43 protein-coding genes and 1 tRNA gene (1 of these 44 running past the window's edge) are annotated in these 57,671 nt (G+C 58.6%); 26 read left to right on the top strand and 18 right to left on the bottom strand.

The annotated features are described in order from the left end of the window. On the top strand, positions 1–914 hold the 3' portion of the coding sequence (locus ACM6IR_RS06045) for a sensor histidine kinase (protein ID WP_414906853.1). 460 nt of this gene lie to the left of the window's left edge; the window shows 914 of its 1,374 coding nt (coding positions 461–1,374); the start codon falls outside the window, past its left edge; its stop codon occupies positions 912–914. Between the two features lie 148 nt (positions 915–1,062). Here the strand turns inward: ACM6IR_RS06045 and ACM6IR_RS06040 are convergent, their stop codons facing one another. Further along, positions 1,063–2,607: a Fic family protein gene (locus tag ACM6IR_RS06040; RefSeq protein ID WP_414906852.1), complete on the bottom strand. Its 1,545-nt coding sequence runs from the start codon at positions 2,605–2,607 to the stop codon at positions 1,063–1,065. Between the two features lie 213 nt (positions 2,608–2,820). Next, positions 2,821–3,735 (bottom strand): LysR family transcriptional regulator, encoded by a 915-nt coding sequence (locus tag ACM6IR_RS06035; protein ID WP_095631404.1) that lies wholly within the window; start codon positions 3,733–3,735, stop codon positions 2,821–2,823. 268 nt (positions 3,736–4,003) lie between these two features. Here ACM6IR_RS06035 and ACM6IR_RS06030 point away from each other — a divergent pair, with 268 nt between their 5' ends. The 4 genes from ACM6IR_RS06030 (at position 4,004) to pgm (ending at position 10,260) form a co-directional block, all read left to right on the top strand. Next, the gene (locus ACM6IR_RS06030) at positions 4,004–5,026 is read left to right on the top strand and encodes a zinc-dependent alcohol dehydrogenase family protein (protein WP_414906851.1); all 1,023 of its coding nucleotides are present in this window, start codon (positions 4,004–4,006) and stop codon (positions 5,024–5,026) included. A gap of 559 nt (positions 5,027–5,585) precedes the next feature. Beyond that, positions 5,586–7,064 (top strand): hypothetical protein, encoded by a 1,479-nt coding sequence (locus ACM6IR_RS06025; RefSeq protein ID WP_414906850.1) that lies wholly within the window; start codon positions 5,586–5,588, stop codon positions 7,062–7,064. A 40-nt stretch (positions 7,065–7,104) separates the two neighbouring features. After that, the gene (locus ACM6IR_RS06020) at positions 7,105–8,505 is read left to right on the top strand and encodes a PLP-dependent aminotransferase family protein (protein WP_414907294.1); all 1,401 of its coding nucleotides are present in this window, start codon (positions 7,105–7,107) and stop codon (positions 8,503–8,505) included. Between the two features lie 108 nt (positions 8,506–8,613). Beyond that, complete coding sequence (gene pgm, locus ACM6IR_RS06015; protein ID WP_414906849.1) at positions 8,614–10,260, top strand: phosphoglucomutase (alpha-D-glucose-1,6-bisphosphate-dependent); 1,647 nt, start codon at positions 8,614–8,616, stop codon at positions 10,258–10,260. Positions 10,261–10,428: 168 nt separating this feature from the next. On the opposite strand, the gene ACM6IR_RS06010 is transcribed toward pgm, so the two are convergent. Further along, on the bottom strand, positions 10,429–11,124 hold the full coding sequence (locus tag ACM6IR_RS06010) for a pirin family protein (RefSeq protein WP_414906848.1): 696 nt from the start codon (positions 11,122–11,124) through the stop codon (positions 10,429–10,431). Positions 11,125–11,360: 236 nt separating this feature from the next. Here ACM6IR_RS06010 and ACM6IR_RS06005 point away from each other — a divergent pair, with 236 nt between their 5' ends. Then, complete coding sequence (locus ACM6IR_RS06005; protein WP_414906847.1) at positions 11,361–13,835, top strand: UvrD-helicase domain-containing protein; 2,475 nt, start codon at positions 11,361–11,363, stop codon at positions 13,833–13,835. 150 nt (positions 13,836–13,985) lie between these two features. On the opposite strand, the gene ACM6IR_RS06000 is transcribed toward ACM6IR_RS06005, so the two are convergent. After that, positions 13,986–14,258, bottom strand: coding sequence for a DUF1652 domain-containing protein (locus ACM6IR_RS06000; RefSeq protein ID WP_414907293.1), 273 nt, complete (start codon positions 14,256–14,258; stop codon positions 13,986–13,988). A gap of 264 nt (positions 14,259–14,522) precedes the next feature. Between ACM6IR_RS06000 and ACM6IR_RS05995 the strand changes: the two genes are divergently transcribed. The 5 genes from ACM6IR_RS05995 (at position 14,523) to ACM6IR_RS05975 (ending at position 18,870) form a co-directional block, all read left to right on the top strand. Continuing rightward, on the top strand, positions 14,523–15,338 hold the full coding sequence (locus ACM6IR_RS05995; RefSeq protein ID WP_414906846.1) for a helix-turn-helix domain-containing protein: 816 nt from the start codon (positions 14,523–14,525) through the stop codon (positions 15,336–15,338). A gap of 50 nt (positions 15,339–15,388) precedes the next feature. After that, entirely contained in the window at positions 15,389–16,795 is a 1,407-nt protein-coding gene (locus tag ACM6IR_RS05990; RefSeq protein ID WP_414906845.1) for an NAD(P)/FAD-dependent oxidoreductase, read from the top strand. A gap of 43 nt (positions 16,796–16,838) precedes the next feature. After that, on the top strand, positions 16,839–17,180 hold the full coding sequence (locus ACM6IR_RS05985) for a cupin domain-containing protein (protein WP_414906844.1): 342 nt from the start codon (positions 16,839–16,841) through the stop codon (positions 17,178–17,180). Between the two features lie 53 nt (positions 17,181–17,233). Continuing rightward, positions 17,234–18,319, top strand: a complete 1,086-nt coding sequence (locus ACM6IR_RS05980; protein ID WP_414906843.1) for a polyamine ABC transporter substrate-binding protein — start codon at positions 17,234–17,236, stop codon at positions 18,317–18,319. A gap of 92 nt (positions 18,320–18,411) precedes the next feature. Next, complete coding sequence (locus ACM6IR_RS05975) at positions 18,412–18,870, top strand: REP-associated tyrosine transposase (RefSeq protein WP_414906842.1); 459 nt, start codon at positions 18,412–18,414, stop codon at positions 18,868–18,870. A 94-nt stretch (positions 18,871–18,964) separates the two neighbouring features. Here the strand turns inward: ACM6IR_RS05975 and ACM6IR_RS05970 are convergent, their stop codons facing one another. Next, positions 18,965–19,189 (bottom strand): YgdI/YgdR family lipoprotein, encoded by a 225-nt coding sequence (locus tag ACM6IR_RS05970; RefSeq protein ID WP_414906841.1) that lies wholly within the window; start codon positions 19,187–19,189, stop codon positions 18,965–18,967. 273 nt (positions 19,190–19,462) lie between these two features. On the opposite strand from ACM6IR_RS05970, the gene ACM6IR_RS05965 reads away from it, so the two are divergent. Next, complete coding sequence (locus tag ACM6IR_RS05965) at positions 19,463–21,067, top strand: VRR-NUC domain-containing protein (protein ID WP_414907292.1); 1,605 nt, start codon at positions 19,463–19,465, stop codon at positions 21,065–21,067. After that, positions 21,064–23,352, top strand: a complete 2,289-nt coding sequence (locus ACM6IR_RS05960) for an ATP-dependent DNA helicase (RefSeq protein ID WP_414906840.1) — start codon at positions 21,064–21,066, stop codon at positions 23,350–23,352. The genes ACM6IR_RS05965 and ACM6IR_RS05960 overlap by 4 nt, the downstream gene beginning before the upstream one ends. Here the strand turns inward: ACM6IR_RS05960 and ACM6IR_RS05955 are convergent. Beyond that, positions 23,328–24,080, bottom strand: a complete 753-nt coding sequence (locus ACM6IR_RS05955; RefSeq protein WP_414906839.1) for a DJ-1/PfpI family protein — start codon at positions 24,078–24,080, stop codon at positions 23,328–23,330. The genes ACM6IR_RS05960 and ACM6IR_RS05955 overlap by 25 nt on opposite strands. 147 nt (positions 24,081–24,227) lie before the next feature. On the opposite strand from ACM6IR_RS05955, the gene ACM6IR_RS05950 reads away from it, so the two are divergent. Then, complete coding sequence (locus ACM6IR_RS05950) at positions 24,228–25,766, top strand: ATP-binding protein (protein ID WP_414906838.1); 1,539 nt, start codon at positions 24,228–24,230, stop codon at positions 25,764–25,766. A 522-nt stretch (positions 25,767–26,288) separates the two neighbouring features. On the opposite strand, the gene ACM6IR_RS05945 is transcribed toward ACM6IR_RS05950, so the two are convergent. After that, a complete protein-coding gene (locus ACM6IR_RS05945) occupies positions 26,289–27,443 on the bottom strand; it encodes a MalY/PatB family protein (protein ID WP_414906837.1) in 1,155 nt (384 codons plus the stop codon). Positions 27,444–27,733: 290 nt separating this feature from the next. Between ACM6IR_RS05945 and fdnG the strand changes: the two genes are divergently transcribed. The 9 genes from fdnG (at position 27,734) to ACM6IR_RS05900 (ending at position 40,015) form a co-directional block, all read left to right on the top strand. Next, the gene (gene fdnG / locus ACM6IR_RS05940) at positions 27,734–30,799 is read left to right on the top strand and encodes a formate dehydrogenase-N subunit alpha (protein WP_414906836.1); all 3,066 of its coding nucleotides are present in this window, start codon (positions 27,734–27,736) and stop codon (positions 30,797–30,799) included. Then, a complete protein-coding gene (fdxH, locus tag ACM6IR_RS05935) occupies positions 30,800–31,735 on the top strand; it encodes a formate dehydrogenase subunit beta (RefSeq protein ID WP_414906835.1) in 936 nt (311 codons plus the stop codon). After that, entirely contained in the window at positions 31,732–32,385 is a 654-nt protein-coding gene (locus ACM6IR_RS05930; protein WP_414906834.1) for a formate dehydrogenase subunit gamma, read from the top strand. Before fdxH ends, ACM6IR_RS05930 begins: the two co-directional genes overlap by 4 nt. 4 nt (positions 32,386–32,389) lie before the next feature. Then, positions 32,390–33,316, top strand: a complete 927-nt coding sequence (fdhE, locus tag ACM6IR_RS05925) for a formate dehydrogenase accessory protein FdhE (protein ID WP_414906833.1) — start codon at positions 32,390–32,392, stop codon at positions 33,314–33,316. Positions 33,317–33,362: 46 nt separating this feature from the next. Continuing rightward, a complete protein-coding gene (gene selA, locus ACM6IR_RS05920) occupies positions 33,363–34,793 on the top strand; it encodes an L-seryl-tRNA(Sec) selenium transferase (RefSeq protein ID WP_414906832.1) in 1,431 nt (476 codons plus the stop codon). Beyond that, positions 34,790–36,697, top strand: a complete 1,908-nt coding sequence (gene selB, locus ACM6IR_RS05915) for a selenocysteine-specific translation elongation factor (protein WP_414906831.1) — start codon at positions 34,790–34,792, stop codon at positions 36,695–36,697. Before selA ends, selB begins: the two co-directional genes overlap by 4 nt. A 6-nt stretch (positions 36,698–36,703) precedes the next feature. Next, a tRNA-Sec gene (locus tag ACM6IR_RS05910) sits at positions 36,704–36,799 on the top strand. 701 nt (positions 36,800–37,500) lie between these two features. Further along, a complete protein-coding gene (locus ACM6IR_RS05905; protein ID WP_414906830.1) occupies positions 37,501–39,369 on the top strand; it encodes a PAAR domain-containing protein in 1,869 nt (622 codons plus the stop codon). After that, positions 39,362–40,015 carry a DUF2931 family protein gene (locus tag ACM6IR_RS05900; RefSeq protein ID WP_414906829.1) on the top strand — a complete coding sequence of 218 codons (654 nt, stop codon included), beginning with the start codon at positions 39,362–39,364 and terminating at the stop codon, positions 40,013–40,015. The genes ACM6IR_RS05905 and ACM6IR_RS05900 overlap by 8 nt, the downstream gene beginning before the upstream one ends. 436 nt (positions 40,016–40,451) lie before the next feature. Here ACM6IR_RS05900 and ACM6IR_RS05895 read toward each other — a convergent pair whose 3' ends face one another. The 10 genes from ACM6IR_RS05895 to ACM6IR_RS05850 all read right to left on the bottom strand — a co-directional run bounded on the left by ACM6IR_RS05895 (position 40,452) and on the right by ACM6IR_RS05850 (position 51,574). After that, positions 40,452–40,781, bottom strand: coding sequence for a DUF6124 family protein (locus tag ACM6IR_RS05895; RefSeq protein ID WP_414906828.1), 330 nt, complete (start codon positions 40,779–40,781; stop codon positions 40,452–40,454). A 541-nt stretch (positions 40,782–41,322) separates the two neighbouring features. Then, the gene (gene arnT, locus ACM6IR_RS05890) at positions 41,323–43,044 is read right to left on the bottom strand and encodes a lipid IV(A) 4-amino-4-deoxy-L-arabinosyltransferase (RefSeq protein ID WP_414906827.1); all 1,722 of its coding nucleotides are present in this window, start codon (positions 43,042–43,044) and stop codon (positions 41,323–41,325) included. Positions 43,045–43,078: 34 nt separating this feature from the next. Beyond that, a complete protein-coding gene (locus ACM6IR_RS05885) occupies positions 43,079–43,582 on the bottom strand; it encodes a histidine phosphatase family protein (RefSeq protein WP_414906826.1) in 504 nt (167 codons plus the stop codon). A 330-nt stretch (positions 43,583–43,912) separates the two neighbouring features. Then, on the bottom strand, positions 43,913–44,467 hold the full coding sequence (locus ACM6IR_RS05880) for a membrane integrity-associated transporter subunit PqiC (RefSeq protein ID WP_414906825.1): 555 nt from the start codon (positions 44,465–44,467) through the stop codon (positions 43,913–43,915). Positions 44,468–44,484: 17 nt separating this feature from the next. Beyond that, positions 44,485–46,140: an intermembrane transport protein PqiB gene (locus ACM6IR_RS05875; protein WP_414906824.1), complete on the bottom strand. Its 1,656-nt coding sequence runs from the start codon at positions 46,138–46,140 to the stop codon at positions 44,485–44,487. Next, the gene (locus ACM6IR_RS05870; RefSeq protein ID WP_414906823.1) at positions 46,121–46,825 is read right to left on the bottom strand and encodes a paraquat-inducible protein A; all 705 of its coding nucleotides are present in this window, start codon (positions 46,823–46,825) and stop codon (positions 46,121–46,123) included. The genes ACM6IR_RS05875 and ACM6IR_RS05870 overlap by 20 nt, the downstream gene beginning before the upstream one ends. Then, entirely contained in the window at positions 46,822–47,418 is a 597-nt protein-coding gene (locus ACM6IR_RS05865; RefSeq protein ID WP_414906822.1) for a paraquat-inducible protein A, read from the bottom strand. Before ACM6IR_RS05865 ends, ACM6IR_RS05870 begins: the two co-directional genes overlap by 4 nt. A 269-nt stretch (positions 47,419–47,687) precedes the next feature. Then, positions 47,688–48,980, bottom strand: a complete 1,293-nt coding sequence (locus ACM6IR_RS05860; RefSeq protein WP_414906821.1) for an NAD(P)/FAD-dependent oxidoreductase — start codon at positions 48,978–48,980, stop codon at positions 47,688–47,690. Then, positions 48,977–50,065, bottom strand: coding sequence for a polyamine ABC transporter substrate-binding protein (locus ACM6IR_RS05855; protein ID WP_414906820.1), 1,089 nt, complete (start codon positions 50,063–50,065; stop codon positions 48,977–48,979). The genes ACM6IR_RS05860 and ACM6IR_RS05855 overlap by 4 nt, the downstream gene beginning before the upstream one ends. 150 nt (positions 50,066–50,215) lie before the next feature. Continuing rightward, a complete protein-coding gene (locus ACM6IR_RS05850) occupies positions 50,216–51,574 on the bottom strand; it encodes a glutamine synthetase family protein (protein WP_414906819.1) in 1,359 nt (452 codons plus the stop codon). A 163-nt stretch (positions 51,575–51,737) separates the two neighbouring features. Here ACM6IR_RS05850 and ACM6IR_RS05845 point away from each other — a divergent pair, with 163 nt between their 5' ends. Together ACM6IR_RS05845 and ACM6IR_RS05840 are read left to right on the top strand one after the other, a co-directional pair. Continuing rightward, positions 51,738–52,634 (top strand): helix-turn-helix domain-containing protein, encoded by an 897-nt coding sequence (locus ACM6IR_RS05845; RefSeq protein ID WP_414906818.1) that lies wholly within the window; start codon positions 51,738–51,740, stop codon positions 52,632–52,634. A 298-nt stretch (positions 52,635–52,932) separates the two neighbouring features. Next, on the top strand, positions 52,933–54,543 hold the full coding sequence (locus ACM6IR_RS05840; RefSeq protein ID WP_414906817.1) for a gamma-glutamyltransferase family protein: 1,611 nt from the start codon (positions 52,933–52,935) through the stop codon (positions 54,541–54,543). 47 nt (positions 54,544–54,590) lie between these two features. On the opposite strand, the gene ACM6IR_RS05835 is transcribed toward ACM6IR_RS05840, so the two are convergent. Next, positions 54,591–56,978, bottom strand: coding sequence for a DUF3772 domain-containing protein (locus ACM6IR_RS05835; RefSeq protein WP_414906816.1), 2,388 nt, complete (start codon positions 56,976–56,978; stop codon positions 54,591–54,593). 179 nt (positions 56,979–57,157) lie between these two features. Between ACM6IR_RS05835 and ACM6IR_RS05830 the strand changes: the two genes are divergently transcribed. Further along, on the top strand, positions 57,158–57,616 hold the full coding sequence (locus ACM6IR_RS05830) for a hypothetical protein (RefSeq protein WP_414906815.1): 459 nt from the start codon (positions 57,158–57,160) through the stop codon (positions 57,614–57,616). Positions 57,617–57,671: the final 55 nt, after the last annotated feature.

Here is a 57,671-nt window from a genome sequence, read left to right as displayed (position 1 = left end):
TCAGTATTTCTTCGCGTAGCTGGGGGCTGGGGCAGTGGCAGCGTGACCTGATCCTGATCGTACTGGTGCTGCTGTCCACCGGCCTCGTCGCACTGATTGCCACCCGCCGCCTGGCCAGGCCCTTGCAACAATTCGCCCAAGGCGCCCGACGTTTTGGTGTCGACTTCCGCGCCCCGCCCATCGAACCGGTCGGCCCCCAGGAGATCCGCCAGGCGATCCTCGCGTTCAACGCGATGCAGGCTCAATTGCAACATTTCATCAACGACCGCACCCAGATGCTCGCGGCCATCTCCCACGACCTGCGCACGCCCCTGACCCGCATGCGTCTGCGTGGCGAATTCATTGAAGACCCCGAGCAACAGCAACGACTGTTTCGCGACGTCGACGAGATGCAGGCCATGATTAACTCCAGCCTGGAATTCTTTCGCGACGATGCCCGACTGGAACAGGCCACGCAGTTCGACCTCGCAGAACTGCTGCAAACCCTCATCGACGACTACCGCGACCAGTCCATCGACATCACCTTCAGTGGCCCACCCCATCTTGTGTTCTTTGGTCGTCCGCTGGGCCTCAAGCGCGTCATCACCAACCTGCTGGACAACGCCATCAAATACGCCTGCGAACCGGCCGTCGAACTGCGTGGCGACGATGAGCAGGTGACCATTCTCATACTGGACCGCGGGCCGGGGATCCCGGTCGAAAGCCATGAGCAGGTGTTTGCACCTTTCTTCCGGCTGGAAAGCTCGCGCAATAAAAGCACCGGTGGTGTGGGGTTGGGTTTATCGGCGGCAAGAGCGATCGTGTTGGAGCAAGGCGGGGCGTTGACCCTGAGCAGCCGCAAGGCTGGAGGATTGGAGGTGAGGGTGGTGTTGCCGGTGTTGAAGGGGGAGGCGGTTGGGCAACGCAATAGCTAATGATTCAGGCGTCAATCGAGTCGCGGCCTTCGCGAGCAGGCTCGCTCCCACAGGGAATGAGACGCCACCTCATACAGCCTTAATTCCTTCGGGTATTAAACGGTCCAAGAACCAAGCGTTGTGAAAGACACAGACGTGAGGTTGAAGATCACTCTTCGCCGCTCCCCACTTCTCGTTCTTCGAATGCGGAGCGCACGGCTTCCACAACACGTTCCGCCCGGTGAGCGTCGTCCAGCTGCGGATAAGCTTTCTTCAATTTGCCAGATACCTGCCAGCCATTTTCCTTGAGAGAGCGAATGACGCGGTTCGCGTCCTGATCCGGCATTTCCAGCACCTCTTTGAGTCGCTCCTGGGCGCGCTGGAAAATGACCAGCACACGGGCCTCATCGGCCATCTCGGTACGGACCGTATGCGCCACGACCTGCGCCGTGTACAGGACGTGTTCGGTCAAATCGGGATAGCGCCATGCAAATTGCGCGTCGTTATAGTCATCGAAGACCAGGTTGCTCGAGGTACCGTCCTCGTAGACGACGAGTTCGCCAAACCGATAGGACGCTGCGTAGCGTTGCATGAATGGCCGCGAAAACACCTCCAGCGTACGATCGTAGCGCGCCCGAAAATCGATCGAACTCGTGATGGTGGCGGACACCGGCAGGATCACGCCATCAGGCACTGCCTTATCGCGGATCAGGGTGTCGTTGATCAGGAAGCGATGGATCCGACCATTGCCGTCCCGCATGGGGTGGATATACACAAAGGCGAAGGCGATTGCAGCTGCCCGGGCCAGCGGCTCGGCGCCCCGTGTTGCCAGCTCGAATGCTTTCAGGCCATCGAGCAGTTGCGTTAGCACCTCAAATTGCGGCGCAATGTAGTGCACGATGTCCTCGCGCATGGTCGCCTGTCCTACGAAGACCGGCGAGTGCCGCAGGCCCAGTCCGAAGGACTCATGACCCAAAATACCGGCTTGCAACGTATGCAGGCTATCGTTGCTCAACGGATCCTTGATATGGCCACAGTACTTGGCGATCACGTGGGCAAACCGCTGGATCCTGTCGGCTTGGTCTGCCTCTTTCTCGATCAGAAAGCTCGCACGCGACTCCTTGAACGTCAGCCAACTGGCCGTGCGCATCAGGATGTCGGCGCCAAAGGTTTGGTTCAGCTCGCGCAGTGCCGCATCCAGGTCAAATTGCAGCGCTTGCTGTACGGTATCGGTACGGCGGACCAGGGGGCAGAACTCCGGCACGCCGGGCAGATTATCGTTGATGCGCCAGCGCCGTATCCGCAGGGGCTCAACGCGGGTCAGGTAATACTGCGATGAAACGGCATCGACATAGCCGCCATTGGTCACATCTGGCACATCCAGATGCTGTCCGGTTAGCCACTCGTACAGGAATCCGGTGCGGCGGGCATATTGGCCAAAGGGCGCTTGCCGGCACCAGGCTTCGATGGACTCTGGGCCAGCCGCCGCAAACAGACGGGCGAAAAACTCGAGGTGAATTTCTTCGTACTTGAGCCCGAACTCGAAATGCCCCGCGAAATTGTCCGCCGGCTGGTAGCTGGCGGGATACTTGTTCTCGACATGTCCGTTGCTCTCGCGGCTCATCCGTGTCGTACCGATCACCGATACGACACGCAGGGGTTGTGCAAGCGCGATAGCGTAGCGATCGGCGAGTGCCTTGAAGCCTACTTGCATGGTCGAATCCCCTAACGAGAGCTAAAAAATGATAACCAGAAGGGGATAGTACGCGAAAACAATAATTCGATGAGCGCGAAAACGCTAACGCTCACTAAAATTTGATAACGATTCAGCTACTTTCGCCGAAAACGATAAGGGCTGGGATACCCGTTGGACACCCTGGAGCCAGTGTCATGGAAGCCCATGCCTTGCCGCCCAGAGTCGGCACATTCAGAGACTATCAGGGTCCCCGAAGAACATCTGAATCCTGGACCTGAGCCAACGCTCACCCGGGTCGTTATCTTGTGATCCGCGCCAGGCCATGTGCAGCTCAAAGCTGCGCACCGGCAACGGCGGATCTTCTGCCCGCACCCCGCCAGCGGCTGTCAGCGCTTCAGCCGTGTAGTCCGGCACCGTCGCCACAATATCAGTGCCGCTGATCAGCGTGCTCAGGCCGTTGAACTGAGGCACCGCAAGCACCACATGACGTTTGCGTCCGAGTTTTTCCAACTCTTCATCTATGAAGCCGCTCAGGTCGCCTGCGAATGACACCAGCGCGTGAGGCCGTGCGCAGAAGTCATCCAGGCTCAACGGGCCGGGTACGGTGTCGGCGCGCAACAGCTTCGGCATGCTACGCCGCAGTACCTTGCGCTTGGCGTTGGCCGGCAGGTCGGCGGTGTAACTGACGCCGATGGAGATCTCGCCCGAGGCCAGCAGGCTCGGCATCAGGATGTAGTTGGCCCGACGCACCACCAGCACGATCCCCGGCGATTCGGCACGGAGGCGCTTGAGCAGCATCGGCAGCAGGGCGAATTCGACGTCGTCCGAAAGGCCAATGCGGAATACCGCCGTACTGGTGGCGGGATCGAATTCCGCCGCACGGCTGACCGCGGTGGAAATCGAATCCAGTGCAGGGGAGAGCAGGGCAAAGATTTCCACTGCACGGGCGGACGGCTCCATGCTGCGCCCGGTGCGCACGAACAACGGATCATCGAACAGCCCGCGCAGGCGTGAGAGCGCCGCACTGATGGCCGGCTGGCCGAGGAACAGTTTCTCCGCCGCGCGGGTCACGCTGCGTTCGTGCATCAATGTTTCGAATACGATCAACAGGTTCAGGTCGACACGACGCAGGTCATTACGATTCATCTGGAGTCCTGGCAGAGTCAGCAAACTTGACGTGAGCGGCCACATAAGAACAATGGCCGGCATGAATCTTACGGGTAAAGGCTGGTACTCTGCACCGAGTAATTCAGTTTTCCTGAAAAGGCTGCTTCGGTTTTTTTGGCATTTGACGATGTCACCGGTGCTACGGAATCAATGACAGGCATGTCGACTATTAATAGCCACTGATAGTCTTGGGTACAAAGCCCAGATAGAGTTCATGGCATTAGAGGTTTCTTTGACGAGGTTTGCGATGTCCCGCACGATCCGTTTTCACAAGTTTGGTCCAGCCGAGGTGCTCAAATGCGAAGAGCATCCAGCCGCTCTGCCTGCGCCGGGCGAAGTGCAGGTGCGCGTCGAGGCGATTGGCATCAGCTGGTACGACATTCTCTGGCGTCAGAACCTGGCCTCGTCCCATGCCCGTCTACCTGCAGGCCTGGGCCATGAAATGTCCGGCATCGTCACCGCAGTCGGTGAGGGCGTCGATGACCTCGCCGTCGGTGACAAGGTCGCCAGCTTCCCGGCCCAAAGCGCGAACGACTACCCGGTCTACGGCGAGCAGATCGTCATGCCTCGCTCGGCACTGACCCGCTACCCGGACGTGCTCAGCCCGATTGAAGCCAGCGTGCATTACACGCCACTGTTGATCGCCTATTTCGCCTACGTCGATCTGGCACGGGTCAAGCCCGGGCAATTTGCCTTGGTGACCGACGCCAGTCACTGTGCCGGACCTTCGTTCGTTCAACTGGGCAAGGCCTTGGGCGTGCGAGTGATTGCCGCTACCAAGACGGCGGAAGAACGTGAATACCTGCTGTCCCTGGGTGCCGAGAAAGTGATCGTCACCGAAGAAGAGGATCTGCTGCTGCGGATCAACAAGATCACCGATAACCGCGGTGTGGATGTGGTGTTCGATGGCTTGGGTGGCCCGCAGATGTCACTGCTCGGCGACGTGCTTGCGCCTCGCGGTAGCCTGGTGTTGTATGGCCTGCAAGGTGGCAACCAGACGCCATTCCCGGCCTGTGCAGCGTTCCAGAAGAACATCCAGTTCTTCGTGCACTGTATCGGTAACTTCACCGGTAAGCCGGAACTGGGCATCATCCAGGACCAGGCCGCACTGCAACGTGCCTTGCGCGATATCAACCAGCTGACCGCCGACCGCGTGCTGCTGCCGCTCAAAACCCGGGTGTTTCCTTTTGCCGAGTTCGTCGAAGCACACCGCTACATGGACGAATGCCCATGCCGCGAACGGGTCGCCCTCCAGGTCGAACCTGCGTAACCCTCCCAAAAGTCCGTGTCCGCACGGACTTTTTTGCAGCCGTTTCCCTAAATGAGACTGCCCATTGACCTGTCGATGGGGCCATTCAGCAACTGAACTGGTTTTTGCTCTCGATCTGTATCTTCTAATCATTTTGTAAGCCTTGATAATTGAATGATTACTTTCATCTCAAGGAATGAGTCATGGCTGGGTATCAGGCTGATACTTTTCAATGCATACCGTTGATATATGTCTGGCAAATAGTTCGTTGTTACGCAGCTTCCAAAAAACAATGGGCGACTTATTTCTTTATTTCTTGTGCTAAATGTCTGTGGGACGCTGTCAGACATTTCCTAGGAAGTCTCGCGCGGGCGCAAGACGCCGGCATTACACGCCTTTGCAGCGTTCCACCTGTGGTGGGGATGCGGGTGGCGCCCGAACATTTCAAATAATTACTAAAAATTTAAGTGTTAGCATTTGGCCATAAAGTCCAGTGCTTCAAGCGCGTCAGGCTGCCCTCGCGGTGGCGGCTGTCGTTGTTTGCGCGATATCGAACTTACGAGCATCAGGTAAATAAAAAATGACCAATATTCATGATCAAGCGATGAACTATGTCTATCAGCAAGTACTGCAACGGTTACTGAGTTTTTTCTCCAGGGCCGAACGCACGGCGTTACAGTTGATGATTCAGCGGCTGGTGGTCGCCGCCGGGGGCATGGAGCGCATTGGCGAATACAAGGTGCTGGCCATTCAGTCCGGGTCGCGTGACAGTTGCTACACGCTTGCGCTGCTGCGTGCCGCACAACTGAGTATCGCCGGGCGTGCGCCCGCCACGTTCCAGTTGCGAGTAGCGTCCTTGTGCCTGAACGGCACCAGCTCGAAGGCCCGGGAAAATATCCATCGCAGCTATAGCGCACTGTTCCTCTACGACGATCCGCGGGTCGAAGTGTTGATGGTCGATAACCGGGAGGTGCTGCCGTTCAATCATCTCGCGCCGCTCTCGAGTGCCGGTCATGAGTCCAACCGGTTGAACCTGCTGATGGTAGGGCATCGTCGAGTCTGGGACGGGCCGCTCGATCTATGGGACGACGGGTATCTGGCAACCGGCGAGTTCTACGGGCAAATCGCCCGTTGGGACGGCGGTGTCGACGCATTGATCAGTAGCGATACGCCGCGACAGCAGAAGCAGTTTATCGATGGTTTGAAACGTGCTGCGGCCAAGGCCGGATTGAATACATCGAACCACAGCGAAACGGGGTACGAGGTGCTGTTCGAGCTGCTTGATGAGTTGGGCTGCGATAGCTACCGCGCATTTTATTCCGGTCATGAGCAGGCGGCATGGCGTCCGGCCGAACAATTTGAAACCTGTCGCCGCAGCACGTTCATCGACCTTCACGATATGTTGGTCAGTAACCTGGAAGAGCGCTGGCCGTTGCTCACCGAATTTCTCGGTTTTCAACCCGATGAACTGACGGCTCAGCTCAGCGACAACGAGTTCGTCAGCCTCCCCATTTGCGCACACCTTCGAGGTTTGCAGGCGTGCTTCGCGCAAGGGCGGAGCTACGAAGCCGGAGTCGCCGAATACCTGCAACGGGCCTTGGTGATGATGCGTCGCAAACGACTTCCGGAGCGCTTGTGCGAGCAAGCGGTGAAAGTGTTTGGCAACCCGGCGACGCAGGCCGATCGGCGCACACTGGCAACGGCCGAGGTGCAGAAGTCTTTAGGTTTGAGTGAGGTTCAACTGGTGTGTCTGCTCTTTGCACCTTTTGTCGAGAAGGGCGCTACGTTGGAGCGTTTTCTGCGCCACTGCCACCCCGGCATGCTCGTGGCGATGCCTGAATTGCACCGGGCAATGCAGGGCAATCCGGTGCCGGAGCAGGTTCTGCAATGGATGGTCGATGTCAGCGGGTTGCCTGTCAGTTTGATCGGCACGCTTTATAGCATGGGCCCGGTGGTCACCAATGATGGCCGGGTGCCCGATACGCAAGCAGCTGACGCACAAGCATCCGATGATCATGATGACGCCACCCTGGTGGGTGAATGGTCAGCGGGACATTGACCGTGCCGGATTCGATGAGTGCTGCATTCGGCCACTGCCCATGAAAGGGCCTCGAGAAACCGACTTTGCGTATCAAGCGGTGTATCGATACCTGACCCAGTTGATCGGCGAGCCCGCCAGCGAAGATCGGGTCCGTCTGCCATCGCTGCGGCAGTTGGCAGCACGCCTGGGGGTGTCGATTTCGACCATTCAGTACGCTTACTCGCTACTGGAGAAGGAAGGGCGCGTGTATTCGGTCGCCAAGTCCGGCTACTACGCCTTTGCGGTGTCCACCCTCAACACGTTCAGCAGCGGCAATGACCTGCTCGAAACCGTCTACGTCAACGCCAGGCGTCCCGGAATGCTGGTTTTGAGTGCCGATGAGCCGGCGTTGTTGCAACCGCTCGACAGTCCGTTGTTGCTCCTTGAGAGGGAGCTGTTGCGCCAGTATCCGCGCCAGCCGCAACCGGCTTCGCAACCCTGCGGCGAACTGGAACTGCGTGCCGCACTGGCGGCACGCTATACCACGTCGCCAGTGCGCTGCTGGCATGCCGACGATGTCTATATCGGCGCAGACCTTCGCGGCGTGCTGGAAATACTGATCGCGGTGTTGAGCCTCAAAGACGCGACAATGGTGGTGGAATCGCCGTGTGACTGGGCGATTCTGCGTTTACTCCAGGCCGCGGGCGTCAGAGTGCTCGAGCTGCCGGTAGAAGCCAACGATGGCCTGGACCTTGAGCGGCTTAAGGAACTGTTGGAGTCGGAGCCGGTGCGACTGGTGATGCTGTCTTCCGGGCTGAATATGCCGCGCGGTAGCCTGGCGCCCGATGACAACCGGCAGGCCGTCGCGCAGTTGCTGGCGCGACACGGCAGTTGGGTGTTGGAGAACGACTGTTACGGGGAGCTCGGATTCGAGCCAGACAGTCTGCGCTTTCGTGACCTGCTGAACCCGAATCGGCTATTGGTGTTTTCCACCTTCGAGAAAATCATCGGGCCGGAGGCACCTTACGGCTATTTGCTCTCGCGGCATCTGCGCGAGGAATTGCAACGCCACTTTCTGCTGCGCTCGTTCCGCCTGTCACCCATTCGCCAGAAAGCCATTGCTCGTCTCTACAGCAGCGGACGTATCGACCAGCACCTTCAGGTGTTACGGCGGTTGCTCAAGGATCGCAAGGTGCAGATGACTCAGCTGTTGCAGGAGCGTTTGGGCGATGCCTTGCAATTCGTCGAGCCTCAGGGCGGTGCAACGATCTGGGTGCGTTCACTGCGCCAGGTTGATGTTCGTCGCGTGTTCCAGCGCCTGCTCAAGCACCAGGTGGTGATCGCGCCGGGAGAACTGTTCAGTCTTCAAGGGCTGCACACGCAACATTTACGCCTGAGTCATACCTTCGCCGGCGATCATGACCTGAGTGCCGCACTGGGCCTTTTGGGGACTGCCCTGCGCCTGGAATCGATCGATTGAGGCAACGCCAAAACATCCGCGACACACGTGGATCGATCCCATCGCGTTACGGTCAAACTGCCAGTAAACTGCATCCCTATTCCTGAACCACTCTCTCAGAGGTTTTGCATGACACTCAGTCCTTTTGCGGGCAAACCGGCACCGGCAGAATTGTTGGTCGACATCCCGCGACTGGTAACGGCTTATTATACCGGCCAGCCCGATGCCGCCATCTCCACCCAGCGCGTAGCCTTTGGTACGTCCGGGCACCGGGGTAGCTCGTTCGACTTGAGTTTCAACGAGTGGCACGTTCTGGCCATCAGCCAGGCGATCTGCCTGTATCGCGAAGCCCAAGGTATCGACGGCCCGTTGTTCGTCGGCATCGATACCCACGCGCTGTCTACCCCGGCAGGTGCCAGCGCCCTGGAAGTGCTGGCGGCCAATGGCGTGACGGTAATGATTGCCGAAGGCGACGAATACACGCCGACGCCCGCTATTTCCCATGCGATTCTTTGCTATAACCGCGGTCGTACTTCGGGTCTGGCAGACGGCATCGTCATCACGCCGTCCCACAACCCGCCGCAAAGCGGTGGCTACAAATACAACCCAACCAATGGCGGGCCGGCCGATACCCACATCACCAAGTGGATTGAAGCAAAAGCCAATGAACTGCTCGCCAACAAGCTCGCCGGCGTCAAGCGCATCAGCTATGAGCAGGCCTTGAAGGCCAGTACGACCCATCGACACGACTACCTCAATACCTATGTCGCCGACCTGATCAACGTGATCGATTTCGATGCCATTCGCGATGCCAAGCTGCGGCTGGGTGTCGATCCGCTGGGCGGAGCAGGGGTGCGCTACTGGTCGGCGATTGCCGAGCATTACAAGCTGGATCTGGACGTGGTGAACACGCAGGTCGATCCAACCTTCCGCTTCATGACCGTCGATTGGGATGGTCAGATCCGCATGGACCCTTCGTCCACTCACGCCATGCAGGGCCTGATCGGGCTCAAAGAGCGCTTCGATGTGGCGTTCGGCTGTGACCCCGACCATGATCGCCATGGCATCGTGACGCCGTCCGGTGGTTTGCTGGCGCCGAACAACTACCTCGCGGTATCGATCGACTACCTGTTCCAGAACCGGCCGCAGTGGCGCGCCGATGCGGCCGTGGGCAAAACCGTTGTCAGCAGCGGCTTGATCGATCGCGTCGCAAAACGTTTGGGTCGTCGCCTGTACGAAGTGCCGGTCGGCTTCAAATGGTTTGCTGATGGCTTGTTTGACGGCTCGCTGGGCTTTGGTGGCGAAGAAAGCGCCGGTGCCTCGTTCCTGCGCAAGGATGGCAGCGTCTGGTGCACCGACAAGGATGGCTTGATTCCGGCACTGCTGGCGGCGGAGATGACTGCCCGCACGGGTCGTGATCCAAGCCAAGCCTATCGTGCACTGACTGACGAGTTGGGCGAACCGTTTTCGGTGCGCGTCGATGCCAAGGCCAATCCTGAGCAGAAAGCACTGCTGAGCAAGTTGTCGCCGAATCAGGTCACCTCGACCCAACTGGCTGGCGAAACGATCCAAAGCATCCTCAGCCACGCGCCGGGGAATGACCAGGCCATCGGCGGCCTGAAAGTCATGACCGAAAATGGCTGGTTCGCAGCACGTCCGTCGGGCACTGAGGACATCTACAAGATCTACGCCGAAAGCTTTGTGAGTGACGACCACCTCAAGCAACTGGTGGCAGAGGCTCAAACCCTGGTGGATGGCGCTATTTCTGCGAAGTGATTGAGGGACTCTTCGCGGGCAAGCCTCGCTCCTACAGAGTTGCGTCGATCACGTTGTTGTGGACGACACATATCCCGTAGGAGCGAGGCTTGCCCGCGAAGGCGATAGCACGAACAAAAAGGGGCGACTATTACGGCCGCCCCTTTTTTTGACACAGTGTTTACAGCATCAAGCCAGGTCCACCAGAACAATTTCACTGTCCTCGATGGCGGTCACTCGCAACACCTGCTCATCCGCAATCGCAACACCATCGCGAGCGTGTGCACGCAAGTCATTGACTTCAATCACGCCAGTGGCCGGCACGAGGTAGGCACGACGTCCACTGTCCAGATGATACTCGGCGGACTCTCCGGCCTTGAGGTTCGCCGCCACCAGTCGCGCATCGGCACGAATCCGCAGGCTTTGATCGTCACCGGCCTTGCCGCTGGCCAGTGTCACGAAACCTTCGCGCTGGCCTTTCGGGAAAGGCTTCGCGCCCCACGAGGGTGCCAGACCGGTTTCATTCGGAATGATCCAGATCTGGAAAATCCTGGTTTCGGTGGCTTCCATGTTGTACTCGCTGTGGGCGATCCCGGTGCCGGCGCTCATGACCTGGACGTCGCCCGCTTCGGTGCGTCCTTTGTTACCCAGGTTATCTTCATGGGTGATCGCGCCTTCACGTACGTAGGTAATGATCTCCATGTCCCGGTGCGGGTGTTTCGGGAAGCCGGTGCCGGAGGCAATCACGTCGTCGTTCCACACTCGCAGGTTGCCCCAATTCATCCGTTTTGGGTCATGGTACTCGGCGAACGAAAAGTGGTGATGCGCATCCAACCAGCCATGGTGCGCGCCGCCCAGGGCGTTGAAAGGTCTGAGTTCGAGCATGATCGTCTCCTGAAAAGAGGGTTGATGGCGAACATCATCCATCAAGAACTGATCGATAAAAAGCGTAAAAAGTGCCTCAATACAATCGATAAATTTGATATTGGTTCACCTCGAAATGTTCTCGGCCAACCTTCACTTCATCGTATAAGCCAATGAGCTATAAGCATTTCACTAGAACTCGACGGCAAATGCAGACACCATAGCCCCAACAGCCTCACACCCTGGAGACAGTCCGCGTGCCGCAACACACCCCCGATCTTCCTCCTGAACTTCGCCCCTTGGCTGAGATGCCACTGCTCAAGCGTCTGGCCGCCCGGTTCTTTGGCCACGGCCTGACCCGCCTGCGCGCACAACACCGCGCGTCCTGGCTGCACGGTCAGGCCGACGGCTTCCGCAGTGGTCACAGCGCCGGAGTGGATTATGGCTATAAAGAGGGCAAGCTCGAGGGTTTGGAGGAGGGCCGGCAGGTCTTGTTGATACGGGACTCGCGTTCCACCGAACACCGGCCACCTCAAGTCGATGAAAACCTGTTCGATGATTGGCGCCTGCCCTTGAGCGCTGAGCTGAAAAAGCGCATGAAGGCCGATGTCGCCCGATTGCTTGCGCCACACGCCCAGCCCAGCGCCGCGCAGTGGAAAATGATCTTCAGCGATACGCCTTCAACGTCTGTAATCGCCGGCGCCGGTGCGGGCAAGTCAACGACTCTGGTCCTGCGCATTCTGCTGCTCACCCATTATTTGGGCTTCGAGCTGAGTTCGATGACGGTCGTGACGTTTACCCGTGAGTCGCGCAAGGACTTCATTAATAAGCTGGTCGAGTTGTTTGCACTTTGGGGACGGATGCTCAGTGTCAAAGAGGCGCGGGATCTGGTTCGCACCTTTCACTCGCGTATTCTGCCGATGGTTCGCAGCCTGCCAGGCTTTGAGCGGCTGCAAGCCTTCGAAAACCTCAGTCTGCGCTTACAACAAGGTGATGAGGAGGTCGACAGTAATCCGTTTGACCTGCGAATCAACGACGCCCAGCGCCAGCAGCTCAACGCCTGCTACCACAACCTGCATGCCCGCGATGAGCGTTTCCGCGATGCGATCAAGCCGTTGTCGCGGCATGCCTTGCAGCTCAAGGAGTTGGAGCGCGATCATCCGGACGTGCAAAAGCGCATGGCCGTTACCGAACTGGCCGCCAAGCGAGACGAAGAGCTTTGCGACGCCATTGAAGACCTGTGGTTTCGCGCTAATGCCTGGCCGATCAAGGGCATCGAGCCGAATCGCCAGTCGTTCGACATTAACGGCTCGACGTTTCATTGCCATGGCTACATCCCGAGTCTGGACGCCTGGGTCGTACTGGGTTTCGATCCTCGGGAAAATCCACAGCTCAGTCGTCCCAACGCAAAACTGACCTTGCGGGCAGAGTGGGCTGTAAAGCGCACGTTGTTTCAAGCTTTCTGTCGTAAACCATTGATATGGCTTGATAGTTACGAATCTTCAAGGCGAGTGCTGGCCTCGATTGCTGGCGATGCCAGCGCGGGGCCGGGTTTCGATTACAAGGTCAAGGGCGAGCTTGGTTCTGCGCCGTTGCTGGACTGTTTTGTTGCCGCCGCGGGGTTTATCGAGAACCTGGGGCTGGATGTACCGAACGCCGTCGGTCAAATGAGTTTTGCCAAGGACGATCCCGACCGGTTTTTCTTCGAGGCCTTGAGCCTGTTCTGGAGGGCGCTGGAAGATCATCTGCTGGATCAGAAGCCCCCGATCATGACGTACAACCGGATGTTTGCCTTGTTCAGCGAGCATTCCCCGGAAAATCTGAAGCTGCTGGGCGATGAGCTGCTCAGACCGATGTCGCACCTGATGATCGATGAATTTCAGGACGTGTCGCCGCAGATCGTTTCCTGGATCCGAGCCAGCCTGGCAGAGATCCGCAGTCGTGGACCGGCCATGCACGTGGGGCGCGGCGCCCAGCGTTCGTCATTGCTCTGTGTGGGCGATGACTGGCAGTCGATCTACGGCTGGCGCGGTAGCTCACCGACGTACTTCATGGAGTTCAACAAGGAATTCCCATCGCCCAGCACCACCAAAGTCATGCTCGGCGACAACTATCGAAGCCACCAGCACATTATCGATGCCGCCGAACACATCGTTCGCGCGGCCCCCGCGATCGCCGGCAAAAAGGCCAAGGCCGGCGGCGAGCCCAAGGCTTTACTGCCGGTGAACGTGCATGATCGGGATGATCAGGGCATGGCCAAGCGTTTGATCGAACACTACAGACAGGGCGATTCCATCTTGATGCTTTATCGAAAAAGCAGCGATAAGTTATTGATAGAAGAGCATATTAAGTCCGTAGTTAATGTGGATTCTAGCTTGCCATACGAGGCGCGAAGGCTCAAACAACTGACCTATCACAGCGCCAAGGGCCTTCAGGCTGACGCAGTGTTCTTGCTTGGAGATTGCCAGCATCTGACCAGTTCGCCTTACAAAAATCAGGTTTACCGTATGGCGGGTTTGGGCAAGGTCGGCGATAGCGAGGCTTACGACACTGCTCAGAAAGACGAGATCCTGCGACTGGCTTACGTTGGCATCACTCGGGCGGTGAGTCATTGCTACTGGTATGTCGATGCTCAGGACACCCAGGCGGTGAATCTGCCGAAAGCCTCTGACCGGATTGGCAAGGGCAAGGCGTTCTTTGCTGATCATCGAGAAGGCAAGACAATGGCGTAAGCATCAAAAGATCGCAGCCTCTGTAGGAGCGAGCTTGCTCCTACAGGGGGGACGCAATTCCCATGTAGGAGCTGCCGCAGGCTGCGATCTTGATTTTGAGAACAAGAAAAAGCCCACATTATGTGGGCTTTTATAGGTTTGCCTGAAGCGTCAGGCATAACTCCTAAGAGTCATTGGTGGAATGAACGCTTCAAGCTCATCCTCCACCGCTTCAATTATTAGCTCCACATCTGCAGCATTCATGACAGGTGCACAGGGGATGCCGGCAATGGCGATCATGGTCTCGCCCGTGGCACGGTCAAACAGACGGGCAATCATACTGCCCGGCGCATCCATGCTCGCCTCGAATCCCATGGGATGAAAATGCCAGCGCATCAGCTGACAGGCGTTTGGAAAAGTGACCTTGCTAAACCCTTTATTCATATGTTGCCCGCCTTCTTCATCGAGCGCGTCCATTAGCTCACGTGAGGAGGGAAGAGCCTTCATTGGCTCAACCGGTGTCTGCCATTAAAAGTAGCACCCGGATGTGAAAATATTGTGGAATTTTCAGTCCGTTTAGCGATTGCCGGCGCATTTTTGATGCGGGTCACTTAAAGCCGGGCTTGTCGCGAAAAGTGAAGATTGATTAGTCATTGAAGCCACAGCCGTTCTTCGGCAAGCTCGGCCTTTTTTCTCGCCGAGTCCTTTATGCACGCCGATTTGGATGGTCCGCAGCAAACACAAGCTACCGGCGAGACGGTCATGCGTTACCACCTGTGCTGGAAACACCGGGACCTGGACGGCGTCATGGCGCTGTATCACCCGGACATCCAATACAATGACTTTTTCCAGAACCGAGTGATGGCGCTGGACGAATTACGCGAGTATGTGCGCAGCAGCATGCCCCGCAACCCCGACGAAGCACTGGAGCATTCGGACCGTATTCGCCTCGACGGTAATACTGCGTTCATCCAGTACCAAATGACGTTGCGCGGCGGCGAAGGGCTGGTGTCTTTCCGCTCCAGTGAGGCCATTACAGTACGTGACGGGTTGATCTGGCGCGTCAACGAATATGCCTCGCTGGTGCGCGAACAGCCTTCAAGCAGCGCAGCCGCAAACTCGCGCCCGGCCGTCAGTCGGCTTGGGTTGTCGCCACGTCAGCTGAGTTTCATGGCAGAAGACCTGCAACAGTACTTCCAGCAGCAACAACCTTATCTCGACCCTGAGCTTGACCTGCAGCAGGTGGCGAAGGAGTGCGGGTACAGCCGCAATCAAATCTCCTATTTGCTGAACCAAGTGCTCGGCCAAAGTTTCTACCGTTACGTCAACCGGGCGCGGTTGCAGCATCTGCTTGCGGCACTGGACAGCGCCACGCCGCCGCTGCGTATCGACGATCTGGCCTTTGCCGCCGGGTTCAATTCGTTGTCGGCGTTCTACAGCTGTTTCCGTCAGCACACCGGGCTCTCGCCCAAAGCCTACGTCAAACAAATTTCTTTGCGTGCACGCGCGCAAGACAGCCTCTAAGTCCGCGCACTAGGATCATCGCCATCGAAGTTTGAGTGGCGGAGTCATACATGCCGGCGTGGCGCACTATCAGTTTGTGGATGGACCAACTCGACGAGCCATTGCTGGCGCGTCCGGCGCTGGAGCAGGATCTGGACGTCGACGTTGCCATCATCGGCGCGGGATACACCGGCCTGTGGACCGCGTATTACCTCAAGCGCCAGGCCCCGGACCTGAACATCGCCATCGTTGAAGCGCAAATCGCCGGGTTTGGCGCCTCAGGGCGCAATGGCGGCTGGTTGATGGGCAACATTTTGGGCGAAGATCGCCTGCTCGCTGATTTGTCGCCCGAACAGCGCCGGGCGTCTTTTGATCTACTGCACAACATCCCTGATGAAGTCGGGACTGTCCTTGAACGTGAAGGCATTGACTGCGATTACCGAAAAGGCGGGGCGCTGTATTGCGCCGCCCGCTATCCGGAACAAGAAGCCAGCCTGCGGCACTATCTGGACAGTCTCTACCGCCAGGGCCTGACCGACAGCGATTACCGCTGGCTCAGCCCTGAGCAACTGGCGTTACAGATCAGAATCGCCAAGCCCTATGGCGGAATCTATGCACCGCACGTTGCAACGATCCATCCGGCAAAGTTGGTGCGAGGTCTGGCGCGGACCGTGGAACGCATGGGCGTCAGGATTTACGAAAACAGCCCGGTCACTCAGTGGCAGTCGGGTAGCTTGCGTACAGCCAGGGCCCAGGTCCGTAGCCGCTGGATCGTCCCGGCGGTTGAAGGGTATGCGGTCGACTTGCCGCCGTTGGGGCGTTATCAGTTGCCGGTGCAAAGCCTGATCGTCGCCACCGAGCCGCTGTCCGCCGCGACGTGGGACGAAATCGGCCTGAGTCACGGCCAGGCCTTCGGCGAAAGCAGTCGTCAGGTCACCTACGGCCAGCGCACGGCAGACAACCGTCTGGTGTTTGGCGCACGCGGCGGTTATCAGTTCGCCGGCAAGCTTCGCCATGATTTCAACCTGACCTCCCACGAAGTGGAACTGCGACGCTATCTGTTTGGCGAACTTTTCCCGCAGCTCAAGAATGTGCGGATCACGCACGCCTGGGGCGGCAATCTGGGCATGTCCCGACGTTTCAAGCCCCACATGCTTTGCGATCAGGCCAGCGGCATTGCGATTTCCGGCGGTTATGGCGGGGAGGGCGTGGGCGCCAGTAACCTCGGCGGGCGGACGCTGGCGGACATGATCCTGAAGCGCGACACCGAATTGGTGCGCCAGCCGTGGGTCATCCCGCAGGGTGGTCTCGACGCGCTCAAGGCCTGGGAGCCGGAACCTTGCCGCTGGCTCGGCTACAACGCGATCATCCGCAGCTTCGTCCACGAGGACCAGACCCTGGCCAACCCGGCCACCGCGCCATGGCGCCGCAAGCTGGCCAGCGGCGTGGCGGGGTTCATGGAAGGTTTCATGCACTAAACGGCGCGCTCTTCATCTATAGGCTTCATCGACAGGTACTCCCATGAGCATCACGCATTTCAAGAACACTGCAACCCTGAAACTGGACGAATCCAGCCCGGTCGCCGTGCCATTGGGCACGCCCGTGGCAGTGGCTTCGACCACCAGCGTCGAACGCGACGACGGTGTCGAAACCGGTGTCTGGGAGTGCACGCCCGGGCGCTGGCGGCGACAGATCGTTGCCCAGGAGTTCTGCCACTTCATCCAGGGACGCTGCACCTTCACCCCGGACGACGGTGAAACCTTGTACATAGAAGCCGGCGACGCACTGATGTTGCCAGCCAATAGCCTCGGCGTCTGGGATATCCAGGACACCGTGCGCAAGACCTACGTTTTGATTTCTTGATTTTTGAACTTCTGATTGCCTGCCAACAAAAAAAACCACACAGGAATCGACTCATGATCCGAAAGACACTGACCCTGGCGCCACTTGCACTCGTCGCGACCCTCAGCCACGCGGCCGAGACCGTCAAGATTTACAACTGGTCGGACTACATCGCCCCGGACACTACCAAGAACTTTGAGAAGGAGTCCGGCATCGCGTTCAGCTACGACGTCTACGACAGCAACGAAACACTCGACGGCAAGCTGATGACTGGCAAATCCGGTTACGACGTGGTGTTCCCGTCCAACCATTTCATGGCGCGCCAGATTCAGGGCGGGGCGCTGAAGAAGCTCGACAAGAGCCAATTGCCGAACTGGAAAAACCTCAATCCGGTGTTGCTCAAGGCTTTGCAAACCAATGATCCAGGCAACGAACACGGTTTCCCATACCTGTGGGGCAGCACCGGCATCGGTTACAACATTGCCAAGGTCAAAGCGGTGTTGGGCGATAGTGCCCCGGTGGATTCCTGGGACCTGATTTTCAAACCCGAGAACATGGCCAAGCTGCAAAAATGCGGCGTGGCCATTCTCGACAATGGCCCTGAATTGCTGCCGGCAGCGTTGAACTACCTGGGGCTGCCGCATCACAGCAAGAATCCTGAAGACTACAAAAAAGCTGAAGCGCTGCTGATGAAAGTCCGGCCTTATGTCAGCTATTTCCACTCCTCGAAGTACACCAGCGACTTGGCCAACGGTGACATTTGCGTGGCGGTCGGCTTCTCCGGCGACATCCTGCAAGCCGAAAACCGCGCCAAAGAAGCCAATAACGGGGTCGACATCGGCTATTCGATTCCCAAGGAAGGCGCCGCTATCTGGTTCGACATGGTCGCCATGCCGGCCGATGCCCCGGACGAAAAGGCCGGCTACGCCTTCATGGACTACCTGCTGCGCCCGGACGTCATGGCCAGCATCAGCAACTACGTTCACTATGCCAACGGCAACGCACAGGCCGACAGCCTGATCGATCCCGCCATCAAAAACGACACCAAGGTTTATCCGAGCGCGGAGATGATGGGCAAATTGTTTGCGCTGGAAGCGATGCCGCTGAACATCGACCGGATTCGCACGCGGGTGTGGAACAAGATTCGGACGGGGAGTTGATGATTCATATTTTGTAGCCATTCCAGTCAGTCGGGCGAGCAGGCAGCGCTGTAGATTCCAGACCTGCTATCTATTGATGAGGAGGCAATGGAATGCCTGTCTGTCTGAATGCGGGAAATCTGCGCGTTGGCCGTTTTTCTGAACCTGGACGTATCTATTTGCTAACGGCTGTCGTTCACCAGCGGCAGCCGTTTTTTGCCAACTGGCGGATGGGTAGGTTGGTTGCTTTGCAGCTGCGTCAGGCACAAGAAGAAGGATGGGCCGATTTTTTAGCGTGGGTAGTGATGCCGGACCATTTCCACTGCCTTGTGCAACTGCGCGACAAAACGTTGGCCGAGCTGATGTGCCGAATAAAATCCCGAAGCAGCCTTGCGGTCAATTGTGCGTTAGGGCGGCGAGGGAGGTTATGGCAGAAGGGTTACCATGATCGCGCAGTTCGCCGGGAGGAGGATCTGAAAGGGCTTGCTCGCTATGTGATTGCCAATCCCGTACGGGCAGGACTGGTGACACGCGTTCACGATTACCCGCTGTGGGATGCGTGTTGGTTGTAATGGTATTTACGTCTGCTGCGCAGCCGGACGCAGCCTTCGGCAGCTGCTACAGAGTGGCGCAGCCTGCGTTCGGGCGCGTAGCGGTCGTGGTTAGTTAATCTTCCTTACGTATTGTGGCCACGTCATTGGAGTTGACCCTGATCTTGGCCCCGGAAATATCTTCGAACTCGAAGAAACCGTCCTTGGTCTTGGTTTTAGGCATGTCCTTGGTCAAATACTGGGTGCCGTTTTGAAGAGTGACCACCGTTGGCGTCGAGCACCCGGTCAGGGCCAGAAAGGCCGCTACTGCCAGGGGCAAACCCAGAGTCTTGATGTTCATACCCACCTCTCATAATTCAAAAAAAACACAGTGCGACGGCTTCGAACGAGCTTCATCTTCACTGTAGCTCTAACGCGTTTGGTGCGATGGATCGTCAGAAAGTTCGACAGGTCTGCGAAAAAAACCGAACAGCGCCGCCGCTTATCTTTTTCCGTTTGCACGTGGCAGGGCGTACTGGTATCTGTACGCATAACCAGTATTCGCTTGCCATGGCCCATTGACTCCGTGACTGAAAATCCTCTCGACGATCCGTTCTACTACTTGAACAACTTCATGCAAGTGATTGATTGGCTTGAGCATCGCTATGCCGACGTATTGAGCGTCGAGGAGCTGGGCTTTATCCGCGATTTCCATCGGCTGCCCCGCGATTCTAAAGCGTTATGCGTGCGGATGGTGATGCGCAAGGGGATTCATTTTCGTGCGAGCAAGCTGCATTACGTCGAGATTGGTGACATCGCTCTTGCCGCTGGCCCCTTGCTGGCGCTGGGCTGGATCGATGAGCATTGTCCGCTGCCGATCGAGGCGTTGTTCGATGTGCTGCTCAAGGCTGAAATACTCCAGTGTTTTGGCGCCGTCATCGATCAACCCAAGGGCAAAAAGACGGATTGGCTGCCGACGTTGAGCGAGCGGTTCCCCGAAGCTCAGGCCTTCGCTCAGTGGTGCGCGCCACTGGAAGACCGTTTGTTCAGCCTGACCATCATGGGCCTGTGCGACCGTCTGCGCTTGATGTTCTTTGGCAATCTTTACCAGGACTGGTCCGAGTTCGTGCTGGCCGACCTTGGCATCTTTACCTATGAAAAAGTCGAGTTCTGCGCCGACTCCCGGGGGTTACGCAGCCGCGAGGATGTGGACGCCTGCCTGTTCCTTCATGACTGTCAGCAGGATTTCGAGGCCGGTGAGGCGGTGGCCGAGGTTGTCGAGCGCATCAACGGACTCGTGCTGTCCAACCCCTGGCTGCAAAGGCGTCGCGGCAAGCTGTTGTTTCAGATCGGTCAACACTGCGAGCGCATCGCGGCGTTTTCCACGGCCCTGACGATCTACCGTGACTGCGCCTATCCGGGCGCGCGCGTGCGGCTGATTCGCGTACTGGAACGCTGCGCCGAGTATCAACTGGCGCTGGGGCTGGCCACGCAGGCCGAGCAAGCGCCGGAAAGTGCTGCCGAACAGCAGCAATTGCAGAGGGTACTGCCCCGTTTGCGACGCAAACTCGGCGGTCCGGCGATCAAGCGGTCGTCCCCTAGGGAAATGGTGCGCCTGGACCTGCAACTGCCCAGAGTCGACCCCGCGCTGTCGGTGGAACATTACGTTCAGGCGCAGCTGGCTGAAGATTCGGCACCGGTGCACTACGTCGAGAACAGCCTGATCAATTCATTGTTCGGCCTGCTGTGCTGGCCGGCAATCTTCGCGCCTTTGCCGGGCGCGTTTTTCCACCCGTTCCAGCGCGGGCCGGTGGACCTTCTGAACGAGGACTTCCATGTTCGCCGGGCGGACCTGTTTCAGGCGTGCCTCGCTGAACTCGATGACGGTCGCTACGTCCAGACGATCCGCGAGCGCTTTACCGCGAAGTGGGGCGTGCAGTCGCCGTTCGTGTTCTGGGGCGTGTTGAGCGAGGAACTGCTCGATCAGGCGCTCGATTGCCTGCCGGCCGACCATCTCAAGCATTGGTTCAATCGCCTGCTGCTCGACATCAAGGCCAATCGCGCCGGCATGCCGGACCTGATCCAGTTCTGGCCGCAGGACAAGACCTACCGCATGATCGAGGTCAAAGGCCCCGGCGATCGCCTGCAGGACAACCAATTGCGCTGGCTGGAGTTCTGCCATGAACACCAGATGCCGATTGCCGTTTGCTACGTGCAATGGTTGGAGCAGGACGCGTGAGCTACAGCATTGCCGTGCGGGCGTTGTGCGAGTTCACCGCCAAGGTTGGCGACCTCGACCTGCGCTTTACCCCGTCGCCCACGGCCCTGGAAGGGATCGTCGGGCACCGCACGGTGGCATCGCGCCGCCGCGAGGGCTACCAGAGTGAAGTCGCGCTGGAAGGCGCGTACCAAACGTTAAAGATCAAGGGCAGGGCGGACGGCTACGATCCCGCGCAAAACTGCCTGGAAGAAGTCAAAACCTATCGCGGTGACCTGAGCAAGCAACCGGCCAATCACCGCCAGTTGCACTGGGCACAGGCCAAGATTTACGGCTGGTTGATGTGCCAGAAACTGGATCTGGCGCAGATCAATCTCGCGCTGGTGTACTTCGACGTCACCAGCGAAAAGGAAACCTGTTTGGTCGAGGCATTCAGCAGCGAAGCGCTGGGACAGTTCTTCGAGCAGCATTGCGCGCTGTTCCTGCACTGGGCCGAGCGGGAAATGGCCCATCGCGAATCACGTAACAGCGCGGCGCAGCAGTTGGCGTTTCCACATGCCGACTTTCGACCGGGGCAGCGACACCTGGCGGAATCGGTGTTCAAGGCGGCCAGCACCGGTCGCTGCCTGATGGCCCAGGCGCCCACAGGGATCGGCAAAACCGTGGGTACGCTGTTTCCGATGCTCAAGGCTCTGGCGCCGCAGCAACTGGACAAGGTGTTCTTCCTCACCGCGAAAACCCCGGGGCGCAAACTGGCACTGGACGCTGCGCAGGTCATTCTTGATAGCGCCGATACGCCGCCATTGCGGGTACTTGAAATGATTGCCCGGGACAAAGCCTGCGAGCATCCGGACAAAGCCTGCCATGGCGACGCCTGTCCGCTGGCCCGGGGTTTTTATGATCGCTTGCCGGCTGCTCGCCAAGCCGCCAGTGAGGTGGCGCTGTTGAATCAGAGCGCATTGCGCGAGGTGGCCCTGAAACACGACGTCTGCCCCTATTACCTGAACCAGGAAATGGCCCGCTGGGCAGATGTGGTGGTCGCCGATTACAACTACTACTTCGATTTCAGCGCGTTGCTGTTCGGCTTGGCCCAGGCCAACAACTGGAACGTTGCGGTGCTGGTGGATGAGGCGCACAACCTGGTCGAGCGCGGCCGGCAGATGTATAGCGCCAGCCTCGACCAGGCGACGCTCAATGGCGTACGCAAATCGCCCCCGCCAGCATTAAAAAAATCGTTGCAGCGCGTCAATCGAGAGTGGAACGCCCTGCATAATCTGCAAACGGGCGCCTATCAGGCTTACGACAAGGCGCCGGAAAAGCTGTTGCAGGCGTTGTCGGCTTGCACGGCCAGCATCGGCGACTACCTCAACGATCACCCGCAGGGTCTGGACAACGCATTACAGACCTTCTATTTCGACATGCTGCAATTTAGCCGGGTGGCGGAGCTCTTCGATGAGCAGTTCCTGTTCGACATCAGCAAGCGCAACCTCGACCGCAAGCGCAATCTCTCGCAACTGTGCTTGCGCAACGTGGTACCCGCCGGGTTGATCCGCCCGCGCCTGACGGCTGCACGCAGTACCGTACTGTTTTCTGCAACGCTGAGCCCGCGTCACTATTACGCCGACCTGCTGGGGACACCGGCCAATACGGTGTGGATCGATGTCGAATCACCGTTTCACGCCGATCAGTTGCGCGTCCACATCATCAGCCAGATTTCCACGCGGTTCGTCCATCGTCAGTCATCGCTTGCGCCCATTGTCGAGCTGATTGCCCGGCAATTCACGCAACGCCCTGGCAACTACCTGGCGTTTTTCAGCAGCTTCGACTATTTGCAGCAAGTGGCGCAGTTACTGGCGCAGACACATCCGCAGATCAAACTGTGGTCGCAGTCCAGAGGCATGGGGGAAGGGCAACGTCAGGCCTTTCTCGACCAGTTCACCGCCGACAGCCAGGGCATCGGTTTTGCGGTGCTGGGTGGGGCCTTTGGTGAAGGCATCGACTTGCCCGGCGCGCGACTGATCGGTGCGTTTATCGCCACCCTTGGACTGCCTCAACTCAACCCGGTCAACGAGCAGCTGAAACATCGCATGGCGGCGATTTTCGGGGCCGGTTATGACTACACCTACCTGTTTCCCGGTGTACAGAAAGTCATCCAGGCGGCGGGGAGGGTGATCCGCACTCAGCATGATCAGGGAGTTGTGATGTTGATTGATGACCGGTTTGGTGACAGTAAGGTGAAGCAGTTATTGCCGCGTTGGTGGACGGTGAGTCCAGCGATTTGTCACGCTGTACCGGTCAGCAGTTGAACCCAATCGGCAGCGAAGCGATGGCAGTCTCCGGGCCAGCGCGCGGTCAACAGCTGGCCATCACGGACTGTGAAACCGGGTTGCAGCCGGTCTGCCGAATCACGCACCGCTAACAATGGGCCCCGCAGGAAATCCGTTGGGCTGGACAGCGCAGCCGTGACTTCTTCCTCAACGGTTTGCGGATACGTGCGGTAATAACGACCCAGCCAGGGCGCTGTCATTACCCAGGCAGGTAACTCCATGGTCGCCGCCAGCAACGCGGTGACCTTGCGCCCATGTAACACCGAACGCCCGCTGTCGGGATCGAGCGTGCGGGCCAACACCAGCACGCCATGGCAGACGGCGGCTACCGGTTTGTCTGCCTTGAAGAAGTGCAGGGCAATCGCCCGGGCCTGCTCGGATTCGAGCAAACTGCGCATACCCTTGGCATGCCCGCCCGGAATCAGCAGCCCGGCGAATTGTTCAGGGTCGACGTCGGCATAGGCCAGTGGCCGGCGAAACCAATCGTCTACGCTCATCCGGGCGTAACTCTCAAGGTCGGCGTCGCGCGTCATCAGCAGCGGGTTCAGTGGACCAAAGCCGATATCCACCAGCCGGGCGTCGGCATAGGCCGGCAACCCCGCAGGCGTTGCGAAGCGCGCGTCGAGGCCGGCAAGGCGCATCGCCTGCCAGGGCACGCTGCTTTCGGTGGGATCATAGTCCGAGGTCGGCAACAGAATCAGGATCATCGGGACGCCTTTTATCGAGCAGTAATGGCTGTTGGCATCGAGCATAAATGGAACGAAACCCACGCTCTACTGTTCAACAGTATTGTGGCTTTGCAGTCCTGCGGTTTGTCGCAAACTTCGTGCAGATAACAATGACAGGTGTAATCGATGACTGATATCCAGTCCAAGCCCGGTTCTATCGAGGACGGGCGCTTTCGGCTGTTGATCGATGCGGTGATTGATTACGCGATCTATATGATTGACCCCGATGGCATCATCACCAGTTGGAACGCCGGGGCCAAGCGTTTCAAGGGGTTTGAAGAGGCGGAGATTCTCGGTCAGCACTTCTCGCGCTTTTACACCGACGAGGATCGCCGTGCAGGGTTGCCCCAACGTGCGCTGGATACGGCGATTCGCGAGGGACGTTTCGAGGGCGAAGGCTGGCGGGTGCGCAAGGACGGCTCGCATTTCTGGTCCCACGTGGTGATTGATCCGATTATTGATCCGTCGGCCAAGTTGCTGGGGTTTGCCAAGATCACACGCGACATCACCGAGGCGACACAAACACAGCAAGCTCTTGAAAAGACTCGTGAAGCGTTGTTCCAGGCGCAAAAAATGCAGGCCGTTGGTCAACTCAGCGGCGGTATTGCCCACGACTTCAATAATTTGCTGACGGTCATCCTCGGTAATCTGGAAATCATCCGCAAACGCGTGGGAGATGATCCGAAGATTACCCGGCTGGTCGACAACGCCACTCAGGGGGCCATGCGCGGCGTATCCCTGACCCAACGCATGCTGGCGTTCGCACGGCGTCAGGAACTCAAGTTCGAATCGGTGGAATTACCGACGCTGGTGGAAGGGATCAGCGGCCTGTTACGCAGTTCTCTCGGGCCTTCAGTGATATTTGAAACACACTTTTCACCTGACCTCGGACCGGTCATGGCCGACGTCAATCAGCTTGAACTGGCGGTGCTGAACCTTGTGACCAATGCCCGCGATGCGATGCCCGATGGCGGTAAGATCGTTATCAGTGCGAGGGTGGAAGACGTCCGCGATCAAACAACGTTATCGGTGGTCGCTGGCCGGTATGTCTGCCTGAGCGTCACCGACACGGGCGACGGAATGGATGCCGACACCCTGGGCTGCGCAATGGACCCGTTCTTTACCACCAAAGGGGTCGGTAAAGGCACGGGCCTGGGCCTGTCGATGGTTCACGGTTTTATCGAGCAACTGGGCGGGCAATTCGTTCTCAAGAGTCTAATAAACGAAGGCACAACGGCTGAACTCTGGATTCCCGTCGCTACCACTGCATCGGTCGTCAAACCCGTTACCGACGCGGCCAAAGCGACACCCGTGTCCGGGCTGTGCGTGTTGATCGTGGACGATGACAGCCTGGTGCTCACCAGTACCGGCCTGTTGCTTGAAGACCTCGGGCACCGGGTCATCAGTGCAGCGTCCGGTGCACAAGCGCTGGCACTGTTCGAAGCCAGGCAAGACATCGATCTGGTTATTACGGACATGGCCATGCCAAAAATGAATGGCGCGCAACTGGCACAAACGATCCGGTTCATGAAGCCGAGCCTGCCGATCATTCTCGCCACCGGTTACGCCGAGCGCCTGGAAGGCTTTGCGGCGGACCTGCCGCGCCTATCGAAACCCTTTACCCAACTTAATCTGGTGGAAGTCATAGCGTCGACCATGAAGTGACGATGACTCAGGCTGAACCTGAAAAAAAACCAGGCCCGGCATATGCCGACAATGCCATTGTAGGAGCAAGCTTGCTCGCGATGGTCGTCAACGATAATTGGCTAAACGCAGCGCTCTTGAGTCCATCGCGAGCTAGCTCGCTCCTACAGTAGTGGCTTGCAGCCAGTTCCCAGCAGTTTTTTGGCCTGAGGAAACACTTCCGTGTCCTCAGGTGCGGACATGACGACCTCCTCAGCGGCCCATGAATGGGCGCTTAACGTATGGAGGGAGGAAGATTTGTCCGGGGTTCATTTAGTATGCCGGACTCTAGAGGCGTGTCGTCGTAGCAGCTGGCGAAGCCTGCGTTCGGCTGCGCAGCAGTCGTAAACCCTGTGTGCACGGTCTTCCTGAAGCACCGTGGTTGAATGGCTTTACGACTGCTGCGCAGCCGAACGCAGGCTTCGCCAGCTGCTACGGTTGCGATCGCAAGATGGGATTGCTCGCTCCCACATTGATCTGCTTTGTCTTGCGAAACCTTTATGTTCAGACCTTGCGTTGGAGCAAACTGCGCTCCATCCGCGCAATACCTTCTTCAAGCAAGGCGCGCGGGCAGCCAAAGTTCAGGCGTACGAACTGTTGGCTGTCATCGCCAAAATCCAGCCCCGCGCTCAAACCGACTTTGGCCTCGTCAAGGAAGAACTGCTGCGGGTTATCCAGCCCCAGCGCCGAGCAATCGAGCCATGCCAGATAAGTACCTTGTGGCACATTGATCGTTACACCCGGTAGACGCGTGCGCACCGCCTCCACCAAGTAATCCCGGTTGTCTTGCAGGTAAGCCTTCAATCCAGCCAGCCAAGGGCCGCCTTCGGTGTAGGCCACACGAGTCGCTTCCATACCCAGCGGGTTGACACTGTCGACCATGCCGCAGCGGGCGTGGTTGACCCGCGCACGCACTGCAGCGTCTTGAATAATCATGAAAGACGTCTTCAGACCGGCAATGTTGAAAGCCTTGCTCGCCGACATCAGCGTAATGGTGCGCCGGGCGATTTCCGGGCTCAGGGTGGCGGTGGGAATGTGCACGCGTGCGTCGAAACACAGTTCGGCATGGATCTCGTCAGAGATGATCCACGCGTCCTGTTCCTGGCAAATGTCGGCGATCGCTTGAAGTTCTTCACGCGGGAAGACTTTGCCCAGCGGGTTGTGCGGGTTGCTCAGCAGCAACGCGCCGCCGCCGGCCAGGGACTCGCTCAAGGTAGCGAGCGGCGTGGCATACGTGCCGTCAGCCAGCGCCTCGAAATTCAGCTCGACCTTGTTCAGCCCCCAATGCCCCGGCGCGTGGCGTAGCGGTGGGTAATTCGGCACCTGAACCACAACGTTCTGCTGCGGCTGGACCAGCGCCTTCAGGGCCATGTTGAAACCTGACTCTACGCCCGGCAGGAAGATCAACTCCTCAGGTAATACGCGCCAGGCGTATTTGTTCCAGAGGTCGGCAACGATGGCGTCGCGCAAATTATCCTGGGGCACGCTGTAGCCGAGCATCGGATGTTCGAGGCGTTTTTGCAGGGCCTCGCGGATCACCGGCGGCGCCGCGAAGTCCATGTCGGCCACCCACATCGGCAACACGTCCGCCGGGTAGCGGCTCCACTTGGTACTGCCGGTGTTGTGGCGGTCGAACACCTGATCAAAATCGAAAGTCATGCTCAGTCTCGTAACAGCAGGTTGGTTATGGCGGTCATGATAAACGCCAACCCCCTGTAGGAGCGAGCCTGCTCGCGAAGGTGTGTCAGTCGACACCAAAGTAGCTGACACACCTTCGCGAGCAGGCTCGCTCCTACAGTTGATGTGATAGCGCCCGACGGTCGGTTTTCAGGCAGTCAGTTCTACCATTGACTAAAGTTTGTAGTGTCGGCAGTCAAGCTGCCGTGACCGTGTTTGCCCAGAGAAACCCGGCAAAAATACCGGGTATCTACCTAATCAAGGAGTGCACGATGGACCTCAACCGTCGTCAGTTCTTCAAGGTCGCCGGTATCGGCCTTGCGGGCTCGAGCCTCGGCGCGCTGGGCTTGCTCCCCGCGCCAGCCTTTGCCGAGCAAGTGCGTCATTTCAAACTCGCCCACACCCATGAAACCCGCAACACCTGCCCGTACTGCTCGGTCGGTTGTGGCTTGATCATGTACAGCCAGGGCGACCAGGCGAAAAACGTCACCCAAAGCATCATCCACATCGAGGGCGACGCCGACCACCCGGTGAATCGCGGCACGCTCTGCCCGAAAGGCGCGGGCCTGCTGGACTTCATTCACAGTCCCAGCCGCCTTCTGTACCCGCAGGTGCGCAAGCCCGGCAGTACCGAGTGGACGCGCATCTCCTGGGATCAAGCGCTGGATCGCATCGCCGACCTGATGAAGGCCGACCGCGACGCCAATTTCATCGAGAAGAACGCGCAGGGCCAAACGGTGAACCGTTGGCTGACCACCGGCTTCCTCGCGGCCTCGGCGGCGTCCAACGAAGCGGGCTACATCACCCACAAGGTTATTCGCAGTCTCGGCATGCTGGGGTTCGATAACCAGGCGCGTGTCTGACACGGTCCGACGGTGGCAAGTCTTGCCCCGACGTATGGCCGTGGTGCCATGACCAATACCTGGACCGATATCGGTAACGCGAATCTGATCCTGGTGATGGGCGGCAACGCAGCAGAGGCGCACCCGTGCGGTTTCAAATGGGTGACCGAAGCCAAGGCGCACAACAAGGCGCGGCTGATCGTGGTCGACCCGCGTTTTACCCGGACCGCCTCGGTGGCCGACTATTACGCGCCCATTCGCACCGGCACCGACATCGCCTTCATGGGCGGGCTGATCAATTACCTGTTGACCGAAGACAAGATCCAGCACGAGTACGTGCGGGCTTATACCGATGTGTCGTTCATCGTCAAAGCCGGGTTCAGTTTCGAGGACGGGATCTTCAGCGGTTACGACGTCGCCAAACGCCTGTATACCGACAAATCCGGCTGGGGTTATGAAGTCGGTGAGGACGGCTTTGCCAAAGTCGACCCGACATTGCAGGACCCGCGTTGCGTTTATCAGCTGATGAAAACCCACTACAGCCGCTACAACATCGACCTGACCAGCCAGATTTGCGGCATGCCCGTGGACGCGATCAAGAAGATCTGGGAAGAAATCGCCACCTGCTCGCAACCGGGCAAGACCATGACGATTCTCTACGCGCTGGGCTGGACCCAACATTCCATTGGCTCGCAGATCATTCGCAGCGCGGCCATGGTGCAACTGCTGCTGGGCAACGTCGGCATGCCGGGCGGGGGCGTCAATGCCTTGCGCGGGCACTCCAACATCCAGGGCCTGACCGACCTTGGCTTGCTCTCCAACTCGCTGCCCGGCTACCTGACCCTGGCCACCGATGGCGAGCAGGACTACAACGCCTACATCACCAAACGGACGCTAAAACCGTTGCGGCCAGGGCAGTTGTCGTATTGGCAAAACTACGGAAAATTCCATGTCAGCCTGATGAAGTCCTGGTACGGCAACAATGCCAGCGCCGAGAACCACTGGGCCTATGACTACCTGCCCAAACTCGACATCCCCAGCTACGACATCCTTAAAATGTTCGACCTGATGGGGCAGGGCAAGGTCAACGGCTACATGTGCCAAGGCTTTAACCCGATTGCGGCGTTGCCGGACAAAAACCGGGTGATGGCGGCGCTGGCCAAGCTTAAATGGCTGGTGGTCATGGACCCACTGTCCACCGAAACCTCGGAGTTCTGGAAAAACGTCGGGCCATATAACGACGTGACCAGCGCCAACATCCAGACCGAAGTCATTCGCCTGCCCACGACCTGTTTCGCCGAAGAGGACGGTTCCCTGGTCAACAGCAGCCGTTGGCTGCAATGGCACTGGAAAGGTGCCGACGGCCCGGGACAAGCACAGACCGACATCAAGATCATGAGCGAGTTGTTCCTGCGCCTGCGCAAGCGTTATCAGGCCGATGGCGGTGCGTTTGCAGACCCGATCCTGAAATTGTCGTGGCCGTACAAAATACCCGACGATCCTTCACCCGAAGAACTGGCCAAGGAAATCAACGGCTACGCCACCACCGATTTCACCGACGCCACGGGGGCCGCGGTCAAGGGCAATACGCAACTGGCCGGTTTCGCCCAGCTCAAGGATGACGGCAGCACCGCGTCTGGCTGCTGGATTTTCTGCGGCAGCTGGACCGAAATGGGCAACCAGATGGCCCGGCGCGACAACAGCGATCCGTACGGCATGAAGCAACACTTGGGCTGGGCCTGGGCCTGGCCGGCGAACCGGCGGATTCTCTACAACCGTGCCTCATGCGACCTGCAAGGCAAACCGTGGGCGGACAACAAACGGTTGGTGTGGTGGAACGGCAAGGCCTGGGCCGGCACCGATGTACCGGACTTTAAGGTCGACTCGCCGCCGGAAGCCGGGATGAACCCGTTCATCATGAACCCCGAAGGCGTGGCGCGGTTCTTCGCCGTCGACAAGATGAACGAAGGGCCATTCCCTGAGCACTACGAACCGTTTGAAACACCCATCGGCATCAACCCGCTGCACCCGACCAACAAGAAAGCCACCAGCAACCCGGCGGCACGGATCTTCGACTCGGTGTGGGACACCCTCGGCGTGGCCAAGGATTACCCCTATGCCGCGACCAGTTACCGGTTGACCGAGCATTTCCACTTCTGGAGCAAGCATTGCAAGCTCAACGCGATTACCCAGCCAGAACAATTCGTCGAGATAGGCGAAGTGTTGGCCAAGGAAAAGGGCATTGTCGCGGGTGACAAAGTACGGGTCAGCAGCAAGCGCGGGTTCATCGAAGCGGTGGCGGTGGTGACCAAGCGGATTCGTCCGCTGCAGGTCAACGGCCAGGTGGTGCATCACATCGGTATCCCGTTGCACTGGGGGTTTACCGGGCTCACGCGTCACGGCTATCTGACCAACACCCTGGTGCCGTTCCTCGGCGATGGCAATACCCAGACCCCGGAATCCAAGTCGTTCCTGGTCAATGTGGAGAAAATCTAGATGGCCAGCCAAGACATCATCGCCCGTTCGGCTACCACGACTGTCCCGTCTTCGGTGCGCAATCAGGAGGAAGTGGCCAAGCTGATCGACACCACCAAATGCATTGGCTGCAAGGCCTGCCAGGTCGCCTGTTCGGAATGGAACGAGCTGCGCGACGAGGTCGGCCACAACCTCGGCACCTACGACAACCCGCAGGACCTGAGTGCAGAAACCTGGACCTTGATGCGCTTCACCGAGCATGAAACCGATGCCGGGAATCTGGAATGGCTGATCCGCAAGGACGGCTGCATGCATTGCGACGAACCGGGTTGCCTTGCGGCCTGCCCGAGCCCGGGGGCGATCATCAAGCATGCCAACGGCATCGTCGATTTCGATCAGGACCATTGCATCGGCTGCGGGTATTGCATCACGGGTTGCCCGTTCAACATCCCGCGAATTTCGCAAAAAGACCACAAAGCCTACAAATGCACGCTGTGTTCGGACCGTGTGGCGGTGGGGCTGGAGCCGGCTTGCGTGAAAACCTGCCCGACCGGCGCCATTGTGTTCGGTACCAAGGAGGACATGAAAGAACATGCCGCCGAGCGCATCGTCGACCTGAAAAGCCGGGGCTTCGAAAACGCCGGATTGTACGACCCGGCCGGGGTGGGCGGTACTCACGTGATGTACGTGCTGCACCATGCCGACACACCACAAGCGTACGCCGGGCTGCCGAAAGATCCGGCGATCAGTCCGTTGGTGGGTTTGTGGAAAGGGCTGAGCAAACCCTTGGCCTTGCTGGCCATGGGCGCGGCGGTGCTGGCCGGGTTCTTCCACTACGTACGGACTGGTCCGCAGCTCGTTGAGGAAGATGAGCATCCGACGGTTAATGATCCGGCGGTGCATGAAGTCGATCCGTCGGTGCACACCTATGATCCGCGTGGGGAGGACAGACCATGATCCGTAAACAGATCCTTCGTTACACCTCAAACCAGCGCACCAATCACTGGCTGGTGGCGATCCTGTTTTTCATGGCGGCGCTGTCCGGGCTGGCGTTGTTCCATCCAGCGCTGTTCTGGTTGAGCAATCTGTTCGGTGGCGGTCCGTGGACGCGCATCTTGCATCCGTTCATGGGTGTGGTGATGTTTGTGCTGTTTCTCGGCCTGGTGATCAGCTTCTGGCGGGCGAACTTTTTTATCCGCAACGACGGGCTGTGGCTGCGGCGAGTAGGGCGGGTGATAAAAAACGAAGAGGAGGGCGTGCCCCCCATAGGCAAGTACAACCCGGGGCAAAAGCTGCTGTTCTGGACGTTGCTGGCCTGCATGCTGGTGCTGCTGTTCAGCGGACTGGTGATCTGGCGCGCGTATTTCAGCCTGTACTTTGGCATCACGACGATTCGCTGGGCGATGTTGTTGCATGCGCTGGCGGGGTTTGTGCTGGTGCTGAGCATCATCGTCCATATTTATGCCGGCATCTGGATCAAAGGATCGGTCAGCGCTATGCAGCATGGCTGGGTCAGCCGCGCCTGGGCGAAAAAACACCATGAACTGTGGTATCGCGAAGTGACCCGTGACGAAAACCCCGACCGGCCGATCAGCAAAAAAGGATAAGCACTTGGCGACGATTCTTGAGCCTGGAGAGATCGAAGCGGCGGCGAGTTCACCGCCGTTTCTGCACTTGCCACCGCACAACCTGTTCACCTTGCGTGCGTTACGCCTGGAAAAACTGGCTGACGGGCATCCATTGGCCGAGTACCTGCGGCTAGTGGCGGAGCTCTGTCACATACAGCAGAGCCTGATGGACGATCCGTCGATTGCGACGCCACTCGACCCCGAACGCTTGCGCCTTTGTCAGCAACACGGCTTGCCACCGTTTGCCGCCGACTCGTTGGTGCGTGAGGAGCATTGGCTGCCGTACCTCGAGGGTGTGTTGCAGCGTTTCCTGGCACGCCCGGGTTCTGCGATAGAGAACGCGGTCGCCGCGTTGCGCAACGCCAATAACGGTCAACGCAAAGCCTGGGCGATTGCCTTGCTCAGCGGTCAATATTCGCTGCTGCCAGCCGCTGCGGTGCCGTTTCTCGGCGCGGCATTGCAGGCCGCCTGGAGTCATTGGTTGTTGTGCACGCAAGACCTGGCGCTGAAACCCGGTGACAGCCTCAGTCAATGCCCGGCTTGCGGTTCGCCGGCCATGGCCGGGGTGATTCGCCATCGCGGCAAATACAACGGTTTGCGCTATCTGGTGTGTTCGCTGTGTGCTTGCGAATGGCATGTAGTGCGGGTCAAGTGCGTGTATTGCGAACAGAGCAAAGGCCTCGAATACGTCAGCCTCGATGACGACCGTCACGCGGCCGATCAGGCTCCGTTGCGGGCCGAGGTGTGCCCTGGCTGCAACAGCTACCTGAAACTGCTTTACCTGGAGAACGACGCCGACGCCGAAGCGCTGTCGACGGACCTGACCAGTCTCATGCTGGACATGCGCCTTGAGCAGGAGGGCTACCAGCGACTGGCGCCGAATCTGTTGTTCGCCCCCGGGGCAGACTGAGCACAGCGGCTACACTCAGGCGGTCAGCCGTTTTCGGGAGCCCCTGATGTCCTCCAGACCCGCCAGCCATGCCTTGCGCCTGCCTTCCATTGACAGTTTGTTGCGTCATCCGGCGTGCCAGCCGCTGGCCGAGCGCTATGGGCGTGACGCGCTGTTGGCCAGCTTGCGGCAATTACTCGACGACCTGCGCGAGCCGGTGCTGTGTGGCCAACTCGGCGCTGTAGAAATCATCCCGCAAGTGTTGGCCGGCAGGGCGGGCGAGCGTCTGGCCGTCCAGCATCGCAGTCATGTGCGCCGTGTGTTCAACCTGACCGGCACCGTGCTGCACACTAATCTGGGGCGCGCGTTATTGCCCGAGGAAGCCATCGATGCGGTGCAAATGGCGGCCCGTTATCCACTCAATCTGGAATTCGACCTGCACAGCGGCAAGCGTGGCGACCGTGATGACTTGATTGAAGGCCTGATCCGCGAACTCACCGGCGCCGAAGCCGTGACCGTGGTCAACAACAACGCCGCCGCCGTGTTGCTGACGCTCAACAGCCTGGGCGCGCGCAAGGAAGGCATTATTTCCCGAGGGGAACTGATCGAGATCGGCGGCGCCTTCCGCATTCCCGACATCATGGCTCGCGCCGGGGTGAAGCTTCACGAAGTCGGCACCACCAACCGCACGCATGCCAAGGACTACGAAGACGCCATCGGCCCGCGCAGTGGCCTGGTCATGCGCGTACACGCGAGCAACTATGAGATTCAGGGGTTCACCACCCGTGTGCCAACCGCTGAGCTGGCGGCGCTGGCGCATCAGCACGGTTTGCCGTTGCTCGAAGACCTCGGCAGCGGCAGCCTGCTGGACCTCACGCGCTGGGGCTTGCCTGCCGAACCGACGGTACGTCAGGCGCTGCTCGACGGCGCGGACATCGTCACCTTCAGCGGCGACAAGTTGCTCGGTGGTCCGCAGGCCGGGTTGATTGTCGGCCGCAAGGACTTGATCGCACGGATCAAGAAGAACCCGCTCAAGCGCGCGCTGCGGGTCGACAAGCTGACCCTGGCCGCGCTTGAAGCGGTGCTGGGCTTGTATCGCAATCCGGATCGACTGGCCGAGCGGCTGCCGAGCCTGCGACTGCTCACACGCGCGCAAGCCGACATTCTCGCTCAAGCCGAACGCCTGCAACCGTCACTGGCGAAGGTGTTGGGCGAAGGCTGGAGCGTCGCCGCCGTCCCTGCGCTGGGCATGATCGGCAGCGGCAGCCAACCGGTGGCACGATTGCCCAGTGCGGCGCTGTGCCTGCGACCGCACACCTCCAAACGTCTGCGCGGGCGAGGATTACTGAGGCTGGAAGCAGGATTTCGGGCCTTGCCGATTCCGGTGCTCGGGCGCATCGATGACGACGCCTTGTGGCTGGACCTCCGGCAACTGGATGACGAAGCCGCATGGCTGGCGCAACTCGATCAATTGCAGACGCAGGGCGGCGAAGCATGATCGTCGGCACGGCGGGGCACATCGACCACGGCAAAACCGCCTTGCTCCAGGCATTGACCGGGCAGGCGGGGGATCGGCGCCGGGAAGAACGTGAACGCGGCATGACCATCGACCTCGGTTATCTCTATGCGGCGCTGGAGCCGGGTGCGGCCCTGACCGGTTTTATCGACGTGCCCGGTCATGAACGTTTCACCCACAACATGCTGGCGGGGGCGCAGGGCATTGACCTGGTGTTGCTGGTGGTGGCGGCTGATGACGGCGTCATGCCGCAAACCCGCGAGCACCTGGCCATTGTCCAATTGCTGGGAATTCCACGGGCGCTGGTCGCGATCACCAAATGCGACCGGGTTGATCCCGCCCGGGTGCACGCCGTGCACCAGCAAATAGAAGCCTTGCTGGCGCCGGGACCGTTTGCCGGCGCGCCGCAAGTGGCGCTGTCGAGTGTGACTGGCGAGGGTATCGAAACACTGCGGCAGGCGTTGCTTGATGCACAAAGAGCGGTCCTTCAGCGCAGCTCGAACGGGGGCTTTCGTCTGGCGATTGACCGCGCTTTCAGCGTGGCCGGTGCCGGTATCGTGGTGACCGGCACCGCGTTGTCAGGACAGGTGGCCGTGGGCGATACGCTGCTGCTCGGTCCGCAAGGAAAACCCGTGCGCGTGCGCGGTCTGCATGCGCAAAACCAACCCGCAGAAGGTGCGGTAGCCGGCCAGCGCGTTGCGTTGAACCTGAGTGCCGAGCGCCTGGCGCTTGAACAGATTCACCGGGGGCACTGGTTACTGGCTGACTGGCTGTACGCACCCACCCAGCGTCTGGATATCGAGATGCAGTTGCTGGCCAGCGAACCCCGAGCCTTCGAACACTTTCAATCCGTGCATGTTCATTTGGCAACTCAGGACGTCACGGGGCGGGTGGCGTTGCTGGAGGGTTCCAGCCTCGCGCCGGGTGAGCGGATGTTCGCGCAACTGCTGCTCAATGCACCTGTGCAGGCCGTGAAGGGCGATCCATTGATCCTGCGCGATCAGAGCGCCCAACGTACCCTTGGTGGTGGACGGGTACTTGACCCGTTCGCGCCGACCCGACAACGCCGAAGTGCCGAGCGATTGGCGCAGCTGCAGGCTTTGATCTCAACGGATACGCTGGAAGCCGCATTGCCCGCGCTGCTGGCCAGCAGCGACACGGGACTCGATGCGCAGCAGCTGGAGCGCCAGTTCAACCGTCTGCGCACAACGTGGGCGCTACCGCCTGACGTCCGCCTGATCGACACCCGCCAAGGTCAGTTGCTGTTCAGCGCGTCCCGTTGGGAAGCCATGAAAGCACCGTTGCTGGAACATCTCGCACGCTTTCATCAACTGGAACCGGATCAAATGGGCCCGGACCGCGATCGCCTGCGTCGATTCACCGGCACTGCACTGGCTCGCCCGACCTTTATCAGCCTGCTCGACGAATTGCTGGCCTGCGGCGCCATCGCGGCCAGCGGTCCATGGCTGCACTTGCCCGGTCATCAGGTGCGCTTGAGCGCTGAGGATGAAGCCCTGTGGCAACAATTGGAGCCGCTGTTCGAAGCGGCCGGTTTCAACCCGCCGTGGGTGCGCGAACTGGGTCATGATGAGGCGGCTGTGCGCTTGTTGTTGCGCAAAATGGCGAGGTTAGGACAGGTGCATCAAGTCGTGCGTGACCTGTTCTACACCGAAACAGTGATTCGCCGATTGGCGGCTATGCTGTTGCAACTGGCCGCCAAAAACCCGGTGATTCAGGTGTCGGCGTTTCGTGATTCGGTGGGGTTGGGGCGCAAGCGTAGTATTCAGATTCTCGAGTACTTCGACCGGATCGGCCTGACTCGACGCTTGGGTGATCAGCGTCATATCCGTTTTGACAATGCCTTGGCCCAGTCAAGCGGGTTCTGATTTCAAGGAAGGCAATCGCGCCCGGTGGCGCGGCCGGGCTTCAAACCCGGTTGGGGACGGCATCCGTTCCTGGGCAGGTTCGACTCCGGCTGTCTTCCGCCATTTACCGCTTTCGCGCGGGCGCTTTGTTTTGGGTGTATATCCGGTTTTTTGGTCGTGGCCGCTACTGGCGCTCCACTGTGCGAGCCTGCTCGCGAAGCTGTTGATCTTGCCATTGCCATTGCCATTGCCATTGCCATTGCCATTGCTCTGGCTTGTGATTTTGATCTGCTGCCCCTTTCCCAGAGGCCGAATGGAGGGGCTGCACGGTGTTACAGCAGTTAATTGCGGAGCGTAAAAAAACGCGATCCCTTTGGGGGGGCGCGTTTTTTTTGGGGTTGGGTTTGTTAACCGTTTCTACGGGGGCCATCAAACATTGCGCGACGCTTGAGGATGACATCGCTGGCCGGTGAACGCCTAGCGGGTCGAGGTACCTCGGCCAGATCCATCTATCTCTGATGCAGAAATATTCGCGAAGCGTCCTACACAATTCAAAGACGCTTCCTATTTACCAAAAATGACAACGATCCCAAGGTAACGCCCCTCGACCACTGCCACTCCTGCGGCTTTTCGTGCAATGCGAATGTCGCGGTGACAGGGACGCCAATCAGCAACTTCCAAGGATCATGGAAATGAATGCGTCATTCTCTTTTTCGTCAAGCGCCTGTCCTGAATATCTCGACTCAACCAAATTCAAACGTCCCGCCAACCTGATCCGGATCCTTGACAGGTTCCAAATCAATACGTTGGCGGTGGGCTGAGCCATGTCACGAGGAGGAGCCAATGGCCTTGGCCAGGGTCTGGACGGTGATCGGACCACCACCGACGCGGTGTGCATTTCCAGTTTGCCCCAAGCGCGACACGGAGGACGGGGAGTATTAAGACTCGGTGACAAGACCACCCTATGTAAAAAGTGCGGAAAAGAAGGCGTCATCGTTGAAAGCCTGCCCGCCATGAAATGGGATGGGATTCCAACCGTGCTGGACGGGGCGCGAGTCCACTGTGGCTGTCCACCCGGCACTAACCGATTGATCGCGCCTCTCCAGCGATTGTCGCGCACTGGCCAAACCGATCACAGCGAGGTTGTCGCTCAACCGGCACCGTCCGCAGGCTTTACTGATGGCCATGCCCCAGCGGGGACTCGGCCTGCCCGCCCGTTTTCGGACAACCTCGAAGAGGAGGAGGAAGAAGAGGAACTGGCCCCAGGCATTACCCTGCGTCTGGGGCTGTTTTTCGACGGTACCGGCAATAACCAGTCCAACAGCGAGGCGGCTGCCGGGTGCTATGCGGTGAGCCTGGGCATGCAGCCGCAGGTGGCCGAGGACATCCGCCAGCACTGCGCTGCGTTTGGGTATGACGGAAAGGGCGGGACGCCGGATAACAGTTATGGCAATGAGGTCACCAATGTGGCGCGGTTGCATGAGCTGTATCCGGATCAGGCTGAGGAACAGCTGCCTGCGGAAGTTGAGGAGGTCTACCTCAAGGCCTACCTTGAGGGCATTGGCACCCGTAGCAGTCGGGAAGATTCGATCTATAGCCAAGGTACCGGAACGGGTGACACCGGTGTGCTGGAACGAGTAAAGCAAGCACCGGTGCTGATTCTGGATAAGTTGCGTCGTTTGAGACGGGCCAATCCCCAAGTTGTGATCCGTCGTATCGACATCGACCTGTTCGGCTTCAGTCGGGGAGCCGCAGCCGCGCGGCATTGCGCTAATGATTTGCTCAAGGGTAAGGACAGTCTGCTAGCGCATGCCATTCCGGTTGGCACCCCAGGCCTGGCTCCAGATTTTGCTTGGCGCCGTGGCACAGACTTCATCCTCAATTTCATCGGCTTGTTCGACACCGTGGCCGGTATTGTTTCACCACTGGACGGTGACTTCACCCCCCACGACGCTAGCAACCCTGGGCTCAACCTACGTCTGGCGCCAGGCATCGCTCGCAAGGTAATTCATTTGGCGGCGGGCAATGAATATCGACACAACTTCTCCCTGAACCAAGCTGAACAAGAGATCGAACTGCCTGGCAGTCACTCGGATCTAGGCGGCGGTTACCTACCGCTGGCCATGGAAAAGCTTCTGTTGAGCAAGCCCGATAGCAGCCTTGAATACAGCCATCTAGCCAACGAACGCAGTGACGCCTATTGGCGCACTCGTCAGCGCTTCCAGCGTGAGTCGAGCCAGTGGTCGGCCTATGTGCCGCCCGAGGGATTGAGCATTGTCACCTGGTCGGTGGACACCCAGCGCCGCGTTCGCGACACCGCGGCGGAAAAGCGGGTGTACACCGCAATAGCCAGCCAGCGCCAAGTACGTGGGGAACTGTCGCTGGTGTACCTGCGCATCATGCGGGAATTGGCTGTACGCGCCGGGGTAGCGTTTGCCCATATCGACCCCGATGACCGCCGCACGGCGCTTCCTGTTGAACTCCAACCTATCGCCGCCAAGTTACGGGCATTTGCCTTAGGTGAGGCTTATACCTCTTTGACGGCCGAGGAATACTCGCTTTTACGCCGTAGCTATATCCATCTCTCGGCCAACTGGAATGCCGCCAAAGGTTGGAATAACAGTGATCTGGATGTGGTGTTTATCAACCGTCCGGCTGCGAATAACCAGCGTGCGGAACACCCCAATGAATAGGCTCGGAAAACTGTCACTACTTGTGCTGACTTTATTCCTGGCAGGTTGCACCTATAGCTCCAACCGGTTGCCCTACGATGCCTGGTACCTGGGGTTTTTCGCTCGGAACTATATGGAAGTGTGGATCGAAACCGCTGATGCGGTGGACATCCACGACCGCGTGTTCCGCCGTGCCATGAGTGGTGTTGCCGCGATCAATACGCCGAAGAACCTCAAAGGTAATCCACGAGGGTGGCCTGATGTCCCGGCGGCAGGTGCAGGCAAGCATGTTCTGGGAGCCGGCCTGCCCCGGCTGATCTATGTACGCTGGCAGTCGTTGGTGGAGCCGCAGACCTACGAAGCCTATATCCCGATCTCCGAGGCCACCCGTCAGGCGATGATCAAAGGAGAGAGGGTTTACTGCGATTTCGACGGCAAATGGATCACGGACTACCGCTATATGCTCACGATTGGCCTGGCGCCGGGCGGCGTGACCAAGACCTGGATAGGTGGTCCTTGCTTGCTGCCTATTGAGGTGGCACGAACTGTAGGCACCGTTGTGAAGGAAGGCCCCTATGACGGCACGTCCGGCGGCCGGCATAGACCACTGTCCGAAACGTCCAAAGCTTATGTCGAGAAGTACGGGGTGCCTTATGGTTCCTGGTAACCGGGCGACGGCGCGGATGTGGTGTTCATCAATCGCTCGGCTGAAGGCGGCCAGCGAGCTGAACATCCCGATGAATAAGCTTAGAGCGTTGTCACTATGCAGCTTGGTTTTATCTCTGGCAGGCTGCGCCAATGGTTCCAACCGGTTGCACTCCGATGTCTGGCACCTGAAGCATTTCGCTCGAAACTATAGGTAGCAGCAGTAATTTGGGGGTGTAAAAAATCGCTATGTCTTTGTGGGGTAGCGGTTTTTTTTGCTTGGCATTTGACGGGCAAGCAGGCCCAAGTGCGAGCCCGCTCGTGAAGAACGATAACGCGATCTAGCGGCATAAACCTGTAGCAAGGGCGCTTGCGTTCGACAAAAGAAACGCGTGTGCCGGGTGTGGGCTGCCGAGCAGCCCGGCGGGAGCAAGCGCTCTCGCCGCAGGCTCCAGCGGTTACTCCGGCGGTTCAATGTTATCCAGCGCCCGATTCACTGCCAGTTCGGCGAGCATGATGATTTGCTGGATTCCCAACAACATATGGCGCTGCGGCCCGTCCACAAACACTGACAGATCGCTGGCGATTACGTTGGCAGAGGCCAGTGATTCACAGGCGCTTGCCAGCAGGCTTTCGGTGTCGATGTCAGGAGCGATGATGAATATGGTGGAGGGATTATGCGGGCATGAGTTTTTGAAAAGGGAGGGTTCGAAAGGCAGATCGGAAGCGGGATCGGCTGGATCGCGTTGGAGGGTTGATTCGGGGGGATTGGGTGTTGGTTTGGGCATGGTGAAACTCCTTGATCAATGGAGCCGCCACGCATTGCTGCTAAACAAAGAGGTGGCGGCTGTACGCGGGTTAGCAGACCAGGGATCAAGGAACCCGGCGCACCGAAGTGCCCCACGCACAGCCACCATAAACGCAGACCTACCCGCGCAACATTCGCGAGGAAGGATCAGGAGGTGACACTGGCGTGCCTTGATATTGTCCGAGCTGCTAAACCCGATCACTGAATGGACAGTGATGTGCAGACAGTAGAGACCAAGGCCAAGGCATGCAAGCCGGCGGATTCTGGCGTAGTTGTAGGCAAAGGCGCAAGGCGGTGTAGTTGTGGATTGGTCCTACAGACGAAGGCTCGCTTCCGATCGATCCCTCGCTCCGCATTCCGATTGCGGAGCGAGGGATCGATCGGGTTGAAAGATGTTTAGTCGGCTGTAAGCCGTCTTCGCGAGCAGGCTCGCTCCCCCATTAGAGCCACGTATACCCGCCAAACCACAAGGCCGAGCGTTAGCCCCGCCTCGCGCTTTTGATCTTTGTTTTGATCTGATGTCAAGGCTGACTCTTGGGAAAAATCAGAATCTCCAACTTCCCGCGTACGAACCGCTGCCCGTCCACCGGCAATAATTCAACCTCTTCAATTTCCTGGACACTGTTGACCCGCATGACCACACCCACCGCGCCTTTTTTACGGGCCTCGGTCATCCATTGCTGGACGTTTTCCTTGGTAATGATCCGCGGAGCCATGGCCGGATCTTCCAGGCCATATTTCAGCTCCCCGACAGTATTGAAAAGGAAGATCTCCGGCCGTTTCACCCGCCAGGACAGCGCAGACGCGGCACCGAGATCGTTGCTGAGCAATGAGCTGGTATTGTTCAACGCCTCCAGATGCTCGGCAATAAACTGATCCGGCATCTTGCTCTCGACGATCTGTGCAGGCATGGCCGCCGGCAACAACGCGACCAGCATCCCGATGCCGATGGCCGGAGCAGCCCAGAACCGTAGTGGACGCAAGACTTGCAGGGCGTTGGTGATAATCCAGCTGACCAAAACGATATACAGCAGCGACAAGGCGAACGTGTCGGTGTTTTCGTAGATCTCTTTGGTGGCTTGTAAAAAGATCAGGGCGATCAGGGCAACGGTGGCCAGGGTTGTGTTGACCACGCCATTGATGCGAATCGCTCGCTCGTGCTGTTGATTCAGCAGATCCATTACGGCGTGCCCCATCAGCAAGGCCAGCGGAAACAGGCACGGCATGATGTAAGTCGGCAGTTTGCCGCTGCTCATGCTGAAGAACGCCAACGGCAGCAGCACTCCCATCAGCAGAAATGCAATTTCAGGCTGGCGTTTTTGCTTCCAGGCCTTGATGAAGGTTACCGGCAGCAACGCCGCCCACGGCAAGCTCGACGCGATCAGCAACGGCAGGTAAAACCACCACGGCCGCGCGTGTTGCGCATTTTCGGCGGCGAAACGGCGAATGTGTTCATTCCAGAAGAAAAAGTTCCAGAAGTCCGGTTCTTGATGGTGAATGGCAAGTGCCCACGGCAAGCAGACCAGCGTCGCAACCAGCACCGTCAACATCCCGTAACGCACCAGTTCGAAAAAGCGGCGTTGCCAGAGCATGTAGGGCAGGGCGACCAATACCGGCAATAACCCGGCGAGAAAGCCTTTGGTCATGAACCCCATGCCACAGGAAAAGCCCAACAGCGCCCATGCGGCTGTTTTGCTGCGAGATGATTGACCCTCGATGGCAAACCACAACGCAACCAGGCTCAGGTTGGCCCATAACGTGAATTGCGGGTCCAGGTTGGCATAGCCCGCCTGACCGGCAATCAATCCGAAACTCATGTAGAACAACGCACAAACCGCACTTTTGCGCGGATCGTTCCAGATACGAGCGGCCAACAGGTACGCCAGCCAGACACTCAGCCCGGTGCTCACCGCCGATGCAATTCGTACACCGAACAGATTGTCGCCAAACACGGCCTGACCGATAGCGATCATCCAGTACCCGGCGATGGGCTTCTCGAAGTAGCGAATACCCATGAAGTGCGGTGCGATCCAGTCGCCGGTCAGGCGCATTTCCTGGCTGATCTGGCCATAGCGGGTTTCGTCAGGAATCCACAGACCATGGAACATCAGCGGCAGCAGATAGAAAGCGACAAAGGCCAACAGCAGGCCCGGCACGAGCCAGCGGTCGATGAGTGACGGTGTTTGAGACGCAGGACGGGATAAATCATCCGCAGGGTTACGCAACGGCTTATGTGACGTCATTGTAGGGCCTTGGTGCAAGAGAAATTGCTCTAGATTACTTGATTTTGCTTTCGCTGTTTAACAGGGTAGGCCATCCGTCGGTATTCACAATACCCAGAACTTGAAGTTCTCCCGTGGCATCAATACTGACGAATAACGAACTTGCATACTGACTCTTCTGCGCATACCGAAAACCGGTCTCGACTTCGAAGTCCTTGATGCAGCCGCTGTGGGTGACGAGCAGCAGATTGCGATGGGCTTGTTTGTGCGCCAGCACTTCGTTGCGCAGGCCGTGGCCACACTTGGCGAGCCACTCCTGGGCAACCGCGTCGTGGCCGAACATATAGCGCGAGGTTTGTGCCGTGCGCGTGATCGGGCTGCTCAACACGTCAGTCTGTTCCATGCCCATTTGCTCAAAGCCGCGACCCAGCGCTGTCGCCGCTTCGCTGCCGGCACGGGTAATGCCATCGGCGGGCCCCAGACACGGGTTGCTGGAACGGTCGCAACGCTCGGCATGCCGAACAAGCACCACGACTTCACCGGCGTGCCAGCGCTGCATCAATTGAGCGATATCCTTGGGGCTTGAATGTCCCAGATTAGTTGGTGATCTCTGCAGCCAGACATAATCTGTTACTAAAATAATGATCGCCAGAGTAGCGATAACAAACACCAATTTTTTTAATCGGGAGTTCATGTCTTGATCTGAAGTAGTGAGCGTGCGGGCAAATTAAGATCAGAAAGGTAGCGAAGGGGTGAAACGAATGTGAAAAAATTGCTAAGAAAGTACAAAGCGCCTATTTAGTTGGCTTTTGATAATCCTTAACCCTTACAGACGGCAGTAGTGTGTTCAACGGTGACACGATCCACCGTTGAACAGAGGATGGATTGATCAGGACGACGGACAACCTCTTTGTGTTCCGGCGGTTGCCTGGCTGATCAATGCGGCCAGACGTTTGACATTGTTCTGCTGAGCCGCCACCAGGTCATTGATCGAAGGTCCTGAAGGCGTCTGCAACGTGTTACGGCACGTCACCAGCATGCCGTCGCCTTCACCGGCGTTGCGCAGACGCCATTTGACGTCGATCAACCCGTATTGGCCGGGAATCGAATCAAAGCGCTGCACCTCCACCCGCACCGACACTTTCTGTTGCGGATGACGGTTGACCATCTGGTCGGTCAGGGCGCTGCGCAATTCATCGACCAGACTGGCGCTCCACCACTGAGTGTCAAGGATTGCGATGCCTGTATTGCTCTGTCGAACCACAATCTGCGTACGATCGACCTGAGGCGGAACCGTAAGGCTTTCGATCTGGATATCCGAAGTGGTCCTTGAGCCGTCGCTCGATAGAGACGGGGTCAACGTATGGAACTGAATCGGATCGCTGCGGCAAGCGGCGAGCAACGACAACGCTGCGACCAATATAATCTTCAGCGGAAAAGCCATGGGTGATGCTCCTGTGGTCATTTGCTCGGTGGTCCTTGCATATCCATTGGCGCGGCATTGTCCGGACGGCCGCGAATCAGCGATTCCGGATGCCGTCCCATGTAATCCGCGAGGTTACGCAAAGAGCGCGAGGTGCGTCCGAGCTCTTCCAGGGTCTGGGACAACTGTTCGCGTTGCGGCGAGCCTTCGGTCAGCGTCGAGTTGGCCGATTGCAGGGTCTTGCTCACGTCCGCCAGGGTGGTATGCACGCCCGGCAGGGTCTTGGCGTTGAATTGCGCCAGGCCTTTGCGCAGTTCAACGAGATTGCTATCAAGATTGCTGGCAATCCGCTCGATGGGCAGTTGGTTGATTTTGCTGAGCATGGCTTCGAGTTTTTCCTGCAATTGTTCCAGGCTGCCGGGTACGGTCGGAATGCTGACCGGGCGTGCGGTTGGATCGAACGCGACTTTTTCGGCTTTAGGGTAAAAATCGAGAGAGATATAGAGTTGGCCGGTCAACAGATTGCCGCTACGAGCCTGGGCCCGCAGACCGTTTTCAATGAACGAGCCAATTAACACTACGCCAGCGGCTTCGTCATTGGGATCATGATTCAATGCCTTGAGCATTTGGGTGTGGGCTGTGCCGAGTCGTTGTGGGTAAAGGACAATGCCGACAATGACCGGGAAAATGCGTTTTTTCGCGTCGAATTCCAGATTGACCGAGACGACTTTGCCAATCTCCATGCCGAGGAATTCCACCGGAGCACCGACCTTGAGCCCGCGCAGGGCCTGGTCGAAGCGCAGTGTCAGGTACTGTCCCTTACCATTGGGCGGGGCGAGGGCGGATTGCTGGTCGTCGAACAGTTCATAGGCATATTCCGCCGCGGCCGGCTTATCGTCGGGGCTGTATTCCGGTGCGCGAAACGCGATGCCGCCGACCAGCAGCGAGGACAACGATTCAGTCTTCAGCGCAAAGCCGTTGGCACCGACGCTCACATCGATGCCACTGGCGTTCCAGAAGCGGGTATTTTCAGTGACGTAGGCGTCATTGGGCGCGTGGACAAACACTTCGACGTTCACCCCCTTGCCATCCGGGTTCAGGGCATAGGCGACCACTTGACCGACCGGAATCTTGCGGTAGTAAACCGGGGAGCCGATGTCCAGCGAGCCAAGGTCCTGGGTGAACAGCGTGAAGCGCTTGCCCGGCTCACCGTAGGTGATCGGGGGCGGGTTTTCCAGGCCTGTGAATGTTTTCGCACGAGCATTGCCCTGGCCGATATCGGCGCCAATGTAGTCACCGGAGAGCAGGGTATCGATGCCCGACACGCCGCCTGCACCGATGCGTGGACGCACGACCCAGAACTGCGAGTCTTGTCGGGTAAAACCTTCCGCCTGCTTGGCCAATTTGATCGTGGCATTGACGCTCTTCTGGTCACCGCTCAACTCCACGTCCGAGACTTGACCGATCACTACGTTGCGATACTTCACTTCAGTTTTATTGGCGGTCAGGCCGGCACCGGTTTTGAAGTTGACTGTGATCGTCGGGCCCTCCTGCAAGATGCTGTGAACCACCAGGGAAATGCCGACCAAAACGGCAACGATGGGCACGATCCATACCAACGAAATGCTGAAACGACGGGTCTTGATTGGGGCCTGGCCGGGTGGCTGTGGCCCATCAGTGGCTTGCGACTTCATCCATGGACTCCTCGTTTAGTGGTCTTTGCGGCTCTTGGTGCGGTGCTTTATCAGGCCCTTTATCCCGCTCTCTATCCCGCTCTCTATCCCAAATCAGGCGCGGATCGAAACTCATCGCCGACAGCATGGTGAACACGACCACCAGGCCAAAAAACAGAATGCCCTGGCGTGGCTCGATATCCGCCAGGGCCTGAAACTTCACCAGCGAGGCCACCAGGGCCACCACAATGACGTCGAGCATTGACCAATAACCAATGACCTCGACGAAACGGTACAACTTCGACCGTTCCTTGCATGCCCACAGACTGTCGCGTTGCACCGTGACCAGCAACAGCGTCAGGGCGACGAACTTGATGCCTGGCACCGCGATGCTGGCGATGAAAATGATCAGGGCAATGTCCCAGGCACCTGCTTCCCAGAACTCCAGCACGCCGCTCATGATCGTGCTGTCGGCGCCATGGCCGACCATCTTGGTGTTCATCACCGGCAACAGATTGGCCGGGATGTAAAACACCAGGGCGGTGAACAGGAAGGCCCAGGTCCGGGTCAGCGAATTGGTTTTGCGCCGATGCAGCGGTGCGCCGCAGCGCTCGCATTCGTGAGGTTCAAGGGTCATGTCACAGGCCAGGCCGCAGCTGTGGCACAAGCACAGGTTGAGTTCGCTGGCGACCGGAGGCGTTGTCATAGGATGTCCCACAGGTCACGGATATCGTGCCCGGCGATGCGGATCATCATCAGGCTGAGAATGGCCAGGGCAAACAGGCCGATGCCGGGTAGCACATCCAGCAATCCTGCGAGTTTGATCACCGCGACCATCGCCCCCAGCAAACAGACTTCCAGCATGCTCCAGGGCCTGAGGGTTTCGAGCCAGCGCATGCAGAATTTGAAACCGGGACAGCGCCGGGAGGCGAGGGCGAAACTCAGGACCCAGATCAGCAGCAAGAGCTGGAAAATCGGCGCGATGATCATCGCGATCGCCGCCACCATCGCGATAAAAGTGATCGGCCCCAGACTCAGGGCCAGCACCGAGTCCCACAGCGTGGCGCTGTTCTTCAGGCCTTTGAGGCTGATGCTCATGACCGGATAGAAATTGGCGAAAATCCACACCATTAACGCCGTGAAGGTCAATGCCAGGCGCTGTTCCACGGTCAGGCCGTTATAGCGCTGAAGCACGCCGCCGCAGCGCGTACACAGGGTTTTCTGATGTTTGGCGAGCGTGACTTTTTCGTATACGCAGTCACAGTGTTCGCAGATGATCAGTGAGTCAGTCTTCGCCATTGGCCGCGCTCAATAGGAGGCATAAAAGTCAGAGCACCCCCTCAATATAGAAGTGACTTGCGATTGAGCAAATTAAAAAGGCAGATCAACAGGACAGGAAGGGCGAATGATCCCCCTTGTAGGAGCGAGCTTGCTCGCGAAGGACGTTAACGATAACGCGTTCGTCCTGAATGAACGCGTTGCGTTGAAGTCCTTCGCGAGCAAGCTCGCTCCTACATTCTGCGGGTCAACATATAAGGAGTTGCCGCAGGGGCAATGGTGTTTGGCCGTTAGCCGAGCAGTTCGCGCAGGCGATACCAGAACATGCCCAGGGCCAGCAGGGGAGAACGCAACATCGGTCCGCCGGGAAAGGTCATGTGCGGCACCGCGCCGAAGACATCGAAACCTTGGCTGTGGCCGTTATGGATGACCTCGGCCAACAGTTTTGCGCACCAATGGGTCACGTTCAGCCCATGTCCGGAGTAACCCTGGGCGTAGAAGACATTTGGATGTTGGCTCAAGCGCCCAACTTGTGGGAAGCGATTGGCGGAGATGCCAATCTTGCCGCCCCATTGATAGTCGATGCGCACCTGCGCCAATTGTGGAAAGACTTTGAGCATTTGCGGGCGCATGTAGGCCGTGATGTCCGCCGGATCGCGCCCGGAATAGTGGCAGGCACCGCCGAACAGCAAGCGTCGGTCTGCCGAGAGACGGTAGTAATCCAGGCCGACCTTCTGGTCGCAGAGTGCCAGGTTTTGCGGGATCAGTCGGCTGGCCACGTCCTCCGTCAAAGGCTCGGTGGCAATGATGTAGCTGCCCGCCGGGAGCACTTTGCCGCTCAATTTCGGTTCGAGCTTGTCCAGATGTGCGTTGCAGGCCAGCACCAGACTACCGGCGCGCACCGTGCCGCCGGCACAGCGAATCTGCACGGTACTGCCATGGATCAGTTCCAGTACCGGGCTTTGCTCGAAGATCTGCACGCCAAGGGATTGCGCCAACCGCGCTTCACCCAGGACCAGGTTCAGTGGGTGCAAATGACCGGAGCCCATGTCGATCAGGCCGCCGGCATAGACGCCGCAATCCACCACCTGCTGGCGGATCTGCCCGGGGCCGACGAGTCGGGTTTCATGGGCATAACCCGACTCACCGAGGTTTTCGTGCTCAGCCTTGAGCGCCGTGAACTGCGCAGATGTATTGGCCAGTTCGCAAAAGCCCCATCGCAGGTCGCAATCGATCTGGTGTTCGTGGACGCGATTGGCCACAACTTGCACCGACTCGATGCCGGCGCGCTCCAGATATCGCACGCCGTCCTGACCGACATGGCGGGCGAAACCTGCGACGTCATGGCCAATGCCTCGGATCAACTGCCCGCCGTTGCGCCCGCTGGCGCCCCAGCCAACGCGTCGCGCTTCCAGGACAATCACCGAAAGCCCGCGTTGCGCCAGTTCGATCGCCGTGTTGATGCCGGTAAACCCTGCGCCGATCACGCACACATCGGCGAACAGATCCTCGGCCAGCGTGGGGTAAGGGGCCAGGCTTTTGGCCGTCGCCGCGTAATAGGAATGTGCATGTTCGTTATTCATTTGTTGGACTTCACTTTGCTCCATGAACGGGTCATCAAACGCATGATCGCCTGAGGCGGGGTGGTCGAAATGTAGAGCTTGTCGAGGACTGCCTGCGACGGATAAACCTCGGGATTGCTCACCAACTCAGGGTCCATGTATTGCTTGGCCGCCGGGTTCGGGTTGGCGTAACCGACCGAGGCGCTGACCTTGGCAATCACTTGCGGGTCCAGCAGGTAGTTGACGAAAGCATGCGCTTGTTTCGGGTTGGCGGCGTCAGAGGGAATGGCCAGCAGGTCAAACCACAAGTTACTGCCTTCCTTGGGAATCGCGTAGGCAATGTTCACGCCGTTCTTCGCTTCCTTGGCCCGATTGGCGGCCTGGAACACGTCTCCGGAGTAACCGAAGGCCACGCAAATGTCGCCGTTCGCCAGGTCGGACACGTATTTCGAGGAGTGGAAGTAGGTGATGTAAGGACGGATGCTCAGCAGCTTGGCCTCGGCTTTTTTGTAGTCCTCGGGGTTTTCGCTACGCGGGTCCATGCCCATGTAGTTGAGAATCGCCGGGTACACCTCATCGGCCGAATCCATCATCGATACGCCGCACTGGCTGAGTTTCTTGATGTTTTCCGGTTCGAACAGGACGGCCCAGGAATCGATGTGGTCGATGCCCAGCACCTGCTTGACCTTATCGACGTTGTAGCCGATGCCGTTGGTGCCCCACAGATAAGGAACGGAGTGTTCGTTACCCGCGTCGTTTTTTTCCAACAACGCCAGCAGCTTGGGGTCGAGGTTTTTGAAGTTGGGCAGCTGCGAACGATCCAGTTTGAGGAACGCACCGGCCTTCACCTGGCGAGCGAGGAAGTGGTTCGACGGCACCACCACGTCATACCCGGTGCGGCCAGCGAGCAGTTTGCCTTCCAGGGTTTCGTTGGAGTCGAAGACGTCGTAGATCACCTTGATTCCGGTTTTTGCCTGGAAATCGACGAGGGTGGTCTCGCCAATGTAATCGGTCCAGTTGTAGACGCTGACCGTCGGCTGAGCGTGTGCAACGGCGCTGAACAACATCGCCAGCGCGACCGGGACCACGGATTTCAATAGACGCATTTCGACACCTCTTTGAATTATTGGATTTTCAGGCGTTTCTTTGGTGTTCTGGAGCCTGCCTTCGCGAGCAGGCTCGCTCCCACATTTGGAATGTGGTCCCCTGTGGGAGCGAGCCTGCTCGCGAAGAGGCCTCTACGGGCAGCTAAGGGGCTAGACACTCAGCAGCAGGAACTCGCGCTCCCAGGAACTGATGACGCGCTTGAAATTTTCGTGTTCGGCGCGTTTGACCGCGACGTAACCGCGGACGAATTTGCTGCCCAGATAACGCCCGATGGTTTCGCATTCTTCCATCTGCGTCAGCGCGTCCTCGATGGTGATTGGCAATCGCAGGTTGCGGCGCTCATAAGCGCGGCCCTGTACCGCAGCGCTCGGCTCGATGCGCTCGACCATGCCGAGGTAGCCGCACAACAGGCTTGCGGCGATGGCCAGGTACGGGTTGGCATCGGCACCCGGCAAGCGGTTTTCGACGCGCATCGCGTCCGGACTGGAGGTCGGTACGCGCAGGCCGACGGTGCGGTTTTCTTCGCCCCATTCGACGTTCACCGGTGCCGAGGTGTCCGGCAAGAAACGGCGGAACGAGTTGACGTTGGGTGCAAACATCGGCAGCACTTTGGGGATGTATTTTTGCAGGCCGCCAATGTGGTGCAGGAACAACTCGCTCATCTGTCCGTCGCCATCGGCAAAGATCGGCTGACCGGTAGCGATGTCGATCACGCTCTGGTGGATATGCATCGCGCTGCCAGGCTCATCACCAATCGGCTTGGCCATGAAGGTGGCGGTCACGTTATGTTTGAGCGCCGCTTCGCGCAAGGTGCGCTTGAACACGGTGATCTGGTCCGCCAGGTCCAGCGCGTCGCCGTGACGGAAGTTGATTTCCATCTGCGCCGGGCCGTCTTCGTGGATCAGCGTGTCGAGGTCCAGGCCCTGGAGCTCGCACCAGTCGTAGACGTCTTCGAACAGCGGGTCGAATTCGTTGGCCGCATCGATTGAAAACGACTGACGACCACTTTCCGCGCGGCCTGAACGTCCCAGCGGTGCCTTGAGCGGCAAGTCCGGGTCTTCACAACGCTGGGTCAGGTAAAACTCCATTTCCGGCGCGACAATCGGCCGCCAGCCTTTGTCGGTGTACAGCTGCAAGACTTTCTTGAGCACGTTACGTGGCGACAGCTCGATGGGATTGCCGAACTTGTCGAACGTGTCGTGGATCACAATTGCTGTCGGCTCGATGGCCCATGGGATCACGTAAACCGCATCAGAGACGGGCTTGCAGACCATGTCGATATCGGCCGGGTCGAGCAGATCGTAGTAGATGTCGTCGTCGACAAAGTCCCCGGTTACCGTTTGCAACAGCACACTTTCCGGCAGGCGCATGCCTCGCTCATGCAGGAACTTGTTGGTAGGTGCGATTTTGCCGCGTGCAATGCCGGTCAGGTCGCTGACGACGCACTCGACTTCGGTAATCTTGTGATCTTTCAGCCACGTGAGCAGCTGATCGAAAGGGACATTCATAAAGACCTCGTTATTGGTTTTATTTAACGCCAGGGAAGACGGTTTCATCCGCCGGATACTTCCCCTATGGCGCGTTGACGACTATCTTGGGCGAGCCTTGCAGATCCATCTATCCACTTTCAGCAGCACCAAAACGCACCAAACGAGTGCGTAAGGTCTCCCAATGTCAACGTGCAATGCCTTACACGTCCAAGCCTTCAACACCGCCGATGTCGCCGAGCAAATCCGCGCTACACCCGGTTGGGTGCAGCAGTACCAACAGATGTCACCGGGGCATTTCGCCGGGTTGGTACGCTATCTGGACCTGCAAGGCGTGGAGATCTACGAAGAGCACATGAACACCCGGGTCGAGCAAAACTTCAGTGCGCCCGAAGGCTCGCTGGCGTTCTGTTTTGATCGCAGCGACAACGCGCTGTACCTGCTCAATGGCGAAAGCCGCAACATCTGGATCACCCCGGAGAACTACCAGGAAATCGCCGTGGTGTTCGGTCCGGCGTTCGTTCAGCGTCACGGATTGAATGTCGCCAGGCTCGAAGGGTTGTTCATGGCACCGCTTAATTCAGGGCAAAACGCGCTGTTCAGTCGTTGGCTGAGCGGGACCTTGACCCGACTGGCGCAGACGCTCGATCCGCCGAGCAAGGAAGCGCTGACTCAGCAGCTGCTGGAGGACTGCCTGTACCTCCTCGACAATGCCTGCATCTGTCTTGATCGCAGCGGCTTGCAGCGCCGGACCGAAGAACGCGCGGTGATGAAACGTATTGGTGAGTGGGCGGCGGATGCTCCGGAAGACACCTTGAATCTGCTGGAGCTTTCGCAGATCGCCGGGGTTTCGTTGCGTCAGTTGCAGCATGCATTCAAGGCTTACACCGGGATGACTCCGACGCACTGGCTGCGTTTGCGCCGCCTCAACAGTGCGCGTCGCGAGCTACTTAGCCGTACGCCGATGGACACTACGGTGGCTGAGGTCGCGATGCGCTGGTCGTTTTGGCATTTGGGGCGGTTTTCCAGCAGTTATCGGGCATTGTTCAACGAACTTCCCAGTGAAACGCTGAAGCGGTAGCGGGGGGGATCAACGTTGGTAGAGGCGCCGATGGAGGCACTCACAAGTTGACGGACAGGCTCAGGGCGTGAGGGGGCGGTGCGTCAAGATCAAAAGCTGAAGGCGAGCTAACGCTCGGCCTGATGAGTGGTGAGGATCAAAAGCGGTACGCCGATCCAATATCCACTGTAGGAGCAAGCTTGCTCGCGATGGTCGCTAACCATAACGCGTGGTAGCTAACTAAATGCGGCGCTCTCAAGTTCATCGCGAGCTCGCTCCTGCAGTTTTTTCTGATCATTACTGTTGAGTGAGTCCTGCCATGTTCAAATTTTCTGCCCACGAGTATCCCTACGCTTCACAGCGCCAAAGTGTTTTCGCAAAACGCGGCATGGTCGCCGCCTCCCAGCCTCTGGCCGCCGAAGCCGGCATCGAAATCATGCGGCGCGGCGGCAATGCGATAGACGCCGCGATTGCCACGGCCGCGGCGCTGACGGTGGTTGAACCGACCGGTTGCGGTATCGGTGGAGATGCCTTTGCGCTGGTCTGGACGAACAATAAATTGCATGGCTTGAACGCCAACGGCTCGGCCCCACAAGCCCTGAGTATCGACGCGGTGAAAGCGGCCGGGCATGAAAAAATGCCCTTGCACGGGTGGACGCCCGTGACCGTTCCGGGTTGCCCGTCAGCCTGGGCTGAATTATCCAAACGCTTCGGCCGTCTGCCGTTTGCGGAGCTGTTACAGCCGGCGATCAGTCTGGCGCGCGACGGGTTTCCGGTGTCGCCAGTGGTTGCCCTGCAATGGCAAACAGCGCTGGAGGGCTTTACCCCGGATCGCGACGAAGTGCTCGATAGCTGGTTCGACACCTTTCTGATCGATGGCCGGGCACCCCGAGCCGGCGAGATGTTTCGCAACCCTGCCCAGGCGCGAACCCTGGAGGAACTGGCGGCCACAGGCTGCGAAAGCCTTTATCGTGGCGCACTGGCGCAGCGGCTGGATGCGCATTCGCGGGCCACGGGCGGTTATCTGCGCGTCAGTGATTTGCACACCTTTCGCGCGCAGTGGGTCGACCCGATCAAGGTCAACTATCGCGGCGTAGACGTTTGGGAGATCCCGCCCAGCGGGCAAGGCCTCGTGGTGTTGATGACGCTGAAGATTCTCGAAGGCTTCGACTTCGATCATCGCGATAGCCAGCAAACCTGGCACCGTCAGCTTGAGGCCATGAAACTGGCTTACAGCGACGGCCTGCACTACATCACAGACCCCGAGCACATGCGGGTGGCGGTGGAAGATTTACTCAGCGATCAGTACGCCGCTCTCCGTCGCGGGCAAATCGGCGAACAGGCTGTGGCGCCTCGGCCGGGCGACCCTCACGCCAGCGGCACCGTGTACCTGGCCACCGCCGATGCCGAAGGCAACATGGTCTCGTTCATCCAGAGCAACTACCACGGCTTCGGCTCCGGCGTGGTGCTGCCCGACAGCGGCATCGCCCTGCAAAACCGTGGCGAAGAGTTCAGCCTCGATCCCAAACATTCGAACTGCCTGGCGCCCGGCAAGAAGACCTTCCATACCATCATCCCGGGCTTTCTCAGCAAGGACGGCGTGGCGATGGGGCCGTTCGGTGTCATGGGTGGCTACATGCAACCCCAGGGGCATGTGCAGATGGTCATGAACCTGGTGGATTTCGGCCTCAACCCGCAAGCGGCGCTGGATGCACCTCGCTGGCAATGGTTGGGAGGATTGAGGGTCGGAATCGAGCAGGGCGCTTCGCGAGATATGGCAGCGGCCTTGGCGCGGCGCGGGCATCAAGTGGAAGTGGCGTGCGACCTGACCAGTTACGGGCGCGGGCAGATCATCTTGCGCGACCCCGATACTGGTGTGTTATGCGGCGGAACCGAGCCACGCACGGACTCGCATATCGCTGTGTGTTAACGGGGCAGTGGCGAGGGTATCGCGCCCTCGCCACTCGCCACTCGGCACTACGCGGGCGTGGCCGGTTTGGCCAATTCGATGCCGGCCGCACTCAAGCGCTTGAGAATTTCAAACAACAGGTCACTTTTCGTAATACCGACGATTCTCGGGCTGCTGACGTATCCCGTGATCGTCAACGTGATGCCTTCGGGCGAGAGTTTGCTGAATCGAACATAAGGGGCCGGTTTATCAAGGATGGTTTCGTTCTCGTTATACGTGTCGCACAACAGGCTTTGTACTTGCTCGGGGTCAATATCCAGCGGGAACATCAGTTCGAGTGTCGCTACACCTTGCGCACTGCCGCCCAGGGTCACGTTACGCAAGTTTTGCGAGATCAATTGTGAGTTTGGAACAATGACTATCGAACGGTCGCTGAGTTGAATTTCAGTGGCCCTGACATTGATTCGCCGGATGTCACCTTCAACCCCGCTGATACTGATCATGTCGCCAACCTTGACCGGGCGTTCCGTCAGGAGAATCAGGCCGGAAACGAAGTTTTTGACGATTTCCTGCAAGCCAAAACCAATACCGACGGACAGGGCGCTGACGATCCAGGCCAGGTTGGTCCATTCCACGCCCAGTGACGACAGCGCCAGCAGAACGGCCAGGACATAGCCAATATTGGCGAACAGCGTGCTGAGGGACGCGCACATGCCGGGGTCCATATCGGTCTTGGGCAGTAACTCGTTATCCAGCCACCGGCGTAATGAGCGAATCAGATAGATACCGATTAGCAGGGCCAGCAATGCATTAAATACGTGGCCCGGGATGATATTGAATTTGCGCAAGCCATCACCACCGAGGATGGCGAACACCTGGGAGACCAGCTGCCCGAGCGTCGTTCCTACGCCACCCACAAACAGTGAAATGAAGGCGAGCAGTAACAACGAGGCGCGACCCGCTCCGGACAAAATGATCGACACTTGCTCAAGACGCACATCACCAATCCCGAGCGATTGTTTAAACGCTTTTCCGCTGGGACTCTTGGGGGAGAACAGGTACTCACAGCTGTCTTTCAACAACTGCATCAGCAGGTAAAATCCGGACAGGATGGTAAAGCCCCATACCAGTTCGTAGGTGATGAATCTGGCCAGGGAAACGTAGCCGATCAGCAGGGCGAACAGCGAAATAAAAACCGCAATGTTGGAGAAGGAATAAATCACGCCGGCGAGGGTGGTACTCGATTCGGGGGCTTCACCACTGGCTGCCATGGCCCTTCGCACGTTGCTGGCACGCCGGAATAACGTACCGAGAATCAGCGAGACAATGAGCGCGATCACACCGCGACCAAAAAGCACAACTGGGGTACTCATGCCGGTGACATTGGTAATTTGCACCAGCCCCACCAGAATCAGAAGTGTGCCGGCCAATAGTCTGGGAAAGGGTTCTATCGCCAGGGCGACGGAGTCGGAGATAGCCGGTAGCCGCCAGGAGGGATGTTTGGTCGAGAGCATCGCCCGGCTTAAACCGGTGATCAGGACACAGGTATAAATAAGTTTTTCGAATTCATCGGCAAAGTTCTGCATCATCGTCGACAACGGAAGTTGTCGAGTCAGTGCATAAAACAGCACCTGCATCGCGCAGGCGGTGGTCAATATCGTCGCCACCACTGACGCCAGTGCAAGCGTACTTCGACGCAAACGCCCTTCGGGCATTCGATGTATGCACAGCCAGGTCAGCCCGCGCTCCGCGAGGCGGCGGCCCCAGGTCCAAATGAGCAGCGCCAGAACCATCAGTGTGACGGAAAACAGGCGCTGGCCGGGCTGCCAGGCTATTTTTATCGAGTTATTGGCCTGCTCGATGAAGTCACGCAGTCGCTGACGGTCCTCCGTTAGCGGGTTAAACATCGGTGCCCAAAACTCCGGCCCCAGAATGCTGCCGCTACGAAGCGTTATTTCGGACTCCAGAAGGCTGCGTCGAATCGTAGCAATCTGAACCATGAGGTCGGCGCCACTTTGTCTAAGCGCTGCCAAGGCTTTCAAGTTGGCATCGACGGCCCTCTTTTGTTCGGAAAAAAAAACTCTTTGCGCTGCGATATCCGACTTTTCTGGCGTGAGATCGCCAGCGGCGACAGGGCCTAATACATCAAGTTGAGCCTGTAATTGCTTCTGTTCAGGCAGCAGCGATGACTGCAGGCGGTCCACATCATTGATAAACGATTGAACGGAATCTTGCAGACCCACCATCTGGGAGAGGGTATTTGCCAACGAAACCTGCTGTTTGATTCGGTCAAGCCGAATTTGAAGTTCTTGCAGATCACTGGGTGACACTTCAACAGACGAAGTCCCTGAGGTGGAGGTTAAAGGCGCTGCGATGTCGGCAGCCGACACCTCACTGATGCTCGCACCCCCCAGTGTAATCATGAAAATCAGGATTAATTTCAATGCAGGACACATCGGCATGCTCCAGCGACTTTAGCCACTGAGGTTAGGCCATGGCGGGTGCTGGCGCGAAAAATAATGAGTTTCAGGCCTGCCAACACCAGCAGTTGTATTCGGCCGATCATCAACAAATGGGTGAGGTGCAGTGATCTACAATCTTTCAGGGTGAGAACCACGCTCATCCGGAGATCATCATGAAAAAGTTAACGTCTATCAGCCTGTTCGTCGCAATGTCGGTATTGAGTGTCCAGGGATGGGCCGAAACAGTGGTGCCGATGAAAGGCCAGAGTTCACAACAAACCCAGGCTGACATCACCGATTGCCACAACATCGCGGCCAGTCAGAGTGCCTCGACGACGGCATCGTCTCCTTCCGGTGGAAGGCTGAAGGGGGCCGCTGTGGGCGCCGCCGCCGGTGCGGCGGGGGCTGAGGTGCGCGGACGTCAACATGACGAGGCTTATGATCGCGTCGATGCTGACACCCAGCAGGAGTACCGTCAGAATCAGGCCAAAGGCACCGCAGCGGCGGGTGCGGTGGTCGGTGGCTCCCGCCAGCGTCAAGACCGCCGGGCGCAGCAGAAAACCAGTGCCGCGACCAGCTCGACAGCCTATAGCAGTTGCCTGCAAGGGAAGGGGTATCAGGTAAATCCCTGAACCTTTCCCGGACAACTCGGACTTGTAGGAGCGAGGCGTGGCCGCGGAGACGTGC

The organism is Pseudomonas sp. IT-P253, from assembly GCF_949768125.1.
Taxonomy (GTDB): domain Bacteria; phylum Pseudomonadota; class Gammaproteobacteria; order Pseudomonadales; family Pseudomonadaceae; genus Aquipseudomonas.
This window is presented reverse-complemented; position numbering and strand designations above follow the sequence as displayed.

Bases quoted from the DNA above. Each gene is read 5' to 3' on its own strand.
- ACM6IR_RS06040 (WP_414906852.1), bottom strand. From the start codon at position 2,607: ATGCAAGTAGGCTTCAAGGCACTCGCCGATCGCTACGCTATCGCGCTT.
- ACM6IR_RS06035 (WP_095631404.1), bottom strand. From the start codon at position 3,735: ATGAATCGTAATGACCTGCGTCGTGTCGACCTGAACCTGTTGATCGTA.
- ACM6IR_RS06030 (WP_414906851.1), top strand. From the start codon at position 4,004: ATGTCCCGCACGATCCGTTTTCACAAGTTTGGTCCAGCCGAGGTGCTC.
- ACM6IR_RS06025 (WP_414906850.1), top strand. From the start codon at position 5,586: ATGACCAATATTCATGATCAAGCGATGAACTATGTCTATCAGCAAGTA.
- ACM6IR_RS06020 (WP_414907294.1), top strand. From the start codon at position 7,105: ATGAAAGGGCCTCGAGAAACCGACTTTGCGTATCAAGCGGTGTATCGA.
- pgm (WP_414906849.1), top strand. From the start codon at position 8,614: ATGACACTCAGTCCTTTTGCGGGCAAACCGGCACCGGCAGAATTGTTG.
- ACM6IR_RS06010 (WP_414906848.1), bottom strand. From the start codon at position 11,124: ATGCTCGAACTCAGACCTTTCAACGCCCTGGGCGGCGCGCACCATGGC.
- ACM6IR_RS06000 (WP_414907293.1), bottom strand. From the start codon at position 14,258: ATGAATAAAGGGTTTAGCAAGGTCACTTTTCCAAACGCCTGTCAGCTG.
- ACM6IR_RS05995 (WP_414906846.1), top strand. From the start codon at position 14,523: ATGCACGCCGATTTGGATGGTCCGCAGCAAACACAAGCTACCGGCGAG.
- ACM6IR_RS05990 (WP_414906845.1), top strand. From the start codon at position 15,389: ATGCCGGCGTGGCGCACTATCAGTTTGTGGATGGACCAACTCGACGAG.
- ACM6IR_RS05985 (WP_414906844.1), top strand. From the start codon at position 16,839: ATGAGCATCACGCATTTCAAGAACACTGCAACCCTGAAACTGGACGAA.
- ACM6IR_RS05980 (WP_414906843.1), top strand. From the start codon at position 17,234: ATGATCCGAAAGACACTGACCCTGGCGCCACTTGCACTCGTCGCGACC.
- ACM6IR_RS05975 (WP_414906842.1), top strand. From the start codon at position 18,412: ATGCCTGTCTGTCTGAATGCGGGAAATCTGCGCGTTGGCCGTTTTTCT.
- ACM6IR_RS05970 (WP_414906841.1), bottom strand. From the start codon at position 19,189: ATGAACATCAAGACTCTGGGTTTGCCCCTGGCAGTAGCGGCCTTTCTG.
- ACM6IR_RS05965 (WP_414907292.1), top strand. From the start codon at position 19,463: ATGCAAGTGATTGATTGGCTTGAGCATCGCTATGCCGACGTATTGAGC.
- ACM6IR_RS05955 (WP_414906839.1), bottom strand. From the start codon at position 24,080: ATGATCCTGATTCTGTTGCCGACCTCGGACTATGATCCCACCGAAAGC.
- ACM6IR_RS05950 (WP_414906838.1), top strand. From the start codon at position 24,228: ATGACTGATATCCAGTCCAAGCCCGGTTCTATCGAGGACGGGCGCTTT.
- ACM6IR_RS05945 (WP_414906837.1), bottom strand. From the start codon at position 27,443: ATGACTTTCGATTTTGATCAGGTGTTCGACCGCCACAACACCGGCAGT.
- fdxH (WP_414906835.1), top strand. From the start codon at position 30,800: ATGGCCAGCCAAGACATCATCGCCCGTTCGGCTACCACGACTGTCCCG.
- ACM6IR_RS05930 (WP_414906834.1), top strand. From the start codon at position 31,732: ATGATCCGTAAACAGATCCTTCGTTACACCTCAAACCAGCGCACCAAT.
- selA (WP_414906832.1), top strand. From the start codon at position 33,363: ATGTCCTCCAGACCCGCCAGCCATGCCTTGCGCCTGCCTTCCATTGAC.
- selB (WP_414906831.1), top strand. From the start codon at position 34,790: ATGATCGTCGGCACGGCGGGGCACATCGACCACGGCAAAACCGCCTTG.
- ACM6IR_RS05905 (WP_414906830.1), top strand. From the start codon at position 37,501: ATGTCACGAGGAGGAGCCAATGGCCTTGGCCAGGGTCTGGACGGTGAT.
- ACM6IR_RS05900 (WP_414906829.1), top strand. From the start codon at position 39,362: ATGAATAGGCTCGGAAAACTGTCACTACTTGTGCTGACTTTATTCCTG.
- ACM6IR_RS05895 (WP_414906828.1), bottom strand. From the start codon at position 40,781: ATGCCCAAACCAACACCCAATCCCCCCGAATCAACCCTCCAACGCGAT.
- arnT (WP_414906827.1), bottom strand. From the start codon at position 43,044: ATGACGTCACATAAGCCGTTGCGTAACCCTGCGGATGATTTATCCCGT.
- ACM6IR_RS05885 (WP_414906826.1), bottom strand. From the start codon at position 43,582: ATGCAGCGCTGGCACGCCGGTGAAGTCGTGGTGCTTGTTCGGCATGCC.
- ACM6IR_RS05880 (WP_414906825.1), bottom strand. From the start codon at position 44,467: ATGGCTTTTCCGCTGAAGATTATATTGGTCGCAGCGTTGTCGTTGCTC.
- ACM6IR_RS05875 (WP_414906824.1), bottom strand. From the start codon at position 46,140: ATGAAGTCGCAAGCCACTGATGGGCCACAGCCACCCGGCCAGGCCCCA.
- ACM6IR_RS05870 (WP_414906823.1), bottom strand. From the start codon at position 46,825: ATGACAACGCCTCCGGTCGCCAGCGAACTCAACCTGTGCTTGTGCCAC.
- ACM6IR_RS05865 (WP_414906822.1), bottom strand. From the start codon at position 47,418: ATGGCGAAGACTGACTCACTGATCATCTGCGAACACTGTGACTGCGTA.
- ACM6IR_RS05860 (WP_414906821.1), bottom strand. From the start codon at position 48,980: ATGAATAACGAACATGCACATTCCTATTACGCGGCGACGGCCAAAAGC.
- ACM6IR_RS05855 (WP_414906820.1), bottom strand. From the start codon at position 50,065: ATGCGTCTATTGAAATCCGTGGTCCCGGTCGCGCTGGCGATGTTGTTC.
- ACM6IR_RS05850 (WP_414906819.1), bottom strand. From the start codon at position 51,574: ATGAATGTCCCTTTCGATCAGCTGCTCACGTGGCTGAAAGATCACAAG.
- ACM6IR_RS05845 (WP_414906818.1), top strand. From the start codon at position 51,738: ATGTCAACGTGCAATGCCTTACACGTCCAAGCCTTCAACACCGCCGAT.
- ACM6IR_RS05840 (WP_414906817.1), top strand. From the start codon at position 52,933: ATGTTCAAATTTTCTGCCCACGAGTATCCCTACGCTTCACAGCGCCAA.
- ACM6IR_RS05835 (WP_414906816.1), bottom strand. From the start codon at position 56,978: ATGTGTCCTGCATTGAAATTAATCCTGATTTTCATGATTACACTGGGG.
- ACM6IR_RS05830 (WP_414906815.1), top strand. From the start codon at position 57,158: ATGAAAAAGTTAACGTCTATCAGCCTGTTCGTCGCAATGTCGGTATTG.